Genomic DNA, 57,671 nt, shown 5'->3' with positions numbered 1-57,671 from the left:
TGGTTTCGGTTGGTGGGTATGGATTGATAAAATTGGTGGTGTCCTGCTCATCATTTCCGAATTGAATTCCTACGGGCACCAGGTTCTCTGCTCTGAATGAGCCTGTTTTACCATTATTCAGTTTGCCATTGTAGCAGAATGTACCGAAGACCCAGCCTGTACCATACTTGTCAGCACGAGGATCACGGATCATTACATCCATTTGGATGAGGTGCATATCTTTCACGACCCTTCCAGTATCCAAACCATCATTCCAGGTTGGCGTCACATAGGCTTTCCAGGTCATTGGATTGACGAGATAGTCTACTTCATTCTCATCAGCATCGGTGAAAAGGAGTTTATAGATAACGGTACCTACCGGAAAACCTTCAGGCTTTTGCGTAGCATTAGGATCAGGATTGTCAACATCCTTCCACATTTGAGCGAGAGTATAACCGGCAAATTCGTTGTAAAAGCCCAGAGCATACGTCTGGTGTGCATTTTTCTGATTAGGGGTTAGCTGATATGGAGAAATCTCAGCCTCTTTGGCCAGGCCATGAAATCCCTCAGAGCCTTGCGGACCCCAGTGCATCCATGGCATATGGAACCACTCCCGGACTTCACTGTCCTGAGCGACAAAGTCTACATCAATCATTCCCTCGAAACAATAATCACGAACGGCATTGATATAGTCCATCCAGCTTTCATCATCATCAAAAGGAATTTTGAAGAAGTCCGGAATTTTAGATTCGTCTGGCATGACCAATGGATAGTCCTGCTTAAGCTTGAACACCTTTTCCCCTGGATATTGATTGACAAAATCTGCAGGACTTAACATGCGACCAAAGTCAGGGAAGTTATTGTTCACTCTTTCAGCTTTGAACTTCTCTTCTTTGTGGGGTCTTGCCTTGCTTTGCTGACAAGATTGATAGACGAAAATGAGTGATAAAATAAGAATGTAAGGATACACTCTTTTCAGAGTATTGTGTGTGTGCATGGTTGATGTGTTAAGGTTAAAAACTAACTGAATATAGGATTATTTCCTTCAAAAGAAAAAGAGCAGCTCTTCAGACCTGGTCGTTTTCATATTCAACAAGCTATGCTCAACCTTCTATTTTTCAACGAGTTAAAATCAAATCAGAGATTAGAAACAAATTGAAGATCACGTAAAAATACCTGGCGATAATGGTTGTCTATTTACCTCATTGTTTCGAAGAAATACGCTTCATCAGAGAAAACGGACGGTTACCGGTAATTCCCCTAATCAGGAGGAACAATGGAGCTGCATCATCAGAATTGGTAATGCTAAAAGTTTCTTCAGATCCGTTGAACTGCGGGTTCCAGTAAATAGTCGATTTAAAAACCGGTGTCTCGGCTTTTTCTGCCCAATCCTGGTTAAGGTTATTGAACGGCAAAGGCTTGCTTAACCCGAGAATCTTCAAGTTAGGGTTCAGAGGTTCTCTGACATTGCCCGGTTTGGTGTTCACCACAACGAGTCCATTCCTGGCCATCAACCCAAAGCGTGACAGTTTCTTAGGGTATTTAATGACCGAAATGGTTCGAACATCTTTTGGATTAAGCGCCAGAAAGAGGTCCGTATTTTTAGTGGCAATACCATCGATAATGTAAAGCGGATCACCAGTAGCAATATCAGGTTCAAGGAATTTCATCCTGACAATAGCCTTTCCCTTCTGCTGTCCAATTCTTAATGGCCTGACCACCTCTGTCACAAATTGGGTCATGGTTGGAAACAGGTAGAAATCATCGACATTGATTTCATTGTCAAAATCAAAGATACCAGCCTCGGGTACGGTGGAACGCTGCGTATCCGCAATAGAATCAAGATTATCAGAGGTATTAAAGAATTCAAAGGACTTATCAATCTTTGACTGCTTCTGATGAAATGTACCATAGGTACTGGCATCAGTAGTTTGTTTTGCAGCCGGGGGCAGTTCAAAATCCGGTAAGGGAAGTTCCACCCACTCTATTTCAATATCTGTCAGTTCATTACCCTCAGGTGTTTGGGCCATGACAAACACCTCATCTTCGCCATACACGTCCAGCAGATTCAATACGAAGCTTCCCTCCGGCCCTGTGAACACTTCATAACGCATGAGGTCCTTTTGCAAATAGACCATGAGCGTGGAACCTATAGGTAAATATTCTCCCGAGGAGGCTATTCTGGCCTTTCCTGCCAACTGTAATAAGCTGGCGGGTCCATATAAGGGTTTATCCGTGTCAGGTGAAAGGATACTCTGCCAGTCTACCCGATCTGGGAATAAGGTTAATAGCTGATCTATCACTAAGCCCTTGTCTTCTTCTGGAATGGTTTCAGGCAAATAATCTGCTCGCTGTCCCAAATAAAAGCGTTCCGTAAAATGTGCCTGCCTCATTTTACCAAAGGCTTCGCTGTTCAATAGGCTGACCGAGTATTCAATCTGATCACTCTGATCCATATGGAGACTTATATCCAACAGACCTCTCGGACTGACATCCGTTGGATTGATGGTTACACTGGTCTGAACCTGAGGAGCATGATAAAAGGATCTTGATGCCAATAGCTCTCCCTCAGTATTTAATAAGGAAACATGGTGAATACCGGGAGTTAATGTGCTCCGGTTGATATTCGTCTGGAAGGGCTGAGAAGCGTCAATCATCTGATGATAATAGGCTTTACCCTCTGAACTAAAGATGAGAGCCAGTTGCTCAGTTGCCGCTGATTTACCCAGGACTCTCAATCTGTAAAACTGTTCATTGAGTGTACTCAGGTTGATTGTAAAACCGGTGTTCTGAACCGGTGGAAGTGCATATCTCTCTCCTGCGCTATCTGTAACAAAATAAGACAGCCCTGAGGCAGGAACCAGTCTGATTCTGGCAAAACCATATTGATCTGTTACGGTTGTAGATAGTTCATTCCCCTGACTATCCATCAGTTTCAACTCTTCTTGCGCTGCATATTTGACAGTGATGTTAGCAGGAACTCCTTCAACTACTTTCCCTCCTTCCACCCCGAATTGAAGTGGCTGATCTGAAGGATTCAGATCAAACTCACCCAAAACTTCTAAAGTCTGGGCAAACATATAAGCCGTCTCAAAATTGCGCATCCAGTTTGTAAAGGCCGTAAAACGGTAATAACCAGGTTCAAGCTCATCGGGTAGTACCAATTGATTATTTCCTAAACCATTGTCCGTCTTGACTTTGGCACTCTTGATGATTTCCCCGTGCTGATCAATCAGGTTAACTTCTACAATCTGGGCACCCTTCCATAGGTTATGTCCCGGACCAGTCAGATAGAGTTGATAAAAGATAGTATCACCTGCCGCAAATTGTGGCTGATTGAAAGTAACATGGAGTTGCTGTTGAGGCCATTCATTTCTGTACTGCTCCATAGCATCAACAAACTGCTCGGCAGGAGTCTGTGCCTGCAGCCAGTGTCCCAGCAATAGGAAAGGAATAAGAACCCATATTTGACTTCTATTTACCATGCTTCGGGCTTTGTAATTGTTGAATTCTCAAACTCGAGCAGACAGGACTCCTCTGCTCCGGGAAAAGGAGGTATTGGATAAGGCACATCACTCCTTTCAATAAAGTCTACTTTCTCAGTGATAGAAGTTGCCCAAAAAAGACCGATTACCCTGTCACTACTATTCTCCGACTTGATATTGCCTATTAATTCACCGGAGGCCGGCTGAAATATATTACTGGCTTCCTCCTTCTGAATCCTGATCAGATTCTGGAAGTCAAAAGCTATTCTGCTCATGCTCATCTGTTCCACCGTTACCATGTACTTCTCATAGAAGGTAGCACTATTGATAGACACTGTACCTACTTTCACCTGACTGAAAGCACCATTAGATGCTAACAGGTTGTCAGAGATTGTTGGAGATTTTTCGAAATCATTTACATAGCAAACACAACAAGTGCAATCACCAATCTTAACTATGATAGTTCCCCGGCCAAATGGGTTGGGAGCTGTTGTATAGCCGCTGCATGGTCTTGGGTCTTTTAATGGAACTGCTCCGGGATGAACGAGCACTTCTCTTAACTGGGGCTGTGTCTCAATCTTATAGGTTCCGGTCATCCTCCAACGCACATAATTTTCTGCATTGGGGCCTTCTGTGGCGTCTACATAAACATTGAAGTAATCCTTATTCACCTCACCAAAAAAATCGTCCTCTCGTTCTCGTTCGTATTCGAAGCGTATGTCGGTTACCTGCCCCACAGGCTTTATTTGCTCAGGCACTGATTCAAATTGCTCACCATCTGCTGTATTCACGGTAATATGGTATGACCGACCTACCACTCCCCGCATCGCTCCTCCAGTCTGATAAACTCCCGGGCTTACTTCTTCAAAGTCTTCTATATTTCCCTGGTCATCGTGTAATCGAATTGATGCACCCGTCACAACCGGGTAATCCAGTTCTTCAGTCAACAATGGCAATGCCCGATTGATTTTAACCGTATATGGCCCTTCCTGATCACTGATCATGCCTTCAATGATGATTAGCGACTCAGCGGGAGGCACATCAAACTCTGCCGGTTCAATACAAGCCATTAGTACCATGCTCAATATCAAAAACCGCTTCTTTACCATGCATCGGGTTTTGTGGTGGTGGCATTATCGAAGTAGACAAGACACGATTCGGGTATGGTCTCTGTATCGGTCAAAGGATATGGCACATCACTTCTTTGGATGAAGGCCGTTTGCTTACTAATAGCGGTGGCCCAGAAAAGACCAACGACTCTGTCTTCTGAATTGAGTGCCTTGATATTTCCTATCAATTCCCCGGAAGGTGGTTGGAAGATATTAGAGGCTTCAGTCTTTTGAATTCTGATCAACTTGAAGAACTCATAAGCTGTTTGTGTCATACTCATTTGCTCTACTTCAATCAGGTATTTGTCGAAGAAGGTGATGTTGCTAATGGGTACTTCTCCTACTTTAATATTATTGAACTGACTATCTGCAATCAACAGATCATCAGAGAGTTGTGGTGCTGCTTCAGGTTGAGACACCCAGCATTCACAACAAGTACAGGGCCTCTCCTGCAACAGTATATATCCACTTCCACTGGGATGGCCGGCAATTCTCACTCCACTACATGATGGCGGAATGGGCCTTGGTAAGTTCGACCAGGGAACACGTTCTACTTTCAACTTGGGATCAGTGACTATGCGGAATACTCCATTATAGCGCCAGCGTACGTAGTTGCCTATTCCGGGACCTGCATCTGAATCGATGTAAACATTGAATACGTCTTGATTGACGTCTCCAAAAAACTCTTCTTCTGTCCTCGCCTCGAACTCATAGCGGATCTCTTCTACATTACCTACCGGCTTCATTAGCTCAGGTTCGGATTCGAATACTGAACCGTCTTCCAGTTCTATCCTGATATAGTAAGAACGCCCTACCTCTCCCTGAATGGCTCCTCCTGTCTCATAAATACCCGGTGAGGTTTCACTAAAATCTTCGATATTATTGAGGTCATCATACAGCCTGACCCTGGCATTTTCTACCGGAGGTCTTTCCAGACTATCGGCACTAATAGGAATGGCACGGCTGATTGATACTGTATAAGCCGCATCTTCATTGCTGATATAACCCTCGATAATAATCAGAGACTCAGCAGGCGGAACATCGAACTCAATGGGTTCCACACAGCCGATCATGGCCATCAGGCTCATCAGCCAAATGAATCGATATGTAATCTTCCGCGTCATTCGAACTTGAGGTTATAACTGATGGATGGGAAAATAGTACCCACTATGGACAACTGATAAGGCTCCGGCACCCCTGCATTAGAGCTTCTAAAGAAGATAGTATATGGGTTATTCCGAGCATAAACATTATATATCGAGAAGATCCAGGTGCCTTTTCCTTTCTTTCTTTTATTATGATTTCCTTCAATCACCAAGGCAAGGTCGAGACGGTGATAATCAGGGATTCTGTATTGATTTCTTCCTGAAAAATAAGCTACAGCATTGTTATCATAACCAAATACGGCCAACGGTATGGTGACAGGTCTACCCGTGTGATAGGTGAAGTTTCCTGTGAGGAAATGCCTGCTGGTTAATTCGAGTTTCCAGCCCAGGTTAACAATATGTGGCTGATCGAAACTCGCAGGATATCGCTCTCCCTGGTTAATAGACTCAATTCTGGTGGGTCCTGCAATTTGTCTGAAGGCCCTGGAATAAGTATAGCTCAGGCTTCCTGTTAGTTTACCTGTATTCTTAAAGAAGGAAGTTTCCACTCCATAAGATTCACCAACACCTTGCAATAGCTCTGTTTCCAAATGGGTATTTAAGATGAGCTGAGCTCCATCCTTAAAGTCTATGAGGTTATCTATGTACTTATAAAATACTTCTGTTGAGAAGCCGTATGACTTATTTTTAAAGTCCTTAAAAAGACCAACCGATACCTGATCTGCTCTTTGCGGTTCAAAATAATAACCGCTGGGCTGCCAGATGTCTACCGGGGTAACAGCCGTGGTATTGGTAACCAGGTGCAAGAATTGGTAAATGCGGTTATAACCAAACTTCAGAGAGGTTTCGGGGGCAAAGGTCCAGTTCAGCGAAAGCCTCGGTTCCAAGCCAAAATATGATTTAATCAGTTCACCGCCATTGTATTGAAGTGTATCTGTAATCGTTGAAATCTGTTTGATACTCCCTTCCTGGTAGGTGAATACATCGGCCGGACCGAAAGAGAAGAACATAGGGAGTCTTAACCCGGCTTCAAGTGTTAATTCATCACTTACCTCCCATTCATCCTGAATGTAAAATGCATTTTCTATAGAGTATTGATTGTCGATATTGATAGTAGCCGCATTGGAACTGGCACTGGTTGGCCTGAGACGCCCGGGCTTAAACAGGTAATGTGAGAGCTGCCATCCGAAGTCCAGCTGGTGTTGGCCTCTATCTAAATGAAAGCCGCTTTTAAGAGCTGTGATGGCAATTCTATAAGACAGTTCTGATGCCTGTCGCGGATCTTCATTCTCCACATCATAGCCATAGGAGCTTCTACCCAAGACGAAGTCTGCACCAAAATCAGGCGAAAACTGATGGTCTAACCTTAAACTGGTCTGTACATTGTGCCAGCGATAAGTAGTATCACCTTCCAGACTAAAGGCATCTTTACTTGAATATCCTGTAAATGAAAGCTTGGTGTCTTCGCTGATGAGATGTGTCAGCTTAAGTGTGGCATCGTAGAAATTGACTTTACTTTCACTTAAATCCGCATAATCTGTCCTGATGGCATTGATCAACCAATTGGAGTAAGTGGACCGAACTGAAGCCGCCAAAGAGGTTTTTCCTTCCTTAATGGGCCCATTGATCATGGCATTGCTGGTAATCATACCCAAACCAAGATTGGCCTTCCACTTTTCCATATCTCCGTCCTTCGATTTGATATCGAGTACGGATGAAATACGCCCGCCATACTCTGAAGGAATACCTCCTTTATAAAAGGACACATCATTCACTGCTTCCGGGTTGAATGTGGTAAGGAAACCGAAAACGTGGGAACTATTGAATACAGGCATGCCGTCATAAAGAATCAGGTTCTGATCTACACTTCCACCCCTTACATTGAAGCCTGTAGCGGCTTCCCCTACGGAAGTAACTCCTGGTAAAGTCTGTACCTGCTTCACCAGGTCGACTTCTCCTAAAAAGGCCGGAGCCAGTTTTAAATCCCTTACACTGAGGATTGTTCTGCCAATCTTACTCTTGGTTAAATCCTGGGTTCGTTCTGCCTGAACAACCACTTCAGCTAATTCCGTTGACTCTTTCTCCAGTTCAATGAAAATCTGACCACTATCGTATACAGTCAAATCGATGACTTTTTGATCGTAGCCCAGAAAGCTCAGATTCAGTACATAGGTACCCGGATTCAAACGAAGGACGAACTTTCCGTTTTCATTCGATGCCAGGTTGAACAGAGAATCATTGACAGATATCGTAGCATAGGGCAATGGCTCTCCTGTGGTCCAATCCAGCACATCTCCGTTGATGAGCAGTTCTTCATCAGGCGAACTATCACCTTCTTCTCCCACTTGTATGGTTTCAATCTTCTTACCCTGCATCAGAGCAGAAACCAATGCCTCTCTCCTTTGAATATCTTTAGTAGGATCCTTTATGATCACCACTACCTGCGGGTACATGGCTACAAAATCTATATCGGTTCCCTGAAAAAGGTCAGAAAACATCTCTCTTAATGAACTACCGGCATAGCTTTTCTGAATCCGTACATGTTGAATCCATTCCGATAAATAGAAAAAACGGGCTTGAGAATCCTCCTCAAGGCTGGAAAGGAAGCTTGTCAGACTCTTACCATTTTCGGTACCGTCCATAGAACGGTCTAGCACAGACTGAGCCCTGAGCGTGTTTATTGATAAGCACACTAAAAAGAAAAGTATGCAGCGCGTTTTCATACAATCATTTTCAAGATAACGGAATTCTCATTCCAAAAAAGCCCATTTGTTAAAGAGTCGGCATAAATTGATGCGGATGGCAGCAGGTTAACAAAAATCAACCAGTATCATGTCATCCACTTTTGCCACACCGTCTCTCCTGAAAAATAAGCGCCATAAATAGAACCAGCTGTAAGCGAAAAGAGACTATTCAATCATTTAGTCTCTATGCTATACTCTACTGACACTAATTCTATGGAATTGACCCGACCGAGGTCATGAGAATCTTCCTCATCAAATTCATAGGTACAGTCAGAGTTCGCTGCAATCATATAACAGGGAGAATTATTAGATGAACCCTTTGTGATGATGAGTCCATCGGCATTGGTCTTAATCTGATAAAACCCCTGGACATCTGTATCATTGGGGTTTGTAAATTTGATTGAATATCGGAGTCTTGATGAATTATTACCGGTATCCGGAGTATACTCGAAATAATTCACCTCATACATAATGTCCTTCAAAGCCTCACTTTGAGAATCTTCACCACAGCCAGAGAGCAATAAAATGCTCAAAGGCATCAGGGACCTGATTAACCTTGTCATGTTGTTGTTTTAAGTGTTTTTGTTTTGACCAGAGACTCATTCCACGTCCTGCATGACATGAGTATCAACTGTATTATTTTCGGAATCATAAATCAATAAGCCCTCACTCGTCTGGTCTAGTTTGGCTATCAATTCACCGTTTTTATTCCAGATGGCACTTTGACCATCACTTATAAAATCATCACTGGGCCCAATACTATTCGACATGAGTATGGGCATGCCCATTGATTTGGCCATAATGGTAAAATTGACAAAGGCATTCCTTACTCCTCTATCAGGCTTGGCCACACTGGCAATAAAAAGCTCTGACTGATTTTGTCTGGCCATATCGAAATGCTCCTTTTGCAAGGTTTCATAACATATTCCCAGCGTGATTCTTTTTCCCTTTATTTTAAAATGTGGCTCACCCTTGCCCGGAATAAAAAAGGGAACTTCATCGTCATGAAGAAGTCTTTTGGAATAGGTGATCGGCTCCGCTCCCGGTTGGAAAATAATCATCCCTATTGTCGATTCCATTCCACCGGACCTGAGTGGACAGCCTACACCAATAAACATATCATTGGCATCAGCTAAGGCCTGAAGCGGTTGAAAGATTTCGTCCTTAGCCGTTTTCGCCAGCTCTTGAGCTAAGGTAGGTTCATAATTGGTGATTGATAATTCAGGAAAGACTATCAAGTCGGTTTGAAAACCGGCAGCCAGTTGAATCATACGGGCATGATGCTCGATATTCCTTTCAACATCTCCCTTTTGGGATTTCAATTGTACTACTGCTATTTTCATGATCTATGTCTATGCTATATCGCCTTACTAATCCACAAACATCAACTAAATCTAAGACACTCATCTTGTCATTTGGCAAGTATTGATTGAATTTGTTTCACTCCTGTTATCGCTCTCAATGATCTGATTTACCGTTAAACCTCAAGGTGCCACAGTATAAATGCTAAAAGTTAAAGCCAAAATGAAGGCCTGGCTCACCAATAAAGTGCTTTGGCCACTGATCATCTTTCTCTTTAAAGCCAGCAGGCATCTCTGTATGATAAGGGCGATGAGTTATCGCAATGGATGGCTCAATAAAGAATTGATCATCAAAAAGCTTGAAGTGATAACCTATTCTATAAGTATTGAAGAATTGAAAACCCTTGTCAACTCGGTTATTACTTTCATCAAAAAACGACTGCCACGCACTCATGACATGAACTCCCGTGTAAAGCCCCTTCCACCAAAACCGCTGGTATGCCAAGGCAAACCCATATTCTCTGATATACCCGGGAAATTTCTCGGCTGGGTCTTCAAAAGAATCCCCATATGGAATTCCCAGTGACCAGGCATACTTCCAGGTTTTCAGCTCGAGAGAGATAGCATCTCTGTGACTCAGTCTGTAGCCGAAATTCACCTGAACAAAGTCTGGCTTATTCGTAGAAGACAAGTTACCCAGCAGGAAAAACGTGCTTCCTGCGAAGTACTTTTTATAGTCTTCATCCTTACTGTATTGAGCATTTAATTCAGGAAAAGCCATCACCACAATGGCTATTGCAAACACTATTCTTTTCAACACTATTTTGAGTTTTTGACCAACGCGAAAGTATCAGGCAAAAACTCAAACTGACGTTGACTTAAGTTAATTTCTTTTAAGACTTACTCTTTTTTTTGAATCCTCGCTCTGAGCCTACTCAGGGATTCAGGAGTAATGCCCAGATAACTGGCCAGATGTCTCTGTGGAATTCGCTGGATTAGATCAGGCCTGTTTTTCGTCAAGCTCAGGTAGCGTTGCTCTGGTGATTGAGTTCTGAAAATGTCAAAGTTCAACTGCTCTTTGGCTAATAACTCTTCTGATAATATCCTGCAAAGGGATTCGAAGCGGGGAAACTTCTCAAATACCTCAACTTCCATTTCAGGAGTTGAAACGGATATGATTGAATCTTCCATGCTTGAGACATAGTATTCCGAAGGCTCGTTGGTTCTCACACACTGAGGGGTAATTCCTTCCATTTCAGTATAAAACCCGGTATTTTTCTCTTCACCCCCAATGACATAATAGGTTCTGAGACAACCTTTGAGTACAAAATACCCCTCTCTGGAAACCTCTCCTTCTTTCAGTAAAACCGTTCCTTTCTTCACCACGCGGAAAATATCGAGTGACTTAATAGCCTCCTTTTCATCCTCATTCAGGGTGATGTACTTCGAAATAAAATCAAAGAGTAATTCATGCATTTGACCCAGCTTTTAATAATGATTATCGAAGTAACTTAATTGCAATCAAAGTATATCGCATTTCACAATCATTAACTCAGGATCAGGATCAGGAGGAATATATGGCCATCAGAACAAGGTTTGATCGATACAAGCCTGGCCATTACCAGACTTTTCTACCCCGATATAAAAAAAGCATTTCCGGTTATGGCTTTTATGTTTAATTTATCAATTGAATTTTTCAGGTTCTAACCAAAAACGAAACGCAACAGACGCTGAAAGATTCGTTCATGGTACTTGCCATGATCAACAATTGTATGAAGAGCGCGCTGGCTCATATTTTTGAAACTATGGAAAAATCTAAACAAAACTCCTCCTCCCGTAGAAACTTCATCAAGACCCTTGGTTTAGGTACTGCGGCATTTACCATTGTACCCCGTCACGTACTGGGCAAAGGCTTTCGGGCACCTTCCGATACTTTTTACCTGGCTGGTATAGGTGTTGGCGGTAAAGGTTATTCTGACCTTACTGAGTGTGCAAAAAGTCCTGCTGTTAAAGTGATTTCTCTCTGTGATGTAGATGACAGAAGAGCCGCCAATGCGGTGAAGACTTTCGCTGATGCCAAGTATTACAAGGATTATCGTGAAATGCTGGACAAAGAAACCGGTATTGATGGTGTTACCATTTCTACCCCGGATCACATGCACGCCATTCAAACCATGGCGGCCATGGAAAGAAATAAGCACGTATATGTGCAAAAACCACTTACTCATGATATTGCCGAAGCTCGTCAATTAACCGAAGCTGCCCATAAATACAAAGTAGTAACCCAAATGGGTAATCAGGGTGCATCAGGTGATGGCGTAAGACAAATGCAGGAATGGTATCAGGCCGGACTCATTGGTGATGCCACTGAAGTTTGGTGCTGGACTGACAGACCTGTATGGCCTCAGGGGATTGCCTGGCCGGAAGAACGCAAAGCGGAAATACCTAAAGAGCTTGATTGGGATCTTTGGTTAGGAACTGCTCCTAAGAAAGATTACATAGATAACCTCGTTCCATTTAACTGGAGAGGCTGGTGGGATTATGGTACTGGTGCACTGGGCGATATGGCCTGTCACATTATTGAGCCTGCCTTTAAAACTCTGAAACTGGGCTATCCGACAGGTGTTGAAGCTTCAGTAGGTTCAGTATATGTAGGAGAATTCAGAAGAGGTTATTTCCCTGAAAGCTGCCCTCCTTCTTCACACATTACCCTTGACTTCCCTGAGCGTGGCGATGAGCCAGCTCTTAAACTTCACTGGATGGATGGTGGTATTCAGCCGCCAAGACCAGAGGAATTAGGTGCTAATGAGCAAATGGGTGATGGCGGAAACGGAGTCATCATTAAAGGTACCAGAGGCACAATGATGTGTGGCACATATGGTATGAACCCGAGACTGGTTCCATTGGAGTTGAATGAAGCGCTCAATGTGAAAGAAAGCATTCCTCGTGTGCCGGAAGGACACTACGTTCAGTGGGTTAATGCTGCCATGGCAGGATACAAGCAGAAAGAATGTAGCTCTGATTTCGATATCGCAGGTCCTTTGACTGAAAGTATCTTAATGGGTAATCTTGCTTTAAGAAGCTTCGATATCCAGAAGAAACAAGGCAACAGAACCACTTATCCTGGTCGCTATATCAAACTGTTATGGGATGGCCCTAACATGAAGATTACGAACTTCGATGAGGCTAACCAATTCGTGAAGAGAGAATACAGAACTGGTTGGTGATAGTTGTATAAAAACCAAGAGGCTGTTTTAGAAACACTCTAACCTTTACGTCACCCTGAATTAATTTCAGGGTCTCGCGATGGTTAAATCCAGGTCAATGAACTGGAATGTGCGTACTAAAACAGCCTCTTTTTATTGGGGGTTGACTATACTCTTACATGGCCCTGGCCATAGACATAGTATTTATTGGTAACCAGTTGTTCCAAACCTAATGGACCTCTATGGTGCAGTTTGTCCGTACTAATGGCTAACTCTGCTCCCACTCCCATTTGTCCACCGTCAGTGAAACGGGTCGAAGCATTATGATACACTGCACCACTATCGACCTGCTCCATAAAGGTTTCTGCTTTACGCTGGTCTGTAGTCATTATGGCAGAAGAGTGACCACCGGAATATTTGTTGATCTTCTCGATGGCCTCCATTTCGTCACTCACTAGAGCTACGCATGCCTTGAGTGCCAAAAACTCTTCGTACCAAGTATCTTCATTCTCAATAACGGCTTCATTATTGAGTATTTCCTTCACCTGCTGGTCTACCAACAATTCCACTTCAAACTCGTGAAGGGCCTTCTGTAAATGGACGAGTTTCTTGTCCAGATCAGGAATTCGCTTGTCCAGTAGAATTTTATCCAGAGCATTACAGGCTGAAATCTTATCAGTTTTAGCATTCAAAATGACCTTTATGCTCTGCTCCCAATCTGCGGTATGGTCTACATAGATAAAGTTGTTACCTCGGCCTGAAACCAGTACCGGACAACTTGAATGCTCTTTCACAAACTGAATCAGGCGCTCACCGCCTCGAGGTACAATCAGGTCAATTGGTTCGGTGGGGTTCTTCAGGAAGGCCTGAGTTTCTTCTCTCTTCAGCTTCAACAACTTCACATAATCTTCCGACAGCCCATTCATGCGCAAGGCTTCATGCCAGATATCTACAAGGGCCTCATTAGAATGTATGGCCTCTTTTCCTCCTTTGAGGAGAATCTTATTGTTGGCCTTAAAAGCCAGCACAGCTGCCTCAACAGTAACATCTGGTCGAGACTCATAAATGATCATAATGGTCCCAAAGGGTGCAGTCTTATTGATAATTCTCAGACCATCATTTCGGTCAACCTCAGAAATGACCTTGCCAACAGGGTCATCCTTCTGCTGTACTTCTCGAACGGCCTGGATCATTCCATCTACCTTTTTATCATTCACCACCAAGCGATCATACATGGCCTTATCATCCTTAGTAAAGGCATCCAGATCCTTCTGGTTGGCCTTGAGGATTTCAGCCCTGCGCTCATCGAGCAGCTGCATTACATTATCTAAAACCTTATTTTTTATATCAGTAGTTAACAAATTCATTTTCCATTATTTATGATGTAAACTTTGTTCCAACAGTTTTACCTTCCACAATATCCAGAATCACTCTTTCTCGCTTACCATTAGCGATAAAAGTGGTTATATCCTTCGCAGCAGTTCCCTGAGCTATCTTCAGCTTGGACTTCATACCACCACGACCTTCTCCTTCACCTTTTCCACTCTCCCGGATATAGTGATCCAGATTATCTTCTACTCCTACTTCCCGAATGATGTGCGTATTGTCATCGTCAGGGTGACCATTATAAAGACCATTCGTATCGGTCAGAATGATCAACATATCAGCATTAATCAGCTGGGCAATGAGGCTTGCCAATTCATCATTATCAGTAAACATGGAGTGCGACACTGAAGTGGCATCATCTTCATTGGCTATGGGAATAATGCCTTCCGACAACAGACCTTCATAGCAATTGATCATGTTTTCACGCCATACTCCCGGATTGAAATCACGCTTGGTGGCCAGCACCTGGGCACATTTCATTCCGTAATCATGAAATATTTCGTAATAACTTCTCATCATACGAGGTTGCCCCACCGATGAGAATACCTGTCTTCTGATCGCTTCTTCCTGAATTTCGCAGCTTCCCAACACTTCCTTACCGGCAATGGCGGAGCCAGACGAAATCAGGACTGACAGAATATCCTGCTCATAGAGCTCAGCAATCTGTCTCACGATCTCGTGAATAATGGGTCTTACAATTCTGTTATCCTTGTTGGTGAGTACATTAGTACCCACTTTAATGACGACTCTTTTCTTGTTAGACTTTACCAAAACTTATTTTTCTAGTACTTCTTCTTGTTCTTCTTCAGGTTTACCTAATTCAACCGCGCGGTTGAAGGCTGCGTAGGCAGCATCATGGATGAGATCCTTTACATTGTTGTCTTCCAGAGAATCCAATGCGGCTTGCGTAGTTCCTCCTTTGGAGGCTACACGCTTCATCCAGCCGTCAGGCGATAATTTGTTTTTGTTGAAGAGCTCAATCGCTCCTTCGAACGTGGCACTAACCAGAACCTTTGAATCATTGTCGGAGAAGCCCATACTTTTGGCTGCCTCCATCATAGATTCCATGAAATAGAATACATAGGCAGGACCACTACCGGAAATACCTGTAGAGGCATCGATAAACATCTGAGAGTCTACTCTTACGGATTTACCCGTAGAGTTCAACAGGTCTTCAACCATCCACAACTCAATGCGTGAGATTTCCGGAGCTGCCAGGTATGATGTCATCCCTTTACCAACCTGTGCCGGAAGGTTAGGCATAGCTCTCACTACCTTTTTAATACCAAGGCCTTTCTGAATAGTTTCTATGGTTACACCTGCCATAATGGAAATCACCAGTTTCTGATTGTCCATCATATCAATCATTTCTTCCATTAAACCATCGTTGTGATAAGGCTTAACGGCAAGGAAAATGATGTCGGAAATGGGCAGTGATTCCTCAAGAGAATCAGTCACTTCGAAATTATCACTGGCTTTCTGTAAAGTCTCTCTTAACTCAGAGGACTTGTCGTAGACCATCAGGTCTTCTTTTTTGAGATAACCAGATTTGGCAATAGATCTGGCATACGTGAGGCCCATGTTACCGGCCCCAATGACGAGTACTTTCATGATTTATTTTTGATTATAATGAATTGATTGCATGACAATAGACTTCACTCCGAGATGTAAGCATCCCGGCTTCGGTGAAAATCATATCTGAAATATCTTAGCTTTTAAAGGAGCATTTGGCCAGAATCAGGCCCGTGGGGTGAGACAAGATACTATCTTTTGGATTCGTATTCTTTTCTGCGTAGCTCATAACACTAATAAAACACCTTGCCGGCAGATAGGTTCAGATTATTTTAAAAAACCCTGAAAACGATTGAATATCAATGAGTAAGGTTAGTACCTCAACAGGCCGGATAAAAAAGAGACCCATGCTAACGCCCACACACCAGTATCTTAAGGCATAAAAAAACCACCTGAGGTTAGCAGGTGGTTTAGTTTTAGTAGTTATAGTTCAAGAGTAGATTAAATATCTACTTTGGCGTATTTCGCATTCTTCTCGATGAACTCTCTTCTCGGTGCCACTTCATCACCCATCAACATAGAGAACAGGTGGTCAGCTTCAGCAGCTGATTCAATAGTTACCAGTTTCAAGCTTCGCGATTCAGGATTCATAGTAGTTTCCCATAATTGCTCCGGGTTCATCTCTCCAAGACCTTTGTATCGCTGTATCGATACTGAGTCTTCCTTTCCATCCTTAGCCATTTCCATGGTTAGCTGAGCTCTTTGCTGCTCGTCCCAGCAATAGCGTTGGTCTTTACCTCTCTTCAGTAAGTAAAGTGGTGGCAAGGCAATGTAAAGGTATCCGGCATCGATTAATGGACGCATATAACGGAAGAAGAAGGTCAGAATCAGGGTTCTGATGTGGCTACCATCAATATCGGCATCCGTCATGATCACGATTTTATGATAACGCAATTTCTCCATGTTAAGAGCCTTCTCATCATCTTCTGTTCCGAAGCTTACCCCGAGGGCGGTAATGATGTTCTTGATCTCATCGTTGTCATAGATCTTATGCTCCTGTGCTTTCTCCACATTCAGGATTTTACCTCTGAGTGGAAGAATAGCCTGGAAGTGACGATCTCTACCCTGCTTGGCCGATCCACCCGCAGAATCTCCCTCTACCAGATAAAGCTCACTGATAGAAGCATCTTTGGAGGCACAGTCGGCCAGTTTACCAGGCAGACCTGAACCTGACATGACATTTTTACGCTGTACCATCTCACGCGCTTTTCGGGCGGCATGACGAGCCTGAGCGGCCAATACTACTTTGGCTACAATTTGTCTGGCACTTTTCGGATGCTCCTCCAGGTAGGTATTCAGCACATCACCTACTGCTGACTCTACAGCACCGGCTACATCTGAGTTACCCAGTTTGGTCTTGGTCTGACCTTCGAACTGAGGTTCGGCTACTTTCACTGAGATTACTGCGGTGAGTCCTTCACGGAAGTCATCACCACTGATTTCTACCTTTACCTTATCCAAAAGACCAGATCTGTCGGCATAGGCTTTCAGGGTTCTGGTAAGTGCTCTTCTAAAGCCGGAAACGTGCGTACCTCCTTCAATGGTGTTAATGTTATTGACATAACTCACCACATGTTCGGCATAAGAAGTATTGTAGCTCATGGCTACCTGAACGGGCACATCATTCTTTTCACCTTCAATATAGATAGGCGTTTCGATCAGTGTTTCTCTAGAGCTATCGAGGTATTCAACAAACTCCAACAGACCACCCTCAGAGAAGAAGGTCTCTCCCTTCAGAGTTCCATCGTCATTGGTATCGCGCTTATCGGTCAGGTCAATCTTGATTCCTGCATTCAGATAAGCCAGCTCTCTCAGACGAGAAGCAACAGTTTCGTATTTGTATTCTGTAATCGTGAATATTTCAGGATCAGGATAGAAATGTACAATAGTACCATTCTTGTCGGTCTTACCGATTTCCTTTACATCATACTGAGGAACACCTCTAGAGTATTCCTGCTGATAGATAATACCTTTTCTATGAACCGTGGCTTCCAGTTTATGGGAAAGGGCATTCACACAGGAAACCCCTACACCGTGCAAACCACCGGAAACCTTGTAGGTGTCTTTATCGAATTTACCACCAGCGTGGAGAACAGTCATTACCACCTCCAATGCCGATTTCTTTTCCTTAGGGTGAATGTCGGTTGGGATACCACGTCCGTTATCCTCAACCACAATCGAGTTATCAGTTTCTATGGTAACCTGAATATGATCACAGTGACCAGCGAGGGCTTCATCGATTGAGTTGTCTACAACCTCCCAGATCATGTGGTGAAGTCCTTTAACGCCAACATCACCAATGTACATAGCAGGACGCTTTCTAACAGCCTCTAATCCTTCTAAAACCGTAATATTACCCGCTGAATAGTCTTTTTTTGAGTTTGATTGTTCTTCGCTCATATATCTCTCTAACAAAGTTCACAGGGCGCAGAAATCAAAACAGATAGATTGAAAAAAGATGGGTGTAATGCGCCCCAAAACAAAGCACGAATATAAGCAAAAAAATGCTAGTAAACGCCCACTGAAAGCATAACTAATGTACAGGCTTCAAGACACTCAATTCCTTGTTCTTCGGCCAGTTTTTTAAGTTCCTGATTCTCAGTGCCGGGATTGAAAATTATGCGCTTAGGGTGTAGTTCTATGAGGTAGTCGTACCAGTCTTTTTGACGTTGTGGATTGATATAAAGCGTAATGGTATCAACCCCTTCTATCTCAGGTCGTTCATACATGTTCAGAATATCCCTTCCCAACACATCGCCCTCCTGAATGCCTAAAGGAATAAAATCGAAATTACGCTCATCCAGCATTTGTGCTGCCTGGTAGGCGTATTTGTAAGGTTTTGGCGTACTGCCGACTATTACTGTCTTTCCCATTAACCAATATTAACACCAATGAAACTAATGTGCTGCGATTATTGTACAGCAATAATTAGTTTTGTCATCGTTAATGCTTCAAACAGCAACATACTTCATGAAAGTTCAAACTTTATTCATTCTCTTCCTGCTGGCATTTGGTCTGAATGCCAATGAAATTGAAAGCCTCACATTTGTTGAAGTAGAAAACCAAAAACAATGGGACGAGGTATTTCAATCGGCCAAAGAAAAGGGACAGTTACTGTTTGTTGATGCTTACACCGACTGGTGTGGCTATTGTCATAAGCTGGACAAGGAAGTTTACACCGAGGGCTCCGTCATTGAATATTATGGAGAGAACTTCGTCAATGTAAAGTTTGATGCTGAATCTGAGTTTGGCTACCAGCTGGCTAACTTTTATGGTATTGACAGTTACCCGACTTTATTGTTCCTCACCCCTGAAGGTAATGTATTCCAACGTATCAAAGGTTTTGTCCCTGCTCCTACGCTTCGTGCTTATGGCCAACAGGTGATGGATGAATGGGCTGGCTTACCTCTACTGGAAACAGCTTTCAACGAAGGTAAGCTTGAAAGAGAATCTTACCTGGAACTTATCAGCATTCTGGAAAGAACTAATCCCGAAAAGGCCGAAATGGTGGCCACTGCTTATGGAGCAGGTTTTACGGAAGAAGATTACCTCGATATTGAAAACATCTGGTTCCTTACCCGTTTTGAGAACGGTCTCAATTCAGTACACTATGCCTACATCACTTCTCATAAAGATGAAATGATCACAGCCCATGGTCAGGGAGAGTTTAATGACTATATGAGCGGGGTTTATAATGACAACCTCATGCTGGCTATCAAGTATGGAGATAAAGCTTTATTAAACCGTCTCACTCAGGAAGTGATGCCTGTATTTATTCCTGAAGCTGAATTACCGGGTGCCAAGTATGTAACAGAATCAGTTTATTATGCCCAGCGCGAGGAATTCGACAATTATAAGCTTTCAGTGAACAGCTACATGAACAATCACCTGGCAGATGAAGAAAAGCCCGATTTCGTTATTTCCACTGCTGTGGAAATCATAGAGAACTATGAGAGTGAAGAGTTACTTTCATTCATGCGTATCCTTTTGAGTCAGTCGCTTCAAATTGACAACCAGAGATATGAGTCTCATGCGCTGCTTGGTTATATCAACGGACTTCAGTCCAATTTCAAAGCAGCCGAAGAATCGTTGGCAGAAGCTAAGAAACTGGCCAAAAGCGATGAAGAGAAAGCTTTTGTAGGCAATCTACAGCAAGCGGTTAGAATGATGCAACAAGGCTAGTGAGCCTTGCCGTAGGTTTTAATCAGCATATCAGCACACTTTTCACCATCCATAGCTGCGGAGAGAATACCACCGGCAAACCCGGCACCTTCGCCACAAGGGTATAATCCTTTGACCTGGACATGCTCACAGGTTTCTTTGTCGCGGGGAATTCTCACAGGTGAAGAGGTTCTGCTCTCTACTCCCACTATTTGGGCTTCATTGGTATAATAGCCCTTCATTTTCTTTCCGAAAGCCTTGAACGCTGTTCTCAGCCTTTCATGAATATGGGCAGGAAGCACCTTGTTCATAGAGACACTCACCAAACCGGGTTGATAAGAAGTATCATTGAGCTGAGAAGAAACCTTATTCTGCACAAAATCAATCATGCGTTGAGCCGGGGCCGCTTGTGTCTGGCCAGCTACTGCAAAGGCCCGCTGCTCTATTTGCTGTTGAAAAGCCAGTGCTGCCAATGGCCCATGTTCACTGTAGGCTTGTACATCTTCCAATTCAATGGCTGTGACAATACCTGAGTTAGCATATTTAGAGTCTCTTCTGGAAGGACTCATGCCATTGACCACTATCTCTCCGGGAGCGGTGGCTGCGGGCACAATAAAGCCACCGGGACACATACAAAAGCTAAACACACCCCGCTGTTTCTGATCGTAGTAAGTCTGATGGACAAGAGCGTAAGAACTGGCAGGCAACCATTCTCCACGGTCTACAGGACAATTGTACTGTATGCGATCGATCAACTGTTGAGGATGCTCAATTCTAACTCCTAAAGCGAAAGGCTTGGCTTCGATCAATACATCACGTTGATGTAGGAGGTGAAAGATATCCCGGGCAGAATGACCCGTAGCGAGGACCACGCCCAAGCCTTCAACCTTAGTGCCATCTTCCAGCACGACACCTTTCATGCGTTGCTCATGAATGATAAAGTCAGTGACTTTAGTGTCGAAGTGAATCTCTCCTCCGGCATCCAGTATGGAAGATCTGATCTCCTGAACTACCTTGGGTAGTTTATTGGTACCAATATGAGGATGGGCATCTACGAGTATTTCCTCAGTGGCACCATGGGCTACCAGTATTTCCAGAGACTTCTGAATGTCTCCTCTCTTTTTCGAGCGGGTATATAGCTTACCATCTGAATAAGTCCCTGCCCCACCTTCACCAAAGCAATAGTTAGATTCCGGATTTACCTTATGTTCTTTGTTGATGGCTGCCAGGTCTCTCCTACGCTTCTGCACATCGCTGCCTCGTTCTATCACTATGGGTTTATAACCCAATTCAATACAACGTAATGCGGCAAACATACCTGCCGGGCCGAAACCGACAATCACCACTGGTTCAGCATGGGACACATTGGGGTAATCTCTTCGGTAGGAAATCAGAGGTGGCAGGTCTTCTTTAACACTGACCATGGCCTCCATATTGACTTTAACGTTGCGTCCACGCGCATCAATCGACCGTTTGAGGGGACGGACTTTGGCTTCTGCATCCTGAATGCCAGATCGTTTGAGGACCGTAGCCTCAAAGAGCTCGGGATTGTAAGCCTCTTCGGGCTTAAGCGTAAGTTTGACAATTTTCTGCATGTAGAGTTTTTATCTCTAAAGTTGCTAATCCGTTAATCGGGACTAAGCCCAATTAACCTTAATGTTTTTTATTCAATTGCTCCAGCACCCAATGCTTTCCCCATTCTGCCATTTCCTGCTCTGACCAGATTTCAGGAAAGAAAATGATTTTCTGGAAGCGTGGTGGCAGGTATTTCTGCCAATTGGTACCGCCAGTAGCAGCAATATCTTCTGGGTCTTTCTGTAAGTAGCGAACGGCAGAACGATAATGTGCCAGCGGCCAGTCAACATTGGCCAGCAAATCGAACCTTCTCAGCTGCTCCACAATTTTGTCTTCTCCTTCAGTGCCTTTATAATGCTTCAGGTATAGCTGATAAAAATTCGTGGTTCTGGTTTCTTCTGCCAAATGCAGAAAGTCTTTGGTGTATTTATCTTCAAACTGCTGGAGCGTCAGCGTTTTCTTTCCTGACTTCAACTCCGTAGCACCTGTCTTCCAGTAGATGGCTTCATAGAGCTGGTCGATTGAAGCATAATCATCGAACTCATCGCGTTTATCCAGATTCACCAAATTGATCATATCTGTTGCTCCGATTTCAATCATGCGGTATTGACCCGACTGAAACCCTGATGAAGGCAGCAATGACATTCTGAATTGAAGGAATTGCTCTTTTTCCATTCCATCAGTCATGATCACAAAAGAATGACAAAGATGTTCAAAGTAATTATTGAGGCGCTTGAGTCTGGCTTCGAAGAAACTGGCATCAGGATGCTGATGTTCATGAATCTGTTTCATTTCCCAGAGGCACAGCTTAAAGTAGAGTTCTGTAATCTGATGATAACAGATAAAGACCATTTCATCAGGAAAGCCCGTTTTAGGCTGCTGAAGGCCCAATAGCGAGTCCAGATTGATATAGTCCCAATATTTCAGATAGTCGGCATGTAACAGGCCATCGAGATAAGATGTCATGTCCTGGCCCATGGCCTCGTACTTCTCAGAAAGCTTCTTAATTCTGTCAAGTATACGTTGGTCGATGTCTGATTCACTCATACGTTTGCATAGGTTAAAAAGTGGGTGCAAATTTGACCACAATTCATACAGAAACCAAATTACCTATGGACTCAAATAAAGCTTCAAAAATTCAAAAATCATCTAAAGCAGACACTTTTGAACACCCTGATTTCTATATGATGGATAGCCTGCTGACCGAAGAACACAGGCTCGTTCGTTCTGCTGTTCGTGATTTTGTCAAAAAAGAGATTTCTCCTTACATCGAGAGCTGGGCCGAACATGCTTATTTTCCTTACGACATCGTGAAGAAATTCGGTGAGATCGGAGCATTTGGTCCGCAACTGCCTGAGAAGTATGGCTGCGGAGGCATGGACTATATCGCCTATGGTCTCATTATGCAGGAAATTGAAAGAGGCGATTCTGGCATGCGCTCTACGGCCTCTGTTCAGGGTTCTTTGGTGATGTACCCTATTTACAAGTTCGGTTCGGAAGAACAACGCATGAAGTACTTACCTAAGCTGGCTTCAGGTGAATGGTTAGGTTGCTTCGGACTGACTGAACCGGATCATGGCTCCAACCCTTCGGGAATGACTACCCACTTCAAAGACATGGGCGACCATTACCTATTGAATGGTGCTAAAATGTGGATTTCTAATTCTCCTCATGCTGATGTGGCTGTGGTTTGGGCCAAGAATGAAGAGGGCCGAATCCATGGTTTGATTGTGGAAAGAGGTATGGAAGGTTTTTCAACTCCAGAGACTCATGGCAAGTGGTCATTGCGCGCCAGCGCTACGGGTGAACTGGTATTTGACAATGTAAAAGTTCCTAAAGAGAACCTGCTACCGGGAAAAAGCGGCCTGGGCGCTCCGATGATGTGTCTTGATTCGGCACGCTATGGAATTGCCTGGGGTGCCATTGGTGCTGCCATGGACTGCTATGAGTCAGCCAGAAAATACTGTGCTGAAAGAGAGCAGTTTGGTAAGCCTATCGGTTCATTCCAACTACAACAAAAGAAACTGGCTGAGATGTTGACTGAAATCACCAAAGCTCAGTTGCTCAACTTCCGATTAGGACAGCTATTCAACGAAGGTAAGGCTACAACAGCTCAGATTTCCATGGCCAAGAGAAATGCGGTAGAAACTGCTTTGAACATTGCCAGAGAAGCACGCCAAATGCATGGTGGAATGGGAATCACTCAGGAATATCCGATGATGAGACATATGGCGAACCTGGAGTCTGTGGTGACTTATGAAGGAACCCATGATATCCACCTGTTGATTCTGGGTGCTGAGATTACTGGTATCCCGGCATTTAAATAAAATAAAACACAAAAGAGGCTGTTTTAGAAGCGCTGTTGTCACTGGATCATTATCCAACCAGAGACCCTGAAACAAGTTCAGGGTGACGTTCAGCAAGCTTTTAAGACAGCCTCTTTATTCTTTTACAGGGTGAAATCAATTCAGCAAATTGCCTTCATCATCCCACTGTGCTATATCCATTCTTTTGCTTTGATCTACGCACTTGGCTAACCATTCCGGTTCATAATCTACATCATGTTCAGCCAGTACATCGGCAGGAATACCATCCCAAACGCCAGGCGTATTTCCTTTATAGCCGAGGTCTTTGATACCCATTTCAGAAGTAAAATAGCCCGTCATGGTCAGGTTGCGCATTCTGGTAAAGAATCGCTCCCCTGCCATAAGTTCCGGCTTGGTTTTACCCGGAAAGGCAATGGTATCACAAATCCCCTTCTGTTGCTCCAATGTCAGGTCTTTAAACACCTTGTTATGCAGCTTATTGGAATGAGAATCTAGCCAGGCAATACCACCACGGATCGGCAGTTGGTTGTTCGGCATATCCTTCACAATAAAGTCGATAAAGTCTACCACTCCGGCATCTGATGCTGAACCGAAGTCAGCATTCGATGGCAGGATAATATCTACCAGAACAGCAATGGTTTCAAGCTCATGCTCATTGAGAAATTCCTGAGCCATTACCTTGCGGTCATGCTCTTTCTCTTTCTCATTACGTCCATAACCCGGTAAATCCTGATTGGCTTGCGGTTGAACTTCTGCATTTTCAGCTCCTGGAGCACATCCGGTGACCAAAAGACCACCTGCAACGGAACCCACCAATAATGATTTTAATGAATCTCGTCTGTCCATGATTAGATATTTCTTTGTTTTACTTGTTCTACTAAATAATCTGAAGCTCTCCAGGCCAGGGCCAGAATAGTCCAGGTTGGGTTTTTGTCTGCCTGAGAAACAAATGGACCCGCATCCATCACAAATACGTTTTCACAGTCATGCAACTGATTGTACTTGTTAGTCACTGAGTCACGTTTGTCATCCCCCATTCTGGTGGTACCCACTTCGTGGATGATCTCACCGGGAGCGGTCAAACCATAGTCTCTGTCGGCACCGGGCTTATCACCCAGAAGAATTCCACCGGCAGCACCCAATACTTCCTCGAAAGTATCCTGCATGTGCTTCGCCTGCTTCACTTCATGCTCCGTCCATTTGTAGTTGAACTTCAGTACCGGAATACCGAATTCATCTACCACATCATTGTCGATTTCACAACGGTTTTCCTTTTGAGGCACTGATTCACCACGTCCCGAGATACCTAAAACAGCTCCATAGTAGCGTTTTACATCGTCTCGAAGTGAGTCACCATAACCTCCAATGGCTCCACCGGTTACCTTGTTCAGGTCGTTAGGGTTGAAACCGAAGCCATAGCTCGGCATACCCATTCCACCCCAAACTTCAATGTGATAACCACGAGGGAAGTCCAGTTTCTTATCGTTCAACCACCATGGCGTATACACGTGCATACCGCCCACGCCATCTTCGTTGTAAATTTTTCTGTCCATCAATTGAGGAATGAAAGCTGAGCGGCTGGCCCCTGTTGAGTCATGGAGGTATCTACCCACCAAACCGCTGCTGTTACCCAGTCCATTCTGGTGTACACTACTCTTAGAGTTCAGGAGGATTCGGGCGGTAGAACAGGCAGAGGCTGCCATTACTACGACTTTCGCCTTTAAGTGGTATTCTTTACGGTCGGCCTTATTGATGTAATTCACACCGGTGGCTTTACCATTTTTATCGGTAGTTACCTCTCTTACCATGGCATCGGTAAAGAGCTGCACTTTCCCGCCATTTTTCTGTGCCGGGAAGATCAGACATGTACCTGCGGAGAAGTCGGCATAGGCCATACAGGCCCTGTTACACTGACCGCAATAGAAGCAACTACCACGTTGATCGTTAATTCGTTTGGTAAGAATAGAAAGGCGCGAAGGAATTACAGGAATACCTGTTTTTCTGGCTCCTTTGATATAATAAAGTTCATGAAGCCTTGGTTTTGGCGGGGGCAGGAAGAAGCCATCAGGCTCATTGTGAATGTTTTCGCGCGAACCAAAAACACCAATAAGCTTATCTACCTTATCGTAATAAGGTTTGACATCATCGTAGCCAATAGGCCAGTTATCACCGAGGCCGTCTACACTTTTTCTTTTAAAATCGAGCGGTCCGAAACGCAGGGAAATTCGTCCCCAGTGGTTAGTTCTACCTCCCAGCATTCTGGAGCGGAACCAGGCAAAGCGCGTACCCGGTTCGGTGGTATAAGGTTCTCCTTCGATGTTCCAGCCTCCGTAGGCGGCATCAAAGTCACCAAAGGACCTGCGATTGGAGCTGGCACCTCTCCTTGGAGATTCCCATGGCCATCTCAGCTGATTTCGGTGTTCATCCAGTGCAGGATCGAAAAATGGGCCGGCTTCCAACACAGCCACATCAAATCCGGCTTCAGAGAGTATTTTGGTAGCCATACCACCTCCTGCACCGGAACCTACAATGGCAACATCATAGGTTTTTGAAGATTCAATGATTTGCATAGAGCGAGTTAATGAGATTTAATTCAAGTAAAGTAAGCCTTTAATTTAAAGAATAAGCCTGAAAGAAGACCCATGAAATCTTCAGAACTGATGCATTAATATTTGAGCTGGGACATCTGGCTTTTGGCTGGTCAATATGCCTCACAAGTTTTGAATGACAGATCTAAATGTCCTATCTTCTGAGGCTTTTATAAAACTGCAAGAATGAAATCCAGAAGATCATTTATTGGCAAGTCAGCTTTGCTGGCTGGCGCTGCACTCCTCGGTAAATCGTTTCAAGTCAATGGACAACCTGCCGAAGCACCTGTTCCTCTTCCCTCTCTAAAAGGCAGGAAGGTCATGTTTCTCTTTGGCGGCTGGGACGGTCACGAGCCCACCAAATTCAGGGATTACATGGTCCCCTGGATGGAAAATGAGGGAGCAACGGTTTCTGTTTACGATAACCTGGACCCGTATACCGATAAGCAACTGATGGCCAACACCGACCTGATTGTCCAGATCTTCACCATGTCGCAAATTACTCAGGAACAGGAAAAGGGCCTTCTGGAAGCTGTGAAAAATGGAACAGGTATGGCTGGTTGGCATGGCGGTATGTGCGATGCCTTCCGCAATAATACAGAGTATCAGTTTATGACCGGTGGCCAGTGGGTCGCGCATCCGGGTGGTGTTATTGATTACTCTGTTCAGGTAACTGATCAGATGGATGCCATTACCTCTGGACTCAGTGATTTTAATATCTCCAGCGAGCAGTATTATATGCATGTAGATCCCAATGTGAAGGTTCTGGCGACCACCACTTTCTCGGGTGAGCACTCTCCGTGGATAGATGGCTGCGTGATGCCGGTTACCTGGAAGAAGATGTATGGAAAGGGTAGAATTTTCTACACTTCCCTGGGGCACAACTTATCGCATGTGCTGATGTCTCCCAATGGCATGACCATGATAAAACGCGGTATTCAATGGGCCAGCGATAGTAAGTATGGTCCTGCGGAGAATTGGGTGAGACCGATTTATAAAGGGTAGGTTAAGAGATAATGGAGCATCATCACAATGGCCAATAGACTTTATTAGAAGATACTTTTCCGAAGTTTTGGTGCCTTCACCAAAACTGGTCAGACCAATCGGGAAAGGACACCTCAATTCACCACGAACAAGATGACAAAATCGTTTTGGTGGAAACGCCAAAACTGGCGTAATTAGATCAACCTGAATACTAACCATTGCTAGCCACCTATATCCTCATCTATCTAGCCATAACACTGGCCATCGGCATCTTCTCCTCCAGGTATATCAGAGGTTCGAAGGACTTTATTCTGGCAGGCAGAAAGCTTCCACTCTTTATGGCGGCCTCTGCCCTCTTTGCCACCTGGTTTGGTTCTGAAACCATATTGGGTGCTTCTTCTGAATTTGTCAGTCATGGATTTCTCGGGGTCATTGAAGATCCGTTTGGAGCAGCTTTATGTCTCATTTTGGTGGGAGCCTTCTTTGCCAGACCGCTGTATCGGATGGGCATTAATACTTTCGGTGATTTCTATCGGCAGCAATATGGAAAGCGCGTGGAAAGAATTGCAGGTCTCTGCCTCGTACTCTCTTACTTTGGCTGGATAGCCGCACAACTGGTGGCATTGGGCATTATGGGTGAACTGATCCTGGGTATCTCGGTAGAGGCAGGCATTCTGGTTGGTGCCAGTATCGTCCTTATCTACACCGTTTCAGGAGGTCTTTGGGCAGTAGCCATTACCGATACCATACAAACGGTGATGATTGTGGTGGGTTTGGTCATGATCGCCATCAGCCTCACACAGATAACCGATGGTTTCAACGCTGTAATTGATCATGTGCCAGATCACTTCTATCGCTTCCTGCCAGAAAGCAACTTCAATGATATCCTTGTCTATGTGGCTGCCTGGATTACCATAGGATTAGGCTCTATACCACAACAAGATGTTTTTCAAAGAGTTATGGCTGGAAAGAGTGAAAAGGTAGCCGTGCAGAGTTCATACCTCGGAGGTATCATGTACCTCACCATTGGGCTGCTCCCCTTGTACATCGGACTATGTGCCGGTTATATTGATCCTGCTTATGCCCAGTCTACTGATAGCGAATCCATTTTACCTCAGATTGTACTTTCCCAGACGGGTTTAGGCATTCAGGTCCTTTTCTTTGGTGCACTCATTTCTGCTATCCTCAGTACCACCAGTGGGGCTATTCTTGCCCCTGCCACTATCCTTAGCGAAAACCTGATTAAGCCATTATACAAAGCTGGTATCAGCGATAAGAAGGAATTGTTGTTAGTGAGAATTTCGATCGTTGCGATTACTGTAATTGCTGTCTTCTTTGCCTTTAGACAAGGAAATATCTATGATTTGGTAGCTGCCTCTTCTTCTCTCAGTCTGGTAAGTTTATTTATTCCCCTGGTTGCAGGTATCTACTTTAGAAAGAAAAGTGAGTTTGCCGCTATCATCTCGATTGTTGCGGGATTGCTGATCTGGCTGATTACGGACCAACTTGAAACCAATGTACCTTCACTGATCTGGGGATTACTTGCTTCCCTGGTGGGATGGTATGTAGGGATCGCTATCAGGCCATATATCACCAGGTCATTGTAAGCTTATGTCGCTCTGGCGCAGTGAGTCACGGTTATCACATATCGCTCCTACGGAGCTAAGATAATACTAAGCTATAGTCCATTATAACATATAGCTCCTATGGAGCCCGGGAGGCACCAGGGACGTTAGAACTGTACCATGGCAAACCCGGACATTTAGTAAAACCAAGAGTCCCCTTGTTTCCGGCAATCTTAAGACATAAAAATGGGCCACAGCGTGGCCTAATGTATTAACCTTAAAGTCTTCAGTCTTGGTTGAGCTTCGTAGAAGCGACATCTACAAACAGATGCAGAGTCCCAAAACCTTTATACTTAGCATCCAACCCTGATCTCTACCTAATGATGCCGCTCCTACGGAGCTAGGAGGTAATGCTAAGCTGTAGTATATTATAATATATGGCTCCTATGGAGCCCGGGAGGCACCAGGGACGTTAGAACTGTACCATGGCCAAACCCGGACATTTAGTAAAATGCAGAGTCCCCCTTGTTTCCAGTAATCTTAAGACATAAAAACAGGCCACAGCGTGGCCCAATGTTTTAACCTTGAAGTCTTCAGTCTTGGGTGAGCTTCGTAGAAGCGACATCTACAAACAGATGCAGAGCCCCAAAACCTTTATACTTAGCATCCAACCCTGATCGCTACCTAATGGTACCGCTCCTACGGAGCTAGGAGGTAATGCTAAGCTGTAGTATATTATAATATATGGCTCCTATGGAGCCCGGGAGGCACCAGGGACGTTAGACCTATACCATGGCCAAACCCGGACATTCAGTAAAACGCAGAGTCCCCCTTGTTTCCAGCAATCTTAAGACATAAAAATAGGCCACAGCGTGGCCCAATGTTTTAACCTTAAAGTCTCAAGCCTTGGTTGAGCTTCGTAGAAGCGACATCTACAAACAGATGTAGAGTCCCAAAACCTTTATACTCAGCATCCAACCCTGATCTCTACCTAATGGTACCGCTCCTACGGAGCTAGGAGGTAATGCTAAGCTGTAGTATGTTATGACATATGGCTCCTATGGAGCCCGGGAGGCACCAGGGACGTTAGAACTGTACCATGACCAAACCCGGACATTTGGTAAAACGCAGAGCCCCTACTTTTTTCTAGCAATCTTAAGACATAAAAATAGGCCACAGCGTGGCCCAATGTTCTAACCTTAAAGTCTTCAGTCTTGGTTGAGCTTCGTAGAAGCGGCATCACCCACCCTGATTAGTTCCTCGGCAAATTCTTACTCCAGGCATCAAAAAGCTTTTGTTGCTCTTCTGTCAGATTTTCCATCTTCTTGATCTCCACATTCTGAGGTGAGTCAGCTATGATTTCAATCCCCACCTTAGCAAAGTACTCTGCCATCGGATAAGGCTGACTGTCCAGAATATAATTATCGAACAACTCTCTGATTTCAGGGAAGGTCATTTCCACAAAATCATCGAAGAAATCTTCTTCAGAGATAGGGTTACCCTTTCCGTATTTCTTAATCAGGTCGAGCAATACTTCACGAAGACCAAACTCTCCTTCTGACAATTCCAGCAGGCGTATATCGAGCAAATTGCCGAATAGTGAGCCTCTCATGTAGATGTTTCCATACTGACGCGATCCGGCAGTGTTGAAAGATTCCTGAGCGATTTTCTCTATACTCCACTCCTTGTTGAAGTAATTGTTGAAGATGATCTTCTGCTTGACCGCACCATCCAGATAATCTTGTAAGCTGAGTTCTCCTGCTCTGTAGAGCAGCATATTAGAGGCCCATTCGGTAATACCCTCATATAGCCATAAATGAACCGAAGGTGTCGGCTCCACAAAGTTGAAAGATTCAACCACCTCGCTATGAATATTCAAAGGAGTCACAATGTGGAAGAATTCGTGCGAAGCAATGTCTGTCACTGACTGTACTTGCTCCGGAGTATTGAAGTCATTCTCCTGCAGGGCATATTCAGAGCTATATGAATGCTCCCAGGCTCCAGTGATACCCGGAGGAGTTGGCTCAAAATGGTACAGAAAGGTATACTGATCTACTGGCAAGTCGATGAGAAACTCTTTGGTAGCACTCAGCATACTGGACATGCTTTCCAATAATCTCTCGGAAGTAATTTTGTCGTTGGCTGAATAGGTGTAAATCTGGATCTTACTCTTAGCCACTTTGGTATCGGCATAAGTGAGTTTACCCATGAGAATAGGAGAATCGACCGCATGGTCATAATCGTCTGCTTTGAACTTGTTGCCTCCACCTTTCAGCGCTGTTCCGGCTGTCCAGCCCTCTCTCATCTTCAGCTCAATCTGAATAGGGCTTTTCTGAAGTCCATGAAAGTAACCCATCATGGTATGCGCGTTGATCAATGCATGATCCGATTCCAAAGAAGAGCCACACATCAGGTAAATCGGATATTCTTCCACCTCTGTATCCCAGGTTTCAGCTACTTTGTAGGTAATAGAAGCCAAATCCTCAGGACGTGTAATTCTGAATTGGTTGACGGAGGCTTTTTCTACCGGAATTTCACTACCCTGCCTGTCGAAGGCTTTAAAGTCAGTCACGAATCGACCGATGTTCATGGTTTGATAAGTTCCAGGGGCTGTTGAGGCGAACTGAAATACCTCATTGGCCTGAGTCAGTTTCCCTTTGACTTCGAGCATAACGCTGAAAGTGTCGAGACTCTGAGTCATGTCTATTTCATATTGCATTCTCTGTGCCGACAGGGCCACAGAAAACAGCAGAAATGCTGCAGTAATTAATTTCTTCATGTTATTGGTTTTTGACCGGGACGAAATTAGCAGACTCCACTATGCTTTCCTCATGCTTTTGCAGTTTTAATGACAATTAGCAAGTTTAATCCAGTGGTAGTAAAACGGCAGGGTCAGGACAGTTGGCCAAATAGTAATCTCTTTCGCTGGCCTTACAAACACCCGGATAATCGCCTTTCTTTCCTTCCATATCAAGCATCACCTGAAAGTGTAAGTGAGGTGGCCAGTGATAGTTCTCATGGTAAGCTCCTAGACTGGCGAACTGCTCTCCTCTTTTGATCCATTTGCCTTCATACAGTCCATGCAGGGACATAGTACTTAAATGCCCATAGAGGGTAAAGAAGGTCTCTCCTTCCAGTTCATGTTGCAAAATGATGACAGGTCCGTAGTCGCCATGCACTTTGTGGTTGGCAAAAGAATGGACGATCGCCTCTAATGGGGCATAAACGGGAGTTCCGGATTGAGTCCAGATATCTACTCCCAGATGAATGGTTCTGGGCTCTTCATCTTCAAACAGATCACTTCTGCTGTAAAGGCTTCTTTGCTCAGCATATCCACCAATACCGGCTGTACACTCATGAGCTTCGAGTTCCCCGAAAATATATCGGGTGAACTGCTCCTCATCGTTCAGGTCGATCCGGTTGAGGGCCTTATTCTGATGACTTAAGTCAAAGTGATGCAATCTGGCAGGGTCAAGCCTTACGGGGCTGGCAGGCACCCAACCTGATTGCTGTAGCAAAGCCTGAAGGTCCATTTACGAAAGCTTTTGAATCAATCTTTGCATAAACGCCACCCCCATTTGTAGTTGCTCTTTTGCTATGAACTCATCCGCTCTATGAGCCTGGGCAATATCTCCAGGGCCACAAATCATGGCCTGAAAGCCTACTTCCTGAAACTGACCGGCCTCAGCCGCATAAGAAACCGCATCCAGCGTGTCATTCTGAGCCAGTTCCTGCACCAGTTTCACAATAGGTTCATCGGCCGATGTATCCAGACCGGGAACAGCAGGATACCTCCCTTTGGTGCTGATCTTGAAGCCAGGGTATACCTTTTGCAATTCAGCTTCTCTTTCCCGACAATAAACATCGAACTCGGCCAGTATTTGTTCAGGGGTTTCGGCAGGAATGGTTCTGGCATCCCAGTTAAATACACACTCCTGAGCAATGATATTCGGAGCCAAACCACCTTTGATATTTCCAATGTGAATGGAGGTGTGGTTGGGTGTAAAGCGATCATCTGTTGATCCCGCCTCAATCAGGGTATTCATTTTATTTTCAAGCCAGAGTATCAAGCGCATGGATTCATGGATTGCACTTACTTCCTGCTTAATTCGACTGCTATGCCCTTCTGACCCTGTAACTACAGTATCGTAGATACAGATTCCTTTCTGACCCGCTGTGGGGATCATCATGGTGGGTTCACCAATGATGGCATAGGTTGGTGTTTCCTCATAGTATACCTTAATGGCTCTTGCCAACTCTGGTGCGGCTAAACAACCAATCTCTTCATCATAGGAAAAGGCAAAGTAGATCGGAGTCTTCAAATCGGCCTTCACCATTTCAGGTAAGGCTGCCAGGCAACAGGCTATAAATCCCTTCATGTCGCATGAACCTCGGCCATAGAGTTTGCCATCACCTTTATCGGTGAGTTCGAAAGGATCGGTTGTCCATTCCTGACCCGCTACAGGCACTACATCGGTATGTCCAGAGAGAATAACTCCGCCATCATGAGCAGGACCTATACGGCAATGTAATGAGGCCTTAGTTCCTTCCTCATTCGGTACTAAAACCGTTTTCACACCATGATTTTCAACATATTCCTGAATCCAATGGATGATGGAAAGGTTGCCTTCCCCTCCAAGTACAGGGAACGAAACAAGCTTCTTGAGTATCTCTTCTACTGTCATGTAGTTTAAGTATTGGTTATTGGTTAATAGTTTGTGGCCATTGCGCTATGCTGGACCCCAATGAATGGCTACGGATATCATGAGCGTAATCCAGGACATCAGGAGTACCACCCCCACTATAGGCATAATAAACTTTAGCCATCGGTCAAATGGTATTCGGCACATGGCCAGCATGGCTATTAATCCCCCTAAAGTAGGATTAAACAGGTTGGTTACTCCATCACCAATCTGATAGGCCAATATGGTGGTCTGTCGGGTCAATCCCAAAACATCACCCATTGGAATCATGATCGGCAAGGTAGCCAATGCCTGTCCACTTCCTGAAGGAATAAAGAAATTGATCACACATTGTGATCCAGACATAGCCAGAGCAGAACCATATAGGGGCAATTCTTTGAGCCCTTCAGATAAGGTATAAGCTATGGTGTCGGATATATTCCCCATTTCCATGGCTACTTTAATACTGGTGGCAAAGCCAACCATAAATGCTCCGGGCGCCACAACGCTAACTGATTTCAGGGCCGTTTCACTGATCGTCCTTCCACTTTGACCTGAGACAATTCCTGCCGCTATGGAAATCATCAGAAAGATGGCTGATATTTCATTAATGTACCATCCCCAGGAGAACACACCAATTAACATCACCACCATGCCTGAAACAAAGACCAGCATTACCAACCAGTTATTGCCGGTTAATTGATATTCATTCAGAGGTCTTGACAGTTTGAAACCACTGGTATCGATACCTAGTGAAAGCGACTTTTCAGGCTTGGCCAGAATTTTTTTGAAGTAACGCACATTGCAGAAAGCCAGAAAACTTAAGGCCGAAAAGCAAAGGACTGAACGGATGAACCACCCGGAGAACATAGGCATTTCAGCCAATGTATGTCCTGTACCAACGGTGTAAGGGTTAACAGGAGAAAGTCCAAAACCGACTGTAACTGCCCCCACTGAAATACCGGCTGCCAGCATTAAATCACCACCTAATGCCAGTGAGGTGATCGCTGCTATGGGTATGAGAGCGATGTTGTTCTCATAACCAATGAATATGCCCAGACAACCGAACATGTAGGTCATGAGGATTACCACCAGAAATCTTCGTTCTACTCCCAGCTTCTTCACGAAAGTGCCGACAGCATTTTCGATCATACCTGATTTTTCCAGTATCCCGAACATGATGCCTGAAGAAAGCACTACGAAGATGATGGAGATGGCAGAACTAAAGCCTCCGGGTATGGCAAGGAAGGTATCTAAAAAGGAAAGCGGTGATGGTTCAACCGTATGATAAGAACCGGGAATTACCCGGCTCCTACCTTCTACTATTTCTCTCTCGAAAAGTCCCGCAGGAATAATATGGCTCAACACTGCGGTTAAGACAATAATGGCAAAGAGCATCACAATAGGATGCGGCATTTGCCAGAGCCATTTCTTGCGGAGCTTACTCAATGCTTATTTCAATGATTCAAAAGCTTCCTTAATCTGTTCGAATTTGGCCTTCAGCTCTTCGAAGCGCTCATAAGCATCCTGACCAGGTCTCTGATCGGCTCTGCCAATCATGCTGCTCAGGTATCTGGTTTGATCAGAAAGCATTGGCTGCATATAGGTACCGGGAGGTGTCACCAACTGATAATAGATGGCTTCGAGCTGCTCCTTCTTTCGCTCATCTCTTCTGCTGGCCTTTTCAGTATCGAGGCTATTTTTCAAGGCTTCCAGCTCTTTCTCCATAGTAGAAATCAGCTTGGATACTTCGTCAGAGAATGACTGAATTTCAAGTGCCATTCTTTCCTGCTCAGCCACATCTGCCTCGGTCACCAGGGTCATGCGCGGATCGAGCACTACTTTGAAGTCTTCTTCCAATACTTTATCGCCCACCGTTAGTCTGGCTTTGAATACTCCTGTAGACACCATTGGACCAAAGCCCATGTAGGATCTTCTTGGATTATCGCTCCAGCCACCCGCATGACGCATATTCCAGTTGTAGCGATTCAGTCCCTGGCTGTTTGGTAAACCACCTGCAGCCGGAGGCGCAGAAAACTCAGTAGACATATCTCTTTCGGTATTCCGTGCCGGTTCAGGACGACCGTTCACAAAGGTTCTTACAATGTTGCCCTCATCATCAAGAATATCCAGTTTAACCGGCTGATCCTTGTCTTTGATGTAGTAGTCAATGGTGACTCCCATACGAGGATATTCCGGTCCATTATCGTCACTTCTGGCACTCATTCTATCTCTTACACCATCCTGAATATCAAAAAGGTATGCCTGCTGGTTCCTAACAGAACCGATCTCTCTCAGGCTCACAATGTTATCCATAATCCAGAAACCTCTACCCATGGTAGAAAGTACCAAATCATCGTCTTTTATTTTGATATCCGTTACCGGAGTAACAGGCAGATTATTGTTGAACTGTTGCCAGTTCTTACCGTCATCGAATGAAATGAAGAGACCAAACTCAGTACCGGCATATAATACACCTTCTTTCTTAGGATCTTCTCTGATGACTCTTGTCGGATAATCATCAGGAATACCATTGCTTCCCGTAGTTAATAACTCCCAGCTCTGACCATAATCTTCTGTTTTGTAGATATATGGGTGATAGTCATTATCCAATTGATATCTCAGCACAGAGACATAAGCTTTTGCAGGGTCATGTGGCGATGGCTCAACAGCATCTACTCTACCCCCTGTTGGCATATCAGGTGTTACATTGGTCCAGCTTTTACCACCGTCTCTGGTTACATGGACAGGACCATCATTGGCTCCTACCCAGATAAGTCCTTCCTGAAGGGTTGACTCTCTGATGGCATAAATGGTGCTGTAATATTCTTCACCCGTCACATCTCTGGTAATTGGGCTACCCGGCACCACCTGCTTATCCGGTTCAAAGGCAGTCAGGTCTGGGGAAATGATTTCCCAGGTTTTACCATCATCCATTGTCTTGTGAACATACTGAGAGGTATGGTAAACCACATCCGGGTTATGTGGAGAAACATGTACCGGAGCCACACGCTGGAATCTGAATTTCAGGTCTTTAGGGTTGTGTCCGTAAATATTTGTAGCTCCCACATAGTATTGAAGTTCCTGTCCTGTCGACTTATCATACACGCCAAAGCGTCCTTTACAATTCGTATAGACGATGTTCGGATTACCCGGCTTCGGTACGGCAGGGCCTGTCTCGCAGCCACCAGTACTCAGGATAAATGCATTGCTTCCGGCTTGTACACTGGCCACTGGCTTACTTGGCACAGCAATGGTGCTGTAATTATCTTGCTGACCAGCATATAACCAGTACGGATACTGATCATCTATCTCTACCTGATATAGTTCTGCTGTTGGTTGGTTGAACTGGCTCGACCAGCTTCTACCGTTGTCCAGTGTCACATTGGCACCTCCATCGTTAGACTGAATCCAGATTGAAGTATCATTAGGGTTGATCCAGATGTCATGGTTATCTCCGTGAGGAGTTGAAATGTTTCTCCAGCTCTTTCCACCATCTTCTGACTTCAAAAAGCGTAGGGAGTTATTGTAGACAACATCTGCATTTTTAGGATTCGACTCGATGTTGGTATAGTAAAATGGTCTGTTGGTCAGGTTAGAATTGTCTGAAACAAAAGTCCAGGTTTCTCCTCTGTCATCGGATCTATAAAGACCACCCTGATCATCAGAAGCCTCAATATTGGCATAAACACGATTAGGATCAGCTGCAGAAACAGCAAAATCGATTTTACCGATCAGCTTAGTCGGCAGGCCATTGGTCTTTTTACTCCAGGTTTGTCCTCCATCAGTTGATTTGTAAACACCTCCAACTGAAGAACCACTGATAATAGTCCAGGGCTTTCTTTCACCTCTCCATGCTCCTGCATAGATCGTATTTGGATCGTCCGGGGCAAGTTCCAGGTCAGAGAAACCAACGCTGTCTGAGAGATAGAACATCTTCGACCATGTTTTTCCTCCATCGGTCGTTTTGAATACACCGCGTTCTTCATTTCTGCCGAAGGCTTTACCAATGGCAGCAACGTAAACCACATCGGGATTGTCCGGGTGAATTTCTACCGCACCAATTTGTCCGGATTCCTTCAGGCCTATAAACTCCCAGCTCTTACCGGCATTATTCGACTTATACACTCCTTTACCGGTAATAACATTCGATCTTAAACCGTCAGAACCTGTGCCTACATAGACAATGTCTGGATTCTTCTGATAGACAGAGATGGCACCAATTGAAGGGGTTGGAAAATAGCCATCAGAAACGTTTTCCCAGGTATTACCATAATTCACAGTTTTCCAGACACCACCACCGGTAGCACCCATGTAGAAAACAGAGGGTTGACTGGCCACTCCTGCCACGGCAGTTACACGACCTCCTCGTAATGGTCCGACATTTCTGAATTCATAGTTCTTCAGTACTTCCTGTAAATCCTGAGCTGTTACAGAAACAGCTAAGAGAGACAGCAATACACTCAAGACAAGCGATTTAGTTTTCATAGAAGTTTAATGGTTTAAGAATGCGGAAAATAATACAAAAGCTTCAAAGTTGACAGCCTGTATTTGATTAGTGGAATCAGGCGAGGCAATGCTTGCCGGCTATATGAGCAGTTGTCCAGGCGGCCTGAAAATTGAATCCACCCGTAACACCATCAATATTCAGTACTTCACCGGCAAAATACAGCCCTGAGACAACTCTGCTTTCCATGGTATTAAAGTCTACATCTGAGAGGGCTATGCCACCAGCCGTAACAAACTCTTCCTTGAAAGTAGTTTTGCCGGAAACCTTGTGTTGATGATTGGTCAATAGCTCTATCAGCCTGTTCACATGCTTTTTCGATAACTCTGCCCAGGGTCTTTCCAATTCAATTTGAGCCTCCTTCAACAGGTATTCCCAAAGTCGTTGAGGTATATCAAATGGGCAATGATTTTTCATCTGTTTCTTAGGGAAAGAGTCGGCCGCTTCATGAAGTACTTCTCTTAGCTCCACGTCCTTCATTTCTCCCAGCCAGTTCATATGGGCGGTGAACTGATAATTGAGTTCATTCAGAATTCTGGCACCCCAGGCAGAAGTTTTCAGAACTGCGGGGCCGCTCATTCCCCAATGGGTAATTAACAGTGGTCCCTGTTGCATCAGTTTGGTCCCTTGAATTCGTACTGAGGCATTCGGCACGCTTAAGCCCATCAGTTGAGTGATCGGATTTCCGGGCATATTGAAGGTGAACAAGGAAGGAACAGGAGGTACAATTTCATGGCCCAGGGCCTTTAGCCAGTCGAAACCTTCCGCTTTGGGACTTCCTCCTGAAGTAACAATGACCTTATTAAAGAGGAATCTACCATGAGCTGTAGTAAGTTCAATTCCATCCCCAACTGGCTGAAGGGTATTTACCGGTTCGGACAGGTGTATGGCCACTCCTAATCTTCTGGCCGTGTGCATCAGACAATCTATGATGGTTTGAGAGTCATCGGTAATTGGAAACATGCGTCCGTCAGCTTCAGCTTTTAGCTTTACTCCTTTTTCTTCGAACCAATTGATGGTATCAATTGAGCTAAACTGCGAGAAGGCCTTTTTGAGCTGCTTCTCTCCTCTCGGGTAATGCCTGGCAAACTGGCCATTGCCTTGACAGGCATTGGTGACATTGCACCGGCCACCACCTGAGACTTTTACTTTCGACAACAACTTGGTAGTCTTTTCATAGATAACTACCTCTGATTCAGGGAAATGCTCTTTGCAAGAAATGGCAGCAAAAAAGCCTGCTGCTCCGCCACCTATAACTGCTACCTTTTGGCTCATGCGGCAAATTAGCAAATCATTTTCCCATTCTCACCGTTTCAACACACAGCACTTAAATCAAAATCTCATGAAAACAATCACAAAAACAATGTTGGCTTTGACCCTCGTGGTCTTTGCCTCTGCCAACCTGCTCGTCACAAGCGACTCTGCCCTGGAAGATTCAATGAAAGATGGATACGTAGCTGACTGGGAAAGAGCGAAAGCCTATTCCCTGGAATACATCGATGCCATGCCTGAGGACGGCATCAATTATCGTCCCGATGCATCTGTAAGATCTTTTGCTGAACAGTTCCTGCATATGGCTCAGGGTAATATTGGCTTAGTTGGTAATGCAACCGGAGCGGACAGGATTTATGCCAATGTAAACCTGGAAAAAGAAACCAAATTCCATAACAAACAAGCCTTGAGAGACCTGACTGTAGAAGCCTATGACTGGTGTATTGCTGCGGTTAAAAACATGGACATGAGCATTGCTGAAGAAATGACTGGTCCAAATGACAACTTCCAGTTCAGCAGAATTGAGTGGTTAAAGAAAGCCTTTGAGCACCAGACTCACCATAGAGGTCAAACTACCATTTATTTAAGAATGAAAGGTGTTCAACCACCAGCTGAAAAGCTTTTCTAGGACTGAAATAGCCTAATGAGAAGACCGGGAATTGTTGAAAACAGTTTCCGGTTTTTTTATTCAATGAGTCTAAGCAGTTCAGGGTGACGTAAAGCAGATGATTATGTAGCCCCGCTAAATGGCCAGCCATAAAATAATATCAACCCGCCTGTTCTTGCGCCTGCCTTCCCAGGTAGAATTGTCGTAGATAGGGTTGAACAAACCAAAATCCTTGATTTCAATTACTTCAGGCTTGACCCGTTCGTTGGAAATCAGCTTCTCTACTACAGATTCACTGCGCATTTCGCTGAGCCATTCATTGTACTCCTTACCTCCTACATTGTCGGTATGGCTGTGGACGGTGATGATAAAATTGTGGAGGTTGGGAATAGAATCGAGGAACTGACCGAGTTCTTTGGTTTGCTCACGGTCTACATAATAACTCCCTCCCCGGAAGTAAATGCTTCTGATAGCTGAGGGCTCACCGAAGTTCTGCGCCAGACCTGAAGCCATCAGACCAAAGAAGAACAAAGACAGACAAAAGAGCTTTCTCATACCTTACATGTGTATATCACACAGCCTTTAAAGTTATTCTGGTCATCCTCAAAGGCTTTCGATTTAATTCTGAGCATATAATTTACTTCATAGAAACGATTTATCATCCTTTCTGTTTTTTGATTTTATGAGCTTGATTTAATTTGTGATGAAAGGAGCATAAGCAATTGAAACAAGTCATTCTGGTAATGGGTATCTGTGGCTCAGGTAAAACCACCGTGGGTAAAGCACTCTCTGTTGAACTGGGCATCCCCTTCCTCGATGCAGATGATTTTCATCCCAGAAGCAATGTCATGAAGATGAGTCGTGGTGAAGCTCTGACCGATGACGATCGCTGGCCCTGGCTGGCTGCCATCGTTGAACACATGCTCAACAGTCACCGCGATCAGTTCATTCTCGGCTGTAGTGCCCTAAAAGGTGCCTACCGTGAGTACCTTGGCCAAAGACTGAGACTTCATCCGGTAATGCTGGATATCACCTTTGATGAAGCAAAGCGCAGAATGGACCAAAGAGAGGCACATTTCATGCCCAGCTCACTGATCAAATCCCAATTGGATACGCTCGAGGTTCCAAAGGATGCGATCACCATTTCAGCCACAACAGAACTCAATGAAATAGTGGATTTGCTAAGTGAAAGCTTCCGCAAGTTGTTGTAATTACCTAATTTCTGCGTTTTTATCTCCTTAAGGAAAAACCTATGCTCTACGTTGCCATTGTTTCAGGCGTTGCAATTCTGCTTTTTCTCATCATGAAACTGAAGCTGAATGCCTTCCTCAGTTTGCTGTTCGCCAGTATTTGGGTAGGCTTGCTGGGAGGCCTCTCTGGCGATGAAATCATTCGGTCTATTTCTGATGGTATGGGAAGCACTCTGGCCTTTGTCGCCACCATCGTTGGATTGGGTGCCATATTCGGAGCTATACTCGAGCATTCAGGGGGTGCTCAGGCATTAGCCCGGTTTCTATTGAAAAAGGGAGGTGAATCCAAGTCGAGGCTGGCACTTCTCACCACAGGCTTTATCGTTTCAATCCCCGTGTTTTTTGATGTAGGGATCATCATACTGATGCCCATTGTAAAAGCGCTTTCCAAAAAGAGTAACCGACATGTCCTTTATTATGGTTTGCCTTTGCTAACAGGGTTAGGCATTACCCATAGCTTTATTCCTCCTACCCCCGGCCCGGTTGCAGTAGCAGAGATTCTTCAGGTAGACCTTGGGTATGCTATCGTAATTGGAGCACTCATTGGAATTCCAATTGCCTTGCTCTGCGGTTTAACCCTCAGCAAAAAGTTGGTTCCTACTCATGAACTACCTGAATGGGAAGAAAATGAAGTTGAGAATGAGCAAGGATTTGACAGTGGACTGGTTAAGACAATCATGTGGGTACTGGGACTTCCTATTATACTCATACTGATAGGCTCCCTTCTCAAAACCCTGGCCAATGAAGGGATTATTAATTATGGACCAATCATCGACATTATGTCCTTTCTGGGACACCCTTTTGTGTCTTTATTGATCGGTACTTTCCTTGCACTTTACTTCCTGGGAGTGAAAAAAGGATTGGGTAAAGATGAACTGTTCAAAGTAACGAACGATTCCCTGTCTCCTGCCGGATCAATCATTCTGATTACAGGGGCTGGCGGAGTACTTAAAACGGTGATGATTAATACGGGTATAGGTGATATGATTGCCCAAAGTATGCTAAATACCAGTTTCTCGGTATTACTCCTTGCCTATTTGGTAACGGTTTTAGTACGAATTATGCAGGGCAGTGCCACAGTAGCCATGCTCACCGGTGCCGGAATTGTGGCAGCCGTTTTACCGGGCATCGACCTGAGTATGCTGGAAAAAACCTTTATCATGATGGCTATTGCGGCAGGCAGTATCGTAGTGAGCCATGTCAATGACAGCGGATTCTGGCTGGTGAATAGAATCTTAGGACAATCCGTTCAACAGACACTGAAATCATGGACTATTCAGTCCACTCTGATTTCAGTGACTAGTTTTCTAATGATCTTTATTATCTATCAGTTGATTTAATCTTCTTCCCACTCAGTGTGGAATACACCCGGACGATCGAGTCTCTCGTAGGTGTGTCCTCCAAAGTAATCTCTTTGGGCCTGAATAAGATTAAGCGGTAATCTCTCAGATCTGAAGGCATTGAAGTAATTCAAACTGGCGCTCATTCCGGAAACTGCTATACCTGCGTTGTGTGCCACTGAAATCACCTTGTTCACAGATGGCAACAAGCCTTTGATTTCATCACTAATGTAGGCATCGAACAGCAGGTGTTCTCTGTTATCTACATTATCGAAAGCCTTTCTGATATGCTCTAGAAGTTCCGCTCTGATGATACATCCTCCTCTCCAGATTTTGGCAATTTCAGCCAGATCCAGATCATATTGATACTTAGATGATGCCTCCAGCAATTGCCTCATGCCCTGAGCAAATGTGACGATAAAGCTGAAATACAAAGCTGCTTCCAAATCAGCTGCTGAAAAACGACTAGGGTCGCTTTGCGACTTAGGATAAACCAATGCTGCCTTTTCTCTTTCTTCTTTGAAGGATGATAATACACGCATACTCACCGAAGAGTCGATGGCCGGAATGGGGATACCAATATCCATCGCATTCTGTGAAATCCACTTCCCGGTTCCTTTCTGTTTCGCTCTGTCACTGATGTGATCTATTAATTCACCCGGAGTGAGGTCATCTTTCTTCGTGAAAATATCAGCTGTGATCTCAATCAGATAAGACTTCAACTTGCCCTGGTTGAACCCTTCAAACAGTTCAGCCATTTGCTCATTGCTGTAGCCCAGACCATATTGAGCCAAATCGTAAGTCTCAGCGATCAACTGCATCAAGCCATACTCAATACCATTATGTACCATTTTGACATAATGGCCTGCCGAGTTATTCCCTACCCTGGCTACGCATGGCTCACTGTTTACTTTTTCCGAAACAGCTTCCAGTATAGAACCAATAATATCATAAGTCTCCTGATCTCCTCCGGCCATCATACTAGGTCCTTTTCTGGCACCTTTCGCTCCACCGGAAATACCAAGACCCAGGAAGTTGATTCCTGAATTGCGCAGTTTGGTCATTCTCCTTTCAGTATCCATGAAATAAGAATTACCACCGTCTATCAATAAGTCTCCATTATCGAGAAATGGCATTAAATCCTCTATGACGTTATCTACCGGGGCACCACTGGGTACCAGGAACATAATCTTCCGAGGTGTTTCCAATGAGCGGATAAATTCAAGTTTATCGGTAGTGGCAGTTGCCCTGCCAGTCGTACTCTCGTTCTTTAATGCATCAACTTTACCCTGGTCTAAATCATAACCAATGGCAGAAAAGCCGTGATCAGCCACATTGAGGATAAAATTCTTTCCCATTACCCCTAGGCCAATCAGACCAAAATCATATTTTCCCTGAGACATATTTCTGTTTTTAATTCTTAGGTCTAAATCTACACCATAAGTTCCTGAAGTCTGAACTCTACCAATTATCTTTAGGCCGGAACTTTCTGAGTCTGGAAAGATTTAGTGGTTACAAAGAAACAAAGCCTGACCTAGGCAAAAAAGCTTAATGAAAAAAACTGACGACCAGGTCCTCGTAATATTTGGCGGTTCCGGTGACCTGACCAAAAGAAAACTCATTCCCGCTGTCTTCAACCTATACCAGGGAGGTCTTCTCCCTAAATGCTATGCAGTAGTTGGTGTAGGCCGAACTGAATATACCGATGATGAATACCGTGAAAGTGTAGTCTTTGACAATGAACATCTAAACAACAAAGAAGAAGTTACTGACAGTCAGCTTAAAAGCTTTGCTGCCATGATTTATTATCAGGCGCTGGACACTAAAAATATTGACTCCTATGCCAACCTGAAGGAGAAGCTGAGTCGGTTGGATCAGGAAAAAGCTACCTGTCACAACTATATTTTCTATCTCTCTACTCCTCCCAGTCTCTATGAAATTATTGCTGAGGGTTTAGCAGTGAATAAGCTCAACCAGCAAGAAAATGGCTGGAGCCGTTTAATTGTTGAAAAACCATTTGGCTATAACCTGGAATCGGCCAAATACCTCAACGAACACCTAAAGAAGTACTTTTCAGAAGAGCAGATTTATAGAATAGACCATTACCTGGGTAAGGAGACTGTTCAGAATATGTTCGTTACGCGCTTTGCCAACAGCATATTCGAACCGCTATGGAATAGAAACTACATTCACCGGGTTGAAATTACCGCTGCAGAAAGTGTGGGCGTTGAAAAAAGAGGCGGTTATTATGATTCTTCAGGCGCTCTCCGTGACATGGTGCAAAACCACCTGTTTCAGTTAGTAGCCTTAGTGGCCATGGAACCTCCGGTCAAAGCTGATGCTGAGAGTATCAGAAATGAAAAGCTGAAGGTTTTCCAAAGCCTTAAACCTTATACCAAGGAAGGCATTCGTGAAAATGTAATCAGAGGCCAGTATATGGCTTCTACCATAAGAGGCGAGAAAGTACCCGGATATCGGGAAGAAGAAGGCGTCTCTGAGGAATCCAAAACGGAAACCTACGCAGCGCTTAAGTTCTACATAGACAACTGGCGATGGGCAGGTGTACCATTCTATATCAGAACCGGTAAAAGAATGCCTACCAGGGTGACCGAAGTGGTGATTCACTTCAAACCGAATCATCATCACCTGTTTTCATCCAATGAAAACCTTTCTAACCCACAGAACACCCTGGTGCTTAGAATCCAGCCAAACGAAGGCATACTCTTAAAGTTTGCCATGAAAATACCAGGGGCAGGTTATAATACTGAACAGGTGAATATGGACTTCCACTATGACGACCTGAGTGATGTTTATGTACCGGATGCCTATGAGAGACTGATTCTTGATTGTATGCAGGGTGATGCTACCCTGTATGCCCGAGGAGATAGTACCGAAGCGGCCTGGGAGTTTATCGATCCAATTCTCAGGGCATGGGAAAACGATGAGATTCCTATCTATGGATATCCGGCAGGTACCTGGGGACCTGAAAATGCAGATAACCTGATTGATGGCGATCAGATGACCTGGCGCTACCCCTGTAGCAACCTGACGAACGATGGCAACTATTGTGAACTTTAACCTGAACCATGGACATTAACATTACTTCTACCCCACTGGAAACTGCCAGAGCTTTTGCTGATTATATGTTAGCTCAACATCAGCAAAATGGCCAACTGAATATTGCCCTTTCAGGAGGTTCAACCCCAAAAATACTTTTCGACTTGCTGGCTTCAGAGTATAAAGAAAGCTTCAACTGGTCTGATATTCATTTCTATTGGGGCGATGAGCGTTGTGTTCCTCCTTCAGATTCGGAAAGCAATTACAAAATGACTGTCGATCATCTGCTATCGAAGATTGATATGCCTGAGCAGAATATTCACAGGGTCTTAGGTGAAGAAGAGCCTGCAGAAGAAGCGCAAAGATATGGTCAGTTGATTGAAGCTAATCTACCATCAGAAAATGGTAATCCGGTTTTCGATATCATCATATTGGGTATGGGAACCGATGGCCATACTGCTTCTATTTTCCCGCATGAAATAGAATTACTCGATAGTACCAAGACTTGTGAAGTAGCCAACCATCCTGAAAGCGGACAAAAGCGCGTTACGCTCACCGGACCGGTAATTAATGCGGCTAAAGCTGTTTGTTTTCTGGTCACCGGGGAGAGCAAAAAGGAAAAGATCAAGCAAATCGTTGATGCGGAAGATGTGGCCCAAAACTATCCCGCATTCCATATTAATCCGGTCAATGGAGAGTTGATCTGGTTTATTGATGAGCCGGCAGCTTCTTTACTAGCTTAATTTCCAGTTTTTTAGTCATCTGCTTTGAGGCTAATTCATTTCATCGTAACATTGCGATATAATTATGGGATTAACCAAATCAAACTTATTTACGCAAGAGCAAAATGAGCTGGCAGCTATCGCCAGGGTATTGGCACATCCTGCCAGAATTGCCATACTGCAACATCTCATTAAAGCTAACGCCTGTATTAACAGTGACCTGGTCAATGAATTGGGTCTTGCTCAGGCCACCATATCTCAGCATTTGAAGGAGTTGAAGGCCATAGGCCTGATTTCCGGAACTATTGAAGGCGTGAGCATGAGCTATTGTATCAATGCCGATCGTTGGAATAACATCAAAGAAAGCCTGGCTTCCCTGTTCGACAATTATAACCCTCCTACCTGTTGTTAATATGAAACTATCCGAAATCAAGAACGCCTTAACTCACCTGGAGCAGGTTCAATTCAGACTCCCTGATGGTCAGTGGGTACCCACACACTTCCATGTTACCGAGGTGGGTGCAATACACAAAAACTTTATCGACTGTGGTGGAACAGTTCGCCAGGAAAAAGTCATTAGCTTTCAGCTGTGGACGTCAACCGATTACGATCACAGGTTGGCGCCTCAGAAACTGCGTTCCATTATCGAACTATCTGAGCAACACCTTAAGCTGGAAGATGCTGAAATTGAAGTCGAATATCAGGGAGAAGAAACTATTCAGAAGTTTGGTCTGGAATTGATGGATGGTGTTTTACAACTCACCTCCAAATTCACTACCTGCCTGGCCAGTGACAAATGCGGAGTACCAGAACCCAAGGCAAAGCCACGTGTCAGACTCAGTGCCCTCAGTAATACCTCATGTACTCCTGGATCAGGTTGTTGCTAAGATGAATACCACACTCATTTCAACCATTGAGAAGGCTTCATTGGCACCCATTGCGAGTGATCGAAAAGCTGTACTTCAGGTCTTAATCGACTATATCAACGAGAAGCTCAAACAAGGCCTTCCGCTGAAGTTGAATTTTATCTGTACACATAATTCCCGAAGAAGTCAGATGTCTCAAATCTGGGCGCAGGCGGCCGCTGTGCATCATCAGGTAGATATTGAATCATTTTCCGGTGGTGTAGAAGTCACTGCTTTTAATCCCAGAGCCGTAGAATCATGTAGAAGATTGGGCTTTGATATTGAGGTTTCAGACAACCGCAACAATCCTGTCTACCTGGTTAAACTTGAAGAAGGAAAAAAACTCAGCTGCTTTTCGAAGCTTTATGATGATGATGCCAATCCTTCGGCACAATTTGCTGCAGTAATGACCTGCTCCGATGCTGACGAAAACTGTCCATTTATTCCAGGTACCGAAGCGAGAATTCCGCTAAGATATGAAGACCCCAAGGCCTTTGACGATACCCCTCAGGAGGCTGAAAAATACGATGAGCGAAACCTCCAGATAGCCTCAGAAATGCTCTATGTATTTCGCACAATCTCAGCGAATTAGGAATGATTTTTATCATCTTTTCCAATAGTTGACATCAGCCTTTTTATGCGCAATCAACCCGACCTTTATACAAAGCTTGAGTCATGAAAACGCTAATCGCCTATTGTAGTCGCCATGGTTCTGCAGAAAAGATAGCTCACCTGCTTTTTGTAGAAATTGAGAATGGCCCTGTTCGCTTACTCGACCTTAGTAATGAACAACTACCGGAAAACCTGAAAGAATACGATCAGGTTATTATTGGTGGTTCTATTCACTATGGACAGATTCAACCGTCTGTTAAAAAGTTCTACCAACGCTATTTCGATGAGTTAATGCACAAACGCCTGGGCCTTTACATGTGCTATATGCTGGAGGATAAAGCTGAAGAAGAATTCAATGAAGCTTACCCTGAAGAACTTAGGAATCATGCTGTGGCCCTTGGATTCTTTGGGGGCGAGTTGTTGATTGATAAAATGAACTTCCTCGAAAAGTTTGTGGTAAGAAGGGTAATGAAAGAAACAGAACCCACCTTTCATCTCGATGAAACAGAAGTGGACTCATTTATCAATAAAATGAATCACTGAAGTTTCATTTTAAACATGATGCCTTAGCTTTGGTTCATGCCAAAGTTCAAAACCATTGCTTTCGATGCAGATGATACCCTGTGGGTCAATGAGCCCATATTCACCAGCACCAGACAGCAGTTCGAAGAGATCCTTTCCACCTACATCCACTTTGATGAGAATTTGGAAAAGGAGCTCTATGCAGTAGAATCCAGAAACCTGAGACTCTTTGGTTATGGTATCAAAGGCTTTACCCTTTCCATGATCGAATCGGCTCTTGAACTCACTGACTATAAGATACATGGCAAAGACATTGAGCGGATTATTGGTTTAGGGAAAGAAATGCTTGAGCATCCGGTACAGGTGCTGCCGGGCATTGAAGACATATTAGACCTGCTGGAGAATCATTATCAACTCATGATCATTACAAAAGGCGACCTGTGGGATCAGGAAAGCAAAGTGGCCCGCTCAGGACTTATGCGATACTTCGATCTGGTGGAGATAGTCAGTGAGAAGAACCCGGATAGTTATCGGGATGTACTCAGACGCAATCAAATTGAAGTAGAAGATTTCCTGATGATCGGAAACTCCCTGAAATCAGATGTATTACCTGTGGTCGAACTGGGTGGAACAGCCATACACATCCCCTTTCATGACACCTGGACGCACGAGCAAATGGACAAATCTGAAATTAAAGACCTATCTTATGTAGAAATGAGCTCCGTTTCCGAACTGAAAAGCTTTTTAGGAGTTTAAACATAAGTACCAGGTTATCAAAGCAGTATGCTTAAGTTTCGATTGATTTCAGCTCTTACCTTAACGGCATTGGTTAGTGCCTGCGGATTCAAAGCCAACAATCCGGAACATGCAATTGTAGGCCGTTATGAAGTGCAATCAATAACCCTTAGTGGTTGCACAGACCCGGCAGAGAATGATGACGGCTCAGACCTGCAGTTTGGATGCGAAGTAGAAGATCGTTATCGGGTATGTCAATCCATCAGTCTGGAATTCACCAATGACCGTGAGTATATCTTTTCAAGAAACAGAACCGTAATCGACATGTCTATAGGTACTTCGCTCTATGAAGAAGACCCACTGATTGGCTTTTACTGGATTGATGGAACCAATCTGAGTATTTGCTTCGATGGTGACTGCAGACCTGCCAGCTTCACGCATGAAGGAAAAATACTGAAGCTTGAAATTCAGCAACCTAATGGCTGTCTGGAAACTATTATGGCTGTCAGAAAATAGCCTATCCCAAAATAGACTTACTGGAATTGAGCTGCTCCAAAACCTTGTCTTTGTAATTTCTGCCAATGGGTATCTCTACCCCATTCACTTCAATTGCATTATTGGAAAATGCCTCAATCTTCTTGAGAGGTACGATGAATGACCGATGTACACGCATGAAACAGTCTTCAGGTAATTTCTCCTCCAGAAAGCTGATTTTCTGAAGTGAGATCACTTCTTTGCCCTGAAGCTTGATACGTACATAGTCCTTCAAACTTTCGATATAGAGGATGTCCTTCAGGTAAACCTTCACCATTTTTCGGTCAGCCTTGAGAAAAATGTGGGGTTCATCGGTTCTTAAAGCATCCGGTTCCTGAGCCGGCTGAGGCTCTTCCTGCTGAACGTGTAACACCTTGTTCACCGCTTTAAGAAAGCGATTGAATGAGATAGGCTTCAACAAATAGTCCGCTACATTTAACTCGTAACTTTCCAGCGCATATTCCCTGTAGGCCGTGGTAAATATGATTTGAGCATTGGGATTAAGCACTTTGATGAACTCAATGCCTGTGAGTTTCGGCATTTGGATGTCCAGAAAGAGTAAATCAATCGGTTCCTTTTTGAGCCATTCAAACGCTTTGAGTGCATTATCGCATTCTGCAACCAACTCGAGTCCGTCAATCTTTTGAATATGTGATGTAATCACCTCTCTCGCGAGTGGTTCGTCATCAATGACAAGGCATTTCAGTTTCATGGCTAAAAATTGAGTTTCAATACCACCAGGAAAGAATCTGAGGACTCATGGATATTGAGTTCATGGCTTTCCGGGTAAAGGATTTCCAATCTCCTTTTAACGTTCTTCAAACCAATCCCCTCTTTATAGGAGAACCGGTCTTCAGATTCGTCATGATTACTTTTACTGTTTTCAACTTTTAAGGTTAACCCTCTATGCTTCAGGCTAAGGTCAATAGATATCCAGGAATCCTCAATTTCCTCGCTGGCACCATGTTTAAAGGCATTTTCGACAAAGGGTAGAATAAGCAAGGGCGACACAGATTCATCACCATTCTCATTATTCACCGTCATATTTACATTCAGCCGGCTGCCATACCGAATCTTCTCCAACTCTATGTAATCTCTCACCAGAGCAATCTCTTTCGATAATGGCACCTTATCGGCATTGCATTCATACAGCATGTAGTTCAAGAGATCTGACAGCTTCAATACCACCTCAGGCGCATCCTTGCTTTGTTTTAGAGTGAGTGCATAAAGGTTATTCAGCGTATTGAAAAGGAAGTGCGGATGTATCTGCGACTTCAAAAACTTCAGTTCAGCCTCCAGTTTATCTTCCACCAACTGCTGATTCTTCTTTTGTTCCTGATACCAGTATTTAAACCATTTAATGACCACGGCAATGAACAATACCGGATAGATTCCACTGGTCATCTTAAGAATCTTACCCACATTGATTAGTGGACTTTGAAAACTATCATTTGGCCAGAAAACAGGATGTTCAATGAACACATATTCAAACCAAAGCAGTGTGGCAAAAACAATCACTACCAACGCTATATACAGAAAGAAGGCTCCATATTTCTGCTTGTAGAGTAGTTTGGGCATTAGCACATAAAGCGTAATGTAAACGGCAGGCATTTGCACTAGGGCATCAATGAGTTGAATCATGATGTGCATGCCATACCTCTCATCGAAACTGCCATAGACAATCCCGAAGAAGAGTATGTAAACGGTCCAAAAAATAATGTGCCAGAGAATTCTGGGGGTTCTGAACAGAAGGTTTTCAAATCCTGGTTTTGCCATAGCTTATCGGACAGGTAAGACACCAAACTTAGTTGATAAGTTTCTAATTATCACATATCTAGACAAAAGTGAGTACTCCACTCCCCAACCTTTCATTTACATCGACAAACGCCTCAAATCGATAAAAACCGAAGTTCGGCTAATAAACTAAGGCTTTAGTCTAATAAACCTGTTTCAGGACAACCTTAGCCTGGAATGACAGTAAAGGCAGACAACTACGTCAACAACTCAAATTATGAAAAAGCTGCTCACCGCAGGATTACTCATCTTGTCTGCGTCTCTGATGGCTCAGAATCAAGACACCAGAAGCACTTACCGATATCGTATTTCAAAGTCTAAAAGCCCGATCATTATTGACGGTGTCGATGATGAAGAAACCTGGCAGACCGCTGCCAAAATTGGTAAGCTACTCAACCATTGGCCCAGCGACACAGGAGATGCCGAAGCACTGACAGAAGTATGGGTTAGCTATGACGATGAATTCGTCTATGTACTCGCCAGACTCTATGACAATGGCGAAAGAGTGGTTCAGTCACTCAGAAGAGATAATATTGACTCACATTGGAACAGTGACAACTTTACTGTAATCATTGATCCTTTCAATAACAAACAAAGTGGTTTCTTCTTTGGCCTCAACGCTGGAGGTGCACAGGTAGAAGCCCTGATGAATGTAGAAAACGGAGAAACCAACTTCGATGAGAACTGGGACAATAAATGGTATTCAGAAGTCAGGGCCTATGAAAACTACTGGTTGGTTGAAATGGCCATTCCATTCAAGACACTCAGGTATAACAGTACTCAAACCGAATGGGGAATTAACTTCATCCGGGGCGATATGGAGCGTAACCACTACTCTACCTGGACACAGTTCCCTATCAGTTTCGGAGGGATAGACATGAACTTCATGGGTACTTTGGAATGGGATGCTGCTCCTAAAAAGGCCGAAGGTAAAGTGGTGTTGATTCCTTATGTAGCTGGCAGCACGCAAAGAGATTATGAGAATGAGGAAGGTCAGACCGGATACACTCAGGAACTCAGTACCGGGCTTGATGCCAAAGTGGCAATAACAGGTTCGTTGAACCTGGACCTGACGGTTAATCCTGACTTTTCCAATGCAGATGTAGATCAGCAGGTAACCAATCTTTCACGTTTCAGCATCTTCTTCCCTGAAAGACGAAACTTCTTTCTGGAGAATGGAGACATCTTCTCCAATTTCGGTAGCTGGCAAATTCAGCCCTTCTTTTCCAGAACTATAGGTCTTCATGAGGGACAGCAGGTACCCATTCGCTATGGTGCCCGTTTAACGGGTAACCTGACTCCTAACCTGAGAATTGGTGCCATGAATGTACAAACCGGTTCCATCGAAGAGTTAGAAGCCAATAACTATTCTGTTATCGCGGGACAGCAGAGGGTGTTCAGTCGCTCTGTTATTAAGGGAATATTCATTAACCGGAATGGACAAGACGGTGATTTCGGCAGAAACGGTGGACTGGAATTCAACTATGTACATCCATCAGGATCATGGAACAACACCTTCCGCTACCACATGGCCACCAATGAGGAAAATCCTTCAGACAATAGCTTCTACGGATTCGATGGAGGGTATCGCGACCGTAATCTGGCCATGGGCTGGACATTTGATGTGGTAGGTAGAAACTACGTGACAGAACAAGGCTTTAACCCGAGACTTTATAATTATAATGCAGAAACTGAAGAATCTGAGAGACAGGGTTACACCAGAATCAACCCATGGTTCAGATACCGATTCATTCCTGAAAACGAGAATTCAAAACTCGCTCAGCATGGCGTCAGAACCTGGCACATGGCCTGGCTAAACACTGATGGTTCTTTAAATGAAAGAAGACACGGTGTCGGATATGACCTGATCTTTAAGAACACCTCTGAATTCAGAATTAACCGACTTTTCTTCGAAAGTAATCTGCCTGTACCGATCAACCTGATTGGTGAAGGAGAAAACCTGCCAGTTGCGAATTACAAGTATGCCGATAACTTCCTGTTCTACTCCAGTGATCGCAGGAAAATCATTAATACTGAAATCTCTTTGAGACATGGCACCTTCTACAATGGTACCAAGAGTGGATTTACTACCGGGCTTAATTTCAGGACTCAACCATGGGGTACTTTTGGAGTAACTTATGACTACAACAAAGTTAAACTGGCCGAAGGTTATGGTGAGTCTGACTTGCACCTATTCAGATTAAACGCTGAAATCAGCTTCTCCAACAAGATGTTCTGGACTACGGCTGTACAGTATAATTCACAAGCTGAGAACTACAATATCTTCTCCCGCTTCCAATGGAGATATAAACCTATGTCGGACATTTTCATTGTCTACACCGACAATTATGGCATTGATGGGTTGAATATTAAAAATCGTCAGATCGTATTCAAGGTGACTTATTGGCTGAATATGTAGATTGACTGACTGTTGCTTATTTCCGGTCTTGGCGTCTTATTGAAGCCAAGACCTTTTTCATCTTGAGTGAAACGTAAGATCTGCCGAAACCAAAGTATGGCAGATCCCTCCCTTCGGTCGGGATGGAAAAGGAATCATTCTCTGCGCTATCAAAAAGCTTAACCCATGCCTCATGGCTAGGAATAATACCGGAGTGTACTATCTTCGGATTGAAACAATCACTCATTTATGGATGCCATTTACCAGATCTTCAAAAGAGAATTCGATATCTCAGACCAGGACTGGCAAATCTTTGCATCCAAGCTGGTGAGACAAGAGTTCCCCAAGAAGACAATACTCCTGAATGTGGGTGAAACAGAACAATTTCTCTCCTTTATCGAAAAAGGAATTATCCGTCAATTCATACCCGGTATTGAGAATGATCTCACCTTCGGTTTTGGCTTCAAAGGTGCCTTCCTAAGTGCTTATGACTCTTTTCTCAGTCAAAAACCTTGCACTTACACTACAGAGTGCATTACGCCCGTCACACTCTGGCGCATGACTTATGATGACCTTCAGAGAGTATATGAGGAAACCGAAATAGGTAACCTCATCGGTCGGAAAACCAGCGAAGAGCTATTCCTGAGAAAATCGGCCAGAGAGCTTTCACTCCTGCATCAAACTGCTGAAGAGCGGTATTTAAGCCTGTTTGAAGAAAGGCCTGAACTCTTCCAACGTGTACCTTTAAAATACATAGCCTCTTATATTGGAGTGACCCCGCAGGCATTAAGCCGTATCAGGAAGCGTATTTCTTAACCTGGGTTCATTGTATCGACTGTCAGCACTGTCGACCTTTGTATAAAAAACATGAAGCCACTTTTCGTTTTAATCGGTTCATTTCTGATCGCCCTGCTGATCATCAGATTATACAGTGGTCAATTTGGTTTTCGACTTGCAGGTAGAGTAGCCATGGCCATTATGCTGGTCTTCACTGCCATTGGTCACTTTGTATTCAGTAAGGGTATGACTGCTATGGTACCTGAGTTTGTACCCCTGCGTGAGCAAATGGTATTACTCACCGGAGTGATGGAAATACTCTTTGCCATAGGATTGCTCATCCCTGCTTACAGCCAATATGTGGGTTGGGCCCTGATCATATTCTTCCTTCTCGTCCTTCCTTCCAACATTAAAGCGGCCGTTGATAACCTGAATTATCAAACCGGAGCATATGATGGCCCAGGACTCTCCTACTTATGGTTCAGAATTCCTCTTCAGGCACTATTTATCGTTTGGGTTTATTTATCGGCCATTAAGAAGTAGCTCTTAGTTCTGTCTCAACGACCTCCTTTCAGGTACTTATCAGGAAGTGGAAACTCAGCATTCTCACCCATCCAGTAAACACTCACAATAAACCATCGACCCTGGCCTTGCAGCAGCTGAATACTATTGATTCCTCTGGCGAAAGGATCTTTATCGTCTTCGTTTCTTCTTGATTCGTAGGTTGAAAACACATGAGCGATTGTACCATATTGCTCCACTCTTCGGGCTACTTCAATCTCGAAGAAGCCATTTTGCTCCAGGCTGGTACCAGCCTGATCGATATAATCCTGTACACTCCATACCCGATAACCGACATTTCCGTTTTGTGGATTCTTTCCGGTTGGCATCAGCCTGCCTTCAGGGATGAAAAGACTCTTCATGCGCTCCCAATCGCGCTTCTCTCCTGCCGGACCTGATATGACATCATAAAGAGCAGCCAAAATAGCATCCATTGATTCCACATCTTTGGGATCAGCAGTTTGTGCGTTAATCTGAAAAATAGTGCAGGTGATGAGTGTAAGCGACAGGAATAGCTTTTTCATAAGGGTCATTGTTGAATATGATAAAGATAACAGAATCGTGAAAAGCTAAACTTGCGAAAAGGCTACTAGGGAGGTTGTCAAATAAGAGGAAGCTTTTCAACCATCTGTGGTCACGTCACCCTGAACTCGTTTCAGGGTCTCGTCACAGCAGGCAGTCTCAAATACCGAGATACTGAGACAAGCTCAGCATGACGCATGAAGAGATGAAAAGCTTCCTCTTAGGCCAAAGCCTATTTGGCCTGGTTAATCAGTTTACCATTCATGTTAGCGAGTATTACTGATGTCTGATTAGTCAGGTCGTATGACGCATTCTGGTAGGTGCCATCCGTGTTTTTACATTGGCAGGTCAGTTCTACCTTAACACCAATGGCTGAGTCTTTGTAAGATCCGGCCGGCACAAAACTGTTCACCTCGCCATTACCAATATTCTGGAAGCTTCCATTGATATTATTCAGGTTCAGGTTAGTGGCATTGGTAATATCCATGGTTTGTTCAATCCGCTGTTTAGCTTCATTCACCAATTGACAGGAAAGGGTGAGCTTAACATTTTCAGAGGTCTTATAGAAGCTACCAGCCGGCTTATAACCTGCTACGTAATAAGTGGTTTGTGCATTTGGTGCTGCTTCCCATATTTTACCATAAGTCGCTGCTACAACACCATTGGCCTCGGCAATCCATGACTGATCATCACCAGATTCAAAATGGATCACATGCAGGTCGTCAGTAACGATCAGCACCTTTACCGTATCATCCCCTAAGTCATCGGCCCAACCACTGGGAGAAAACAGGTGGTGAATGGTATCTGTGTTGAATACATCCTGAAATTGCCCTGCAGGTATGGCAATCATTTGCTGTTTCAGATGCTGCAAATCTTTACTCAACTTGATGGCATTTTTGACAGTCTTTTCGGCCCCGCACACTCCACCGATGAGAACGCCTACAGACTTAAAGAAAGAGACAAGATCGCCAAAGGTTCGGATTGTGTTGGGCAAACCATTCGCAATAGCTCCCAATTCATCGATTCCTGTTACAGCTCCTATTGCCGCTACGGCAACGTCAAAAATACCATCAGCCACCTGCCAGCCATCTTTCCGGGCAGCTGCTATGTAGATGGTTTGGCCACTATTATTGGCCACATTAATTTGTGTAGACATAATGTTGTGTGTTTTAATGAATACCCGAAAAAAGGGTTTCCACACAATCCATTCAACCGTAAAAACACTGGATTTTAAAAAAGGGGAATCTTACTCTCTGTTACGTGGCTTTCTACTAAATCCGTGAAAAATCTGACCAAAGAAGCTATGAGGAAACTTCTTGACACCGGGAAATCCCAGCTTAATCGATTTACCCGAATGAGGTATATAAGCGGTACCGAAAAGGTAATCCCATAGACTGAGGGTAATTCCAAAATTCACCCCATATCGATGGTTTTCCGGTAAATCATGGGCATGGTGCCACATGTGCATGTTCGGATTATTAAAGATATACTTCAAGGGTCCAAGCTTCACCTTGATATTGGCATGGTTCCAGTGACCTACAGCCAGCGTAAAGATGTGCACAAAGAAGAAGTCGTCTATCCCAAAGCCAATCATGGCCAGGGGCAAATATTCCATGGTTCGGTATACCACTGTCTCCATCCAGTGATAGCGCAAATGAGCAGCAAAGCCCATTTGTTCCACCGAGTGATGTACTTTATGGTATTCCCATAACCTGGGTGAGTAGTGTAATAAACGGTGAGTCCACCATTGTATAAAATCACGGACAATAAATAGCGTAAAGAGCTG

Annotated in this window: 50 protein-coding genes and 1 pseudogene (2 of these 51 only partly in view); 19 read left to right on the top strand and 32 right to left on the bottom strand. The window is 44.2% G+C overall.

Annotation, left to right across the window (positions count from 1 at the left end; genetic code table 11):
• The 9 genes from ACOOEY_RS20255 to ACOOEY_RS20215 form a co-directional block, all read right to left on the bottom strand.
• On the bottom strand, positions 1 to 976 hold the 5' portion of the coding sequence (locus tag ACOOEY_RS20255; RefSeq protein WP_420386551.1) for a hypothetical protein. It extends 464 nt beyond the left edge of the window; only the first 976 of its 1,440 coding nucleotides appear in the window; its start codon is at positions 974 to 976; its stop codon lies off the left edge, out of view.
• A 205-nt stretch (positions 977 to 1,181) separates the two neighbouring features.
• Positions 1,182 to 3,464, bottom strand: a complete 2,283-nt coding sequence (locus tag ACOOEY_RS20250) for a hypothetical protein (protein ID WP_420386550.1) — start codon at positions 3,462 to 3,464, stop codon at positions 1,182 to 1,184.
• Positions 3,458 to 4,573: a DUF4249 domain-containing protein gene (locus tag ACOOEY_RS20245; protein WP_420386549.1), complete on the bottom strand. Its 1,116-nt coding sequence runs from the start codon at positions 4,571 to 4,573 to the stop codon at positions 3,458 to 3,460. Before ACOOEY_RS20245 ends, ACOOEY_RS20250 begins: the two co-directional genes overlap by 7 nt.
• Positions 4,567 to 5,697: a DUF4249 domain-containing protein gene (locus tag ACOOEY_RS20240; protein WP_420386548.1), complete on the bottom strand. Its 1,131-nt coding sequence runs from the start codon at positions 5,695 to 5,697 to the stop codon at positions 4,567 to 4,569. Before ACOOEY_RS20240 ends, ACOOEY_RS20245 begins: the two co-directional genes overlap by 7 nt.
• Positions 5,694 to 8,321 carry a TonB-dependent receptor gene (locus ACOOEY_RS20235; RefSeq protein WP_420386547.1) on the bottom strand — a complete coding sequence of 876 codons (2,628 nt, stop codon included), beginning with the start codon at positions 8,319 to 8,321 and terminating at the stop codon, positions 5,694 to 5,696. The genes ACOOEY_RS20240 and ACOOEY_RS20235 overlap by 4 nt, the downstream gene beginning before the upstream one ends.
• A gap of 275 nt (positions 8,322 to 8,596) precedes the next feature.
• Positions 8,597 to 8,986, bottom strand: coding sequence for a hypothetical protein (locus tag ACOOEY_RS20230; protein ID WP_420386546.1), 390 nt, complete (start codon positions 8,984 to 8,986; stop codon positions 8,597 to 8,599).
• Positions 8,987 to 9,022: 36 nt separating this feature from the next.
• A complete protein-coding gene (locus ACOOEY_RS20225; protein ID WP_420386545.1) occupies positions 9,023 to 9,766 on the bottom strand; it encodes a carbon-nitrogen hydrolase family protein in 744 nt (247 codons plus the stop codon).
• Between the two features lie 163 nt (positions 9,767 to 9,929).
• Complete coding sequence (locus ACOOEY_RS20220) at positions 9,930 to 10,544, bottom strand: hypothetical protein (protein WP_420386544.1); 615 nt, start codon at positions 10,542 to 10,544, stop codon at positions 9,930 to 9,932.
• 80 nt (positions 10,545 to 10,624) lie between these two features.
• Positions 10,625 to 11,200 carry a Crp/Fnr family transcriptional regulator gene (locus ACOOEY_RS20215; RefSeq protein WP_420386543.1) on the bottom strand — a complete coding sequence of 192 codons (576 nt, stop codon included), beginning with the start codon at positions 11,198 to 11,200 and terminating at the stop codon, positions 10,625 to 10,627.
• A 329-nt stretch (positions 11,201 to 11,529) separates the two neighbouring features.
• On the opposite strand from ACOOEY_RS20215, the gene ACOOEY_RS20210 reads away from it, so the two are divergent.
• Positions 11,530 to 12,951: a Gfo/Idh/MocA family protein gene (locus ACOOEY_RS20210; protein ID WP_420386542.1), complete on the top strand. Its 1,422-nt coding sequence runs from the start codon at positions 11,530 to 11,532 to the stop codon at positions 12,949 to 12,951.
• A 146-nt stretch (positions 12,952 to 13,097) separates the two neighbouring features.
• On the opposite strand, the gene ACOOEY_RS20205 is transcribed toward ACOOEY_RS20210, so the two are convergent.
• The 5 genes from ACOOEY_RS20205 to ACOOEY_RS20185 form a co-directional block, all read right to left on the bottom strand.
• The gene (locus ACOOEY_RS20205) at positions 13,098 to 14,297 is read right to left on the bottom strand and encodes a glutamate-5-semialdehyde dehydrogenase (protein WP_420386541.1); all 1,200 of its coding nucleotides are present in this window, start codon (positions 14,295 to 14,297) and stop codon (positions 13,098 to 13,100) included.
• Between the two features lie 10 nt (positions 14,298 to 14,307).
• Complete coding sequence (proB, locus tag ACOOEY_RS20200; protein ID WP_420386540.1) at positions 14,308 to 15,087, bottom strand: glutamate 5-kinase; 780 nt, start codon at positions 15,085 to 15,087, stop codon at positions 14,308 to 14,310.
• 3 nt (positions 15,088 to 15,090) lie between these two features.
• Entirely contained in the window at positions 15,091 to 15,927 is an 837-nt protein-coding gene (proC, locus tag ACOOEY_RS20195; protein ID WP_420386539.1) for a pyrroline-5-carboxylate reductase, read from the bottom strand.
• 402 nt (positions 15,928 to 16,329) lie between these two features.
• Positions 16,330 to 18,288, bottom strand: coding sequence for a DNA topoisomerase (ATP-hydrolyzing) subunit B (gene gyrB, locus ACOOEY_RS20190; RefSeq protein WP_420386538.1), 1,959 nt, complete (start codon positions 18,286 to 18,288; stop codon positions 16,330 to 16,332).
• 107 nt (positions 18,289 to 18,395) lie between these two features.
• Positions 18,396 to 18,761, bottom strand: a complete 366-nt coding sequence (locus tag ACOOEY_RS20185) for a CoA-binding protein (protein ID WP_420386537.1) — start codon at positions 18,759 to 18,761, stop codon at positions 18,396 to 18,398.
• A gap of 97 nt (positions 18,762 to 18,858) precedes the next feature.
• On the opposite strand from ACOOEY_RS20185, the gene ACOOEY_RS20180 reads away from it, so the two are divergent.
• Entirely contained in the window at positions 18,859 to 20,070 is a 1,212-nt protein-coding gene (locus tag ACOOEY_RS20180) for a thioredoxin family protein (protein WP_420386536.1), read from the top strand.
• Here ACOOEY_RS20180 and ACOOEY_RS20175 read toward each other — a convergent pair.
• Both ACOOEY_RS20175 and ACOOEY_RS20170 read right to left on the bottom strand, forming a co-directional pair.
• On the bottom strand, positions 20,067 to 21,644 hold the full coding sequence (locus tag ACOOEY_RS20175) for an NAD(P)/FAD-dependent oxidoreductase (protein ID WP_420386535.1): 1,578 nt from the start codon (positions 21,642 to 21,644) through the stop codon (positions 20,067 to 20,069). The two genes, ACOOEY_RS20180 and ACOOEY_RS20175, sit on opposite strands and share 4 nt — an antisense overlap.
• Before the next feature lie 58 nt (positions 21,645 to 21,702).
• Complete coding sequence (locus ACOOEY_RS20170) at positions 21,703 to 22,671, bottom strand: tryptophan 2,3-dioxygenase family protein (protein ID WP_420386534.1); 969 nt, start codon at positions 22,669 to 22,671, stop codon at positions 21,703 to 21,705.
• A gap of 65 nt (positions 22,672 to 22,736) precedes the next feature.
• On the opposite strand from ACOOEY_RS20170, the gene ACOOEY_RS20165 reads away from it, so the two are divergent.
• Positions 22,737 to 23,951: an acyl-CoA dehydrogenase family protein gene (locus ACOOEY_RS20165; protein WP_420386533.1), complete on the top strand. Its 1,215-nt coding sequence runs from the start codon at positions 22,737 to 22,739 to the stop codon at positions 23,949 to 23,951.
• A 135-nt stretch (positions 23,952 to 24,086) separates the two neighbouring features.
• Here ACOOEY_RS20165 and ACOOEY_RS20160 read toward each other — a convergent pair whose 3' ends face one another.
• Together ACOOEY_RS20160 and ACOOEY_RS20155 are read right to left on the bottom strand one after the other, a co-directional pair.
• On the bottom strand, positions 24,087 to 24,797 hold the full coding sequence (locus tag ACOOEY_RS20160; RefSeq protein WP_420386532.1) for a gluconate 2-dehydrogenase subunit 3 family protein: 711 nt from the start codon (positions 24,795 to 24,797) through the stop codon (positions 24,087 to 24,089).
• Positions 24,798 to 24,799: 2 nt separating this feature from the next.
• On the bottom strand, positions 24,800 to 26,521 hold the full coding sequence (locus tag ACOOEY_RS20155; RefSeq protein ID WP_420386531.1) for a GMC family oxidoreductase: 1,722 nt from the start codon (positions 26,519 to 26,521) through the stop codon (positions 24,800 to 24,802).
• 204 nt (positions 26,522 to 26,725) lie between these two features.
• On the opposite strand from ACOOEY_RS20155, the gene ACOOEY_RS20150 reads away from it, so the two are divergent.
• Positions 26,726 to 27,544, top strand: coding sequence for a ThuA domain-containing protein (locus tag ACOOEY_RS20150; protein WP_420386530.1), 819 nt, complete (start codon positions 26,726 to 26,728; stop codon positions 27,542 to 27,544).
• Between the two features lie 197 nt (positions 27,545 to 27,741).
• Positions 27,742 to 29,130 carry a sodium:solute symporter family protein gene (locus ACOOEY_RS20145; protein ID WP_420386529.1) on the top strand — a complete coding sequence of 463 codons (1,389 nt, stop codon included), beginning with the start codon at positions 27,742 to 27,744 and terminating at the stop codon, positions 29,128 to 29,130.
• Positions 29,131 to 30,623: 1,493 nt separating this feature from the next.
• On the opposite strand, the gene ACOOEY_RS20140 is transcribed toward ACOOEY_RS20145, so the two are convergent.
• The 7 genes and pseudogenes from ACOOEY_RS20140 to ACOOEY_RS20110 all read right to left on the bottom strand — a co-directional run bounded on the left by ACOOEY_RS20140 (position 30,624) and on the right by ACOOEY_RS20110 (position 39,552).
• Positions 30,624 to 30,770 (bottom strand): hypothetical protein, encoded by a 147-nt coding sequence (locus ACOOEY_RS20140; protein ID WP_420388673.1) that lies wholly within the window; start codon positions 30,768 to 30,770, stop codon positions 30,624 to 30,626.
• Positions 30,737 to 31,807: pseudogene (locus ACOOEY_RS20135) on the bottom strand (peptidase); the annotation flags it as partial. The pseudogene ACOOEY_RS20135 and the gene ACOOEY_RS20140, both read right to left, overlap by 34 nt.
• 145 nt (positions 31,808 to 31,952) lie before the next feature.
• Entirely contained in the window at positions 31,953 to 32,621 is a 669-nt protein-coding gene (locus tag ACOOEY_RS20130) for a peptidoglycan DD-metalloendopeptidase family protein (protein ID WP_420386528.1), read from the bottom strand.
• Positions 32,622 to 33,773, bottom strand: a complete 1,152-nt coding sequence (gene argE / locus ACOOEY_RS20125) for an acetylornithine deacetylase (RefSeq protein ID WP_420386527.1) — start codon at positions 33,771 to 33,773, stop codon at positions 32,622 to 32,624. It lies immediately after the preceding gene.
• A 45-nt stretch (positions 33,774 to 33,818) separates the two neighbouring features.
• Positions 33,819 to 35,219, bottom strand: a complete 1,401-nt coding sequence (locus ACOOEY_RS20120; protein WP_420386526.1) for a YfcC family protein — start codon at positions 35,217 to 35,219, stop codon at positions 33,819 to 33,821.
• Between the two features lie 3 nt (positions 35,220 to 35,222).
• Positions 35,223 to 38,258 carry a WD40/YVTN/BNR-like repeat-containing protein gene (locus tag ACOOEY_RS20115; protein ID WP_420386525.1) on the bottom strand — a complete coding sequence of 1,012 codons (3,036 nt, stop codon included), beginning with the start codon at positions 38,256 to 38,258 and terminating at the stop codon, positions 35,223 to 35,225.
• A 76-nt stretch (positions 38,259 to 38,334) separates the two neighbouring features.
• A complete protein-coding gene (locus tag ACOOEY_RS20110) occupies positions 38,335 to 39,552 on the bottom strand; it encodes an NAD(P)/FAD-dependent oxidoreductase (RefSeq protein WP_420386524.1) in 1,218 nt (405 codons plus the stop codon).
• Between the two features lie 67 nt (positions 39,553 to 39,619).
• Between ACOOEY_RS20110 and ACOOEY_RS20105 the strand changes: the two genes are divergently transcribed.
• Positions 39,620 to 40,177 (top strand): DinB family protein, encoded by a 558-nt coding sequence (locus ACOOEY_RS20105; protein ID WP_420386523.1) that lies wholly within the window; start codon positions 39,620 to 39,622, stop codon positions 40,175 to 40,177.
• 114 nt (positions 40,178 to 40,291) lie between these two features.
• Here the strand turns inward: ACOOEY_RS20105 and ACOOEY_RS20100 are convergent, their stop codons facing one another.
• Positions 40,292 to 40,711, bottom strand: a complete 420-nt coding sequence (locus ACOOEY_RS20100) for an OmpA family protein (RefSeq protein ID WP_420386522.1) — start codon at positions 40,709 to 40,711, stop codon at positions 40,292 to 40,294.
• Positions 40,712 to 40,878: 167 nt separating this feature from the next.
• Between ACOOEY_RS20100 and ACOOEY_RS20095 the strand changes: the two genes are divergently transcribed.
• Positions 40,879 to 41,367, top strand: a complete 489-nt coding sequence (locus tag ACOOEY_RS20095) for a gluconokinase (RefSeq protein WP_420386521.1) — start codon at positions 40,879 to 40,881, stop codon at positions 41,365 to 41,367.
• A 41-nt stretch (positions 41,368 to 41,408) separates the two neighbouring features.
• Positions 41,409 to 42,746: a GntP family permease gene (locus tag ACOOEY_RS20090; RefSeq protein ID WP_420386520.1), complete on the top strand. Its 1,338-nt coding sequence runs from the start codon at positions 41,409 to 41,411 to the stop codon at positions 42,744 to 42,746.
• On the opposite strand, the gene gndA is transcribed toward ACOOEY_RS20090, so the two are convergent.
• The gene (gene gndA / locus ACOOEY_RS20085) at positions 42,743 to 44,149 is read right to left on the bottom strand and encodes an NADP-dependent phosphogluconate dehydrogenase (RefSeq protein WP_420386519.1); all 1,407 of its coding nucleotides are present in this window, start codon (positions 44,147 to 44,149) and stop codon (positions 42,743 to 42,745) included. The two genes, ACOOEY_RS20090 and gndA, sit on opposite strands and share 4 nt — an antisense overlap.
• Before the next feature lie 148 nt (positions 44,150 to 44,297).
• Here gndA and zwf point away from each other — a divergent pair, with 148 nt between their 5' ends.
• From zwf to ACOOEY_RS20045, 8 genes are all read left to right on the top strand, one after another.
• Positions 44,298 to 45,824, top strand: coding sequence for a glucose-6-phosphate dehydrogenase (gene zwf, locus ACOOEY_RS20080; protein WP_420386518.1), 1,527 nt, complete (start codon positions 44,298 to 44,300; stop codon positions 45,822 to 45,824).
• Positions 45,825 to 45,832: 8 nt separating this feature from the next.
• Positions 45,833 to 46,546 (top strand): 6-phosphogluconolactonase, encoded by a 714-nt coding sequence (pgl, locus tag ACOOEY_RS20075; protein WP_420386517.1) that lies wholly within the window; start codon positions 45,833 to 45,835, stop codon positions 46,544 to 46,546.
• Between the two features lie 64 nt (positions 46,547 to 46,610).
• Positions 46,611 to 46,937: an ArsR/SmtB family transcription factor gene (locus ACOOEY_RS20070; RefSeq protein WP_420386516.1), complete on the top strand. Its 327-nt coding sequence runs from the start codon at positions 46,611 to 46,613 to the stop codon at positions 46,935 to 46,937.
• Position 46,938: 1 nt separating this feature from the next.
• Positions 46,939 to 47,412 carry a DUF6428 family protein gene (locus tag ACOOEY_RS20065; RefSeq protein ID WP_420386515.1) on the top strand — a complete coding sequence of 158 codons (474 nt, stop codon included), beginning with the start codon at positions 46,939 to 46,941 and terminating at the stop codon, positions 47,410 to 47,412.
• A 1-nt stretch (position 47,413) separates the two neighbouring features.
• Entirely contained in the window at positions 47,414 to 48,022 is a 609-nt protein-coding gene (locus ACOOEY_RS20060) for a protein-tyrosine-phosphatase (RefSeq protein ID WP_420386514.1), read from the top strand.
• A gap of 83 nt (positions 48,023 to 48,105) precedes the next feature.
• Entirely contained in the window at positions 48,106 to 48,585 is a 480-nt protein-coding gene (locus ACOOEY_RS20055; protein ID WP_420386513.1) for a flavodoxin domain-containing protein, read from the top strand.
• Positions 48,586 to 48,621: 36 nt separating this feature from the next.
• Positions 48,622 to 49,320 (top strand): HAD family hydrolase, encoded by a 699-nt coding sequence (locus ACOOEY_RS20050; protein ID WP_420386512.1) that lies wholly within the window; start codon positions 48,622 to 48,624, stop codon positions 49,318 to 49,320.
• Between the two features lie 27 nt (positions 49,321 to 49,347).
• Positions 49,348 to 49,815, top strand: coding sequence for a hypothetical protein (locus ACOOEY_RS20045; protein ID WP_420386511.1), 468 nt, complete (start codon positions 49,348 to 49,350; stop codon positions 49,813 to 49,815).
• 1 nt (position 49,816) lies between these two features.
• Here ACOOEY_RS20045 and ACOOEY_RS20040 read toward each other — a convergent pair whose 3' ends face one another.
• Both ACOOEY_RS20040 and ACOOEY_RS20035 read right to left on the bottom strand, forming a co-directional pair.
• Positions 49,817 to 50,545 carry a LytR/AlgR family response regulator transcription factor gene (locus tag ACOOEY_RS20040; protein ID WP_420386510.1) on the bottom strand — a complete coding sequence of 243 codons (729 nt, stop codon included), beginning with the start codon at positions 50,543 to 50,545 and terminating at the stop codon, positions 49,817 to 49,819.
• Between the two features lie 2 nt (positions 50,546 to 50,547).
• Positions 50,548 to 51,609 carry a sensor histidine kinase gene (locus ACOOEY_RS20035; RefSeq protein ID WP_420386509.1) on the bottom strand — a complete coding sequence of 354 codons (1,062 nt, stop codon included), beginning with the start codon at positions 51,607 to 51,609 and terminating at the stop codon, positions 50,548 to 50,550.
• 235 nt (positions 51,610 to 51,844) lie between these two features.
• Between ACOOEY_RS20035 and ACOOEY_RS20030 the strand changes: the two genes are divergently transcribed.
• The 3 genes from ACOOEY_RS20030 to ACOOEY_RS20020 all read left to right on the top strand — a co-directional run bounded on the left by ACOOEY_RS20030 (position 51,845) and on the right by ACOOEY_RS20020 (position 55,345).
• The gene (locus tag ACOOEY_RS20030; RefSeq protein WP_420386508.1) at positions 51,845 to 54,046 is read left to right on the top strand and encodes a DUF5916 domain-containing protein; all 2,202 of its coding nucleotides are present in this window, start codon (positions 51,845 to 51,847) and stop codon (positions 54,044 to 54,046) included.
• A gap of 228 nt (positions 54,047 to 54,274) precedes the next feature.
• Complete coding sequence (locus ACOOEY_RS20025; protein ID WP_420386507.1) at positions 54,275 to 54,841, top strand: Crp/Fnr family transcriptional regulator; 567 nt, start codon at positions 54,275 to 54,277, stop codon at positions 54,839 to 54,841.
• Positions 54,842 to 54,892: 51 nt separating this feature from the next.
• A complete protein-coding gene (locus tag ACOOEY_RS20020) occupies positions 54,893 to 55,345 on the top strand; it encodes a hypothetical protein (RefSeq protein ID WP_420386506.1) in 453 nt (150 codons plus the stop codon).
• 14 nt (positions 55,346 to 55,359) lie between these two features.
• Here ACOOEY_RS20020 and ACOOEY_RS20015 read toward each other — a convergent pair whose 3' ends face one another.
• The 3 genes from ACOOEY_RS20015 to ACOOEY_RS20005 form a co-directional block, all read right to left on the bottom strand.
• Positions 55,360 to 55,887 carry a hypothetical protein gene (locus ACOOEY_RS20015; RefSeq protein WP_420386505.1) on the bottom strand — a complete coding sequence of 176 codons (528 nt, stop codon included), beginning with the start codon at positions 55,885 to 55,887 and terminating at the stop codon, positions 55,360 to 55,362.
• A 230-nt stretch (positions 55,888 to 56,117) separates the two neighbouring features.
• Positions 56,118 to 57,041 (bottom strand): hypothetical protein, encoded by a 924-nt coding sequence (locus ACOOEY_RS20010; RefSeq protein ID WP_420386504.1) that lies wholly within the window; start codon positions 57,039 to 57,041, stop codon positions 56,118 to 56,120.
• Between the two features lie 90 nt (positions 57,042 to 57,131).
• On the bottom strand, positions 57,132 to 57,671 hold the 3' portion of the coding sequence (locus tag ACOOEY_RS20005) for a sterol desaturase family protein (RefSeq protein ID WP_420386503.1). The gene runs 363 nt beyond the window's last position; the window shows 540 of its 903 coding nt (coding positions 364-903); the start codon falls outside the window, past its right edge; its stop codon occupies positions 57,132 to 57,134.

The organism is Roseivirga sp., from assembly GCF_965216855.1.
Taxonomy (GTDB): Bacteria; Bacteroidota; Bacteroidia; order Cytophagales; family Cyclobacteriaceae; genus Roseivirga.
This window is presented reverse-complemented; position numbering and strand designations above follow the sequence as displayed.

Coding starts and splice junctions, on each gene's coding strand:
- ACOOEY_RS20250 (WP_420386550.1), bottom strand. CDS start 3,464: ATGGTAAATAGAAGTCAAATATGGGTTCTTATTCCTTTCCTATTGCTG.
- ACOOEY_RS20245 (WP_420386549.1), bottom strand. CDS start 4,573: ATGGTAAAGAAGCGGTTTTTGATATTGAGCATGGTACTAATGGCTTGT.
- ACOOEY_RS20240 (WP_420386548.1), bottom strand. CDS start 5,697: ATGACGCGGAAGATTACATATCGATTCATTTGGCTGATGAGCCTGATG.
- ACOOEY_RS20235 (WP_420386547.1), bottom strand. CDS start 8,321: ATGGACGGTACCGAAAATGGTAAGAGTCTGACAAGCTTCCTTTCCAGC.
- ACOOEY_RS20230 (WP_420386546.1), bottom strand. CDS start 8,986: ATGACAAGGTTAATCAGGTCCCTGATGCCTTTGAGCATTTTATTGCTC.
- ACOOEY_RS20225 (WP_420386545.1), bottom strand. CDS start 9,766: ATGAAAATAGCAGTAGTACAATTGAAATCCCAAAAGGGAGATGTTGAA.
- ACOOEY_RS20215 (WP_420386543.1), bottom strand. CDS start 11,200: ATGCATGAATTACTCTTTGATTTTATTTCGAAGTACATCACCCTGAAT.
- ACOOEY_RS20210 (WP_420386542.1), top strand. CDS start 11,530: ATGGAAAAATCTAAACAAAACTCCTCCTCCCGTAGAAACTTCATCAAG.
- ACOOEY_RS20205 (WP_420386541.1), bottom strand. CDS start 14,297: ATGAATTTGTTAACTACTGATATAAAAAATAAGGTTTTAGATAATGTA.
- proC (WP_420386539.1), bottom strand. CDS start 15,927: ATGAAAGTACTCGTCATTGGGGCCGGTAACATGGGCCTCACGTATGCC.
- gyrB (WP_420386538.1), bottom strand. CDS start 18,288: ATGAGCGAAGAACAATCAAACTCAAAAAAAGACTATTCAGCGGGTAAT.
- ACOOEY_RS20185 (WP_420386537.1), bottom strand. CDS start 18,761: ATGGGAAAGACAGTAATAGTCGGCAGTACGCCAAAACCTTACAAATAC.
- ACOOEY_RS20180 (WP_420386536.1), top strand. CDS start 18,859: ATGAAAGTTCAAACTTTATTCATTCTCTTCCTGCTGGCATTTGGTCTG.
- ACOOEY_RS20175 (WP_420386535.1), bottom strand. CDS start 21,644: ATGCAGAAAATTGTCAAACTTACGCTTAAGCCCGAAGAGGCTTACAAT.
- ACOOEY_RS20170 (WP_420386534.1), bottom strand. CDS start 22,671: ATGAGTGAATCAGACATCGACCAACGTATACTTGACAGAATTAAGAAG.
- ACOOEY_RS20165 (WP_420386533.1), top strand. CDS start 22,737: ATGGACTCAAATAAAGCTTCAAAAATTCAAAAATCATCTAAAGCAGAC.
- ACOOEY_RS20160 (WP_420386532.1), bottom strand. CDS start 24,797: ATGGACAGACGAGATTCATTAAAATCATTATTGGTGGGTTCCGTTGCA.
- ACOOEY_RS20155 (WP_420386531.1), bottom strand. CDS start 26,521: ATGCAAATCATTGAATCTTCAAAAACCTATGATGTTGCCATTGTAGGT.
- ACOOEY_RS20150 (WP_420386530.1), top strand. CDS start 26,726: ATGAAATCCAGAAGATCATTTATTGGCAAGTCAGCTTTGCTGGCTGGC.
- ACOOEY_RS20130 (WP_420386528.1), bottom strand. CDS start 32,621: ATGGACCTTCAGGCTTTGCTACAGCAATCAGGTTGGGTGCCTGCCAGC.
- argE (WP_420386527.1), bottom strand. CDS start 33,773: ATGACAGTAGAAGAGATACTCAAGAAGCTTGTTTCGTTCCCTGTACTT.
- ACOOEY_RS20115 (WP_420386525.1), bottom strand. CDS start 38,258: ATGAAAACTAAATCGCTTGTCTTGAGTGTATTGCTGTCTCTCTTAGCT.
- ACOOEY_RS20110 (WP_420386524.1), bottom strand. CDS start 39,552: ATGAGCCAAAAGGTAGCAGTTATAGGTGGCGGAGCAGCAGGCTTTTTT.
- ACOOEY_RS20105 (WP_420386523.1), top strand. CDS start 39,620: ATGAAAACAATCACAAAAACAATGTTGGCTTTGACCCTCGTGGTCTTT.
- ACOOEY_RS20100 (WP_420386522.1), bottom strand. CDS start 40,711: ATGAGAAAGCTCTTTTGTCTGTCTTTGTTCTTCTTTGGTCTGATGGCT.
- ACOOEY_RS20090 (WP_420386520.1), top strand. CDS start 41,409: ATGCTCTACGTTGCCATTGTTTCAGGCGTTGCAATTCTGCTTTTTCTC.
- gndA (WP_420386519.1), bottom strand. CDS start 44,149: ATGTCTCAGGGAAAATATGATTTTGGTCTGATTGGCCTAGGGGTAATG.
- zwf (WP_420386518.1), top strand. CDS start 44,298: ATGAAAAAAACTGACGACCAGGTCCTCGTAATATTTGGCGGTTCCGGT.
- pgl (WP_420386517.1), top strand. CDS start 45,833: ATGGACATTAACATTACTTCTACCCCACTGGAAACTGCCAGAGCTTTT.
- ACOOEY_RS20070 (WP_420386516.1), top strand. CDS start 46,611: ATGGGATTAACCAAATCAAACTTATTTACGCAAGAGCAAAATGAGCTG.
- ACOOEY_RS20065 (WP_420386515.1), top strand. CDS start 46,939: ATGAAACTATCCGAAATCAAGAACGCCTTAACTCACCTGGAGCAGGTT.
- ACOOEY_RS20060 (WP_420386514.1), top strand. CDS start 47,414: ATGAATACCACACTCATTTCAACCATTGAGAAGGCTTCATTGGCACCC.
- ACOOEY_RS20055 (WP_420386513.1), top strand. CDS start 48,106: ATGAAAACGCTAATCGCCTATTGTAGTCGCCATGGTTCTGCAGAAAAG.
- ACOOEY_RS20050 (WP_420386512.1), top strand. CDS start 48,622: ATGCCAAAGTTCAAAACCATTGCTTTCGATGCAGATGATACCCTGTGG.
- ACOOEY_RS20045 (WP_420386511.1), top strand. CDS start 49,348: ATGCTTAAGTTTCGATTGATTTCAGCTCTTACCTTAACGGCATTGGTT.
- ACOOEY_RS20040 (WP_420386510.1), bottom strand. CDS start 50,545: ATGAAACTGAAATGCCTTGTCATTGATGACGAACCACTCGCGAGAGAG.
- ACOOEY_RS20035 (WP_420386509.1), bottom strand. CDS start 51,609: ATGGCAAAACCAGGATTTGAAAACCTTCTGTTCAGAACCCCCAGAATT.
- ACOOEY_RS20030 (WP_420386508.1), top strand. CDS start 51,845: ATGAAAAAGCTGCTCACCGCAGGATTACTCATCTTGTCTGCGTCTCTG.
- ACOOEY_RS20025 (WP_420386507.1), top strand. CDS start 54,275: ATGGATGCCATTTACCAGATCTTCAAAAGAGAATTCGATATCTCAGAC.
- ACOOEY_RS20020 (WP_420386506.1), top strand. CDS start 54,893: ATGAAGCCACTTTTCGTTTTAATCGGTTCATTTCTGATCGCCCTGCTG.
- ACOOEY_RS20015 (WP_420386505.1), bottom strand. CDS start 55,887: ATGAAAAAGCTATTCCTGTCGCTTACACTCATCACCTGCACTATTTTT.
- ACOOEY_RS20010 (WP_420386504.1), bottom strand. CDS start 57,041: ATGTCTACACAAATTAATGTGGCCAATAATAGTGGCCAAACCATCTAC.